General features: G+C 71.3%; 56 protein-coding genes and 4 tRNA genes (1 of these 60 only partly in view). 27 read left to right on the top strand and 33 right to left on the bottom strand.

Going from position 1 to position 53,986, the window contains the following annotated elements; genetic code table 11:
* Together ACFT2C_RS03820 and murI are read right to left on the bottom strand one after the other, a co-directional pair.
* Positions 1–813 carry the 5' portion of an MBL fold metallo-hydrolase gene (locus ACFT2C_RS03820; RefSeq protein WP_377205678.1) on the bottom strand. 15 nt of this gene lie to the left of the window's left edge, so 813 of the gene's 828 nt are visible here — the first part of the coding sequence; it begins with the start codon at positions 811–813; the stop codon falls past the left edge of the window.
* On the bottom strand, positions 813–1,616 hold the full coding sequence (gene murI / locus ACFT2C_RS03815) for a glutamate racemase (RefSeq protein WP_377205677.1): 804 nt from the start codon (positions 1,614–1,616) through the stop codon (positions 813–815). Before murI ends, ACFT2C_RS03820 begins: the two co-directional genes overlap by 1 nt.
* A gap of 120 nt (positions 1,617–1,736) precedes the next feature.
* Here murI and rph point away from each other — a divergent pair, with 120 nt between their 5' ends.
* Entirely contained in the window at positions 1,737–2,489 is a 753-nt protein-coding gene (gene rph, locus ACFT2C_RS03810) for a ribonuclease PH (RefSeq protein ID WP_377205676.1), read from the top strand.
* Positions 2,490–2,507: 18 nt separating this feature from the next.
* Here the strand turns inward: rph and ACFT2C_RS03805 are convergent, their stop codons facing one another.
* A complete protein-coding gene (locus ACFT2C_RS03805; RefSeq protein WP_377205675.1) occupies positions 2,508–2,975 on the bottom strand; it encodes a winged helix-turn-helix transcriptional regulator in 468 nt (155 codons plus the stop codon).
* Positions 2,976–3,150: 175 nt separating this feature from the next.
* On the opposite strand from ACFT2C_RS03805, the gene ACFT2C_RS03800 reads away from it, so the two are divergent.
* On the top strand, positions 3,151–4,617 hold the full coding sequence (locus ACFT2C_RS03800) for an MFS transporter (RefSeq protein ID WP_377205674.1): 1,467 nt from the start codon (positions 3,151–3,153) through the stop codon (positions 4,615–4,617).
* Positions 4,618–4,687: 70 nt separating this feature from the next.
* Complete coding sequence (rdgB, locus tag ACFT2C_RS03795; protein ID WP_377205673.1) at positions 4,688–5,344, top strand: RdgB/HAM1 family non-canonical purine NTP pyrophosphatase; 657 nt, start codon at positions 4,688–4,690, stop codon at positions 5,342–5,344.
* Here the strand turns inward: rdgB and ACFT2C_RS03790 are convergent.
* On the bottom strand, positions 5,341–5,733 hold the full coding sequence (locus tag ACFT2C_RS03790; RefSeq protein WP_377205672.1) for a DUF3054 domain-containing protein: 393 nt from the start codon (positions 5,731–5,733) through the stop codon (positions 5,341–5,343). The two genes, rdgB and ACFT2C_RS03790, sit on opposite strands and share 4 nt — an antisense overlap.
* Before the next feature lie 175 nt (positions 5,734–5,908).
* Between ACFT2C_RS03790 and ACFT2C_RS03785 the strand changes: the two genes are divergently transcribed.
* Positions 5,909–6,916 carry a trypsin-like serine peptidase gene (locus ACFT2C_RS03785; protein ID WP_377205671.1) on the top strand — a complete coding sequence of 336 codons (1,008 nt, stop codon included), beginning with the start codon at positions 5,909–5,911 and terminating at the stop codon, positions 6,914–6,916.
* A 113-nt stretch (positions 6,917–7,029) separates the two neighbouring features.
* On the opposite strand, the gene ACFT2C_RS03780 is transcribed toward ACFT2C_RS03785, so the two are convergent.
* Positions 7,030–8,235: a sulfotransferase family protein gene (locus ACFT2C_RS03780; protein ID WP_377205670.1), complete on the bottom strand. Its 1,206-nt coding sequence runs from the start codon at positions 8,233–8,235 to the stop codon at positions 7,030–7,032.
* 125 nt (positions 8,236–8,360) lie between these two features.
* On the opposite strand from ACFT2C_RS03780, the gene ACFT2C_RS03775 reads away from it, so the two are divergent.
* Positions 8,361–10,001, top strand: coding sequence for an ABC-F family ATP-binding cassette domain-containing protein (locus tag ACFT2C_RS03775; protein WP_377205669.1), 1,641 nt, complete (start codon positions 8,361–8,363; stop codon positions 9,999–10,001).
* Positions 10,002–10,117: 116 nt separating this feature from the next.
* Here the strand turns inward: ACFT2C_RS03775 and ACFT2C_RS03770 are convergent, their stop codons facing one another.
* Both ACFT2C_RS03770 and ACFT2C_RS03765 read right to left on the bottom strand, forming a co-directional pair.
* Positions 10,118–10,657 carry a hypothetical protein gene (locus ACFT2C_RS03770; protein WP_377205668.1) on the bottom strand — a complete coding sequence of 180 codons (540 nt, stop codon included), beginning with the start codon at positions 10,655–10,657 and terminating at the stop codon, positions 10,118–10,120.
* 182 nt (positions 10,658–10,839) lie between these two features.
* On the bottom strand, positions 10,840–11,409 hold the full coding sequence (locus ACFT2C_RS03765; RefSeq protein ID WP_129786971.1) for an NUDIX hydrolase family protein: 570 nt from the start codon (positions 11,407–11,409) through the stop codon (positions 10,840–10,842).
* A 157-nt stretch (positions 11,410–11,566) separates the two neighbouring features.
* On the opposite strand from ACFT2C_RS03765, the gene trxA reads away from it, so the two are divergent.
* On the top strand, positions 11,567–11,929 hold the full coding sequence (gene trxA / locus ACFT2C_RS03760; protein ID WP_377205667.1) for a thioredoxin: 363 nt from the start codon (positions 11,567–11,569) through the stop codon (positions 11,927–11,929).
* Positions 11,930–12,021: 92 nt separating this feature from the next.
* Here the strand turns inward: trxA and ACFT2C_RS03755 are convergent.
* The 3 genes from ACFT2C_RS03755 to bcp all read right to left on the bottom strand — a co-directional run bounded on the left by ACFT2C_RS03755 (position 12,022) and on the right by bcp (position 13,829).
* Positions 12,022–12,103 (bottom strand) — tRNA-Leu (locus tag ACFT2C_RS03755).
* 35 nt (positions 12,104–12,138) lie between these two features.
* Positions 12,139–13,347: an acyl-CoA dehydrogenase family protein gene (locus tag ACFT2C_RS03750; RefSeq protein WP_377205666.1), complete on the bottom strand. Its 1,209-nt coding sequence runs from the start codon at positions 13,345–13,347 to the stop codon at positions 12,139–12,141.
* Complete coding sequence (bcp, locus tag ACFT2C_RS03745) at positions 13,347–13,829, bottom strand: thioredoxin-dependent thiol peroxidase (protein ID WP_377205665.1); 483 nt, start codon at positions 13,827–13,829, stop codon at positions 13,347–13,349. Before bcp ends, ACFT2C_RS03750 begins: the two co-directional genes overlap by 1 nt.
* Positions 13,830–13,917: 88 nt before the next feature.
* On the opposite strand from bcp, the gene ACFT2C_RS03740 reads away from it, so the two are divergent.
* Positions 13,918–14,232, top strand: coding sequence for a GroES family chaperonin (locus ACFT2C_RS03740; protein ID WP_377205718.1), 315 nt, complete (start codon positions 13,918–13,920; stop codon positions 14,230–14,232).
* A gap of 14 nt (positions 14,233–14,246) precedes the next feature.
* Here ACFT2C_RS03740 and ACFT2C_RS03735 read toward each other — a convergent pair whose 3' ends face one another.
* Positions 14,247–14,807: a hypothetical protein gene (locus ACFT2C_RS03735; protein WP_377205664.1), complete on the bottom strand. Its 561-nt coding sequence runs from the start codon at positions 14,805–14,807 to the stop codon at positions 14,247–14,249.
* A 116-nt stretch (positions 14,808–14,923) separates the two neighbouring features.
* Here ACFT2C_RS03735 and ACFT2C_RS03730 point away from each other — a divergent pair.
* Together ACFT2C_RS03730 and ACFT2C_RS03725 are read left to right on the top strand one after the other, a co-directional pair.
* A tRNA-Lys gene (locus tag ACFT2C_RS03730) sits at positions 14,924–14,999 on the top strand.
* Positions 15,000–15,106: 107 nt separating this feature from the next.
* Positions 15,107–15,179: transfer RNA gene (locus ACFT2C_RS03725), tRNA-Lys, on the top strand.
* 151 nt (positions 15,180–15,330) lie between these two features.
* Here the strand turns inward: ACFT2C_RS03725 and ACFT2C_RS03720 are convergent.
* Positions 15,331–15,633: a hypothetical protein gene (locus ACFT2C_RS03720; protein ID WP_377205663.1), complete on the bottom strand. Its 303-nt coding sequence runs from the start codon at positions 15,631–15,633 to the stop codon at positions 15,331–15,333.
* 280 nt (positions 15,634–15,913) lie between these two features.
* On the opposite strand from ACFT2C_RS03720, the gene ACFT2C_RS03715 reads away from it, so the two are divergent.
* Positions 15,914–19,345, top strand: coding sequence for a metallophosphoesterase (locus ACFT2C_RS03715; RefSeq protein WP_377205662.1), 3,432 nt, complete (start codon positions 15,914–15,916; stop codon positions 19,343–19,345).
* Between the two features lie 98 nt (positions 19,346–19,443).
* Here ACFT2C_RS03715 and ACFT2C_RS03710 read toward each other — a convergent pair whose 3' ends face one another.
* Together ACFT2C_RS03710 and ACFT2C_RS03705 are read right to left on the bottom strand one after the other, a co-directional pair.
* A complete protein-coding gene (locus tag ACFT2C_RS03710; RefSeq protein WP_377205661.1) occupies positions 19,444–20,382 on the bottom strand; it encodes a nucleotidyl transferase AbiEii/AbiGii toxin family protein in 939 nt (312 codons plus the stop codon).
* Positions 20,379–20,930 carry a type IV toxin-antitoxin system AbiEi family antitoxin domain-containing protein gene (locus tag ACFT2C_RS03705; protein ID WP_377205660.1) on the bottom strand — a complete coding sequence of 184 codons (552 nt, stop codon included), beginning with the start codon at positions 20,928–20,930 and terminating at the stop codon, positions 20,379–20,381. The genes ACFT2C_RS03710 and ACFT2C_RS03705 overlap by 4 nt, the downstream gene beginning before the upstream one ends.
* Before the next feature lie 470 nt (positions 20,931–21,400).
* Between ACFT2C_RS03705 and ACFT2C_RS03700 the strand changes: the two genes are divergently transcribed.
* Both ACFT2C_RS03700 and ACFT2C_RS03695 read left to right on the top strand, forming a co-directional pair.
* A complete protein-coding gene (locus tag ACFT2C_RS03700) occupies positions 21,401–22,420 on the top strand; it encodes a VOC family protein (protein WP_377205659.1) in 1,020 nt (339 codons plus the stop codon).
* A complete protein-coding gene (locus ACFT2C_RS03695; protein ID WP_377205658.1) occupies positions 22,417–23,181 on the top strand; it encodes an SDR family NAD(P)-dependent oxidoreductase in 765 nt (254 codons plus the stop codon). Before ACFT2C_RS03700 ends, ACFT2C_RS03695 begins: the two co-directional genes overlap by 4 nt.
* 66 nt (positions 23,182–23,247) lie before the next feature.
* On the opposite strand, the gene ACFT2C_RS03690 is transcribed toward ACFT2C_RS03695, so the two are convergent.
* Positions 23,248–24,504 carry an MFS transporter gene (locus ACFT2C_RS03690; protein ID WP_377205657.1) on the bottom strand — a complete coding sequence of 419 codons (1,257 nt, stop codon included), beginning with the start codon at positions 24,502–24,504 and terminating at the stop codon, positions 23,248–23,250.
* A gap of 157 nt (positions 24,505–24,661) precedes the next feature.
* A complete protein-coding gene (locus tag ACFT2C_RS03685) occupies positions 24,662–25,576 on the bottom strand; it encodes a LysR family transcriptional regulator (RefSeq protein ID WP_377205656.1) in 915 nt (304 codons plus the stop codon).
* Between the two features lie 169 nt (positions 25,577–25,745).
* On the opposite strand from ACFT2C_RS03685, the gene ACFT2C_RS03680 reads away from it, so the two are divergent.
* From ACFT2C_RS03680 to ACFT2C_RS03665, 4 genes are read left to right on the top strand one after another with little or no spacing between them, the layout of a single operon-like run.
* Positions 25,746–26,915 carry an alpha/beta hydrolase family protein gene (locus ACFT2C_RS03680; RefSeq protein WP_377205655.1) on the top strand — a complete coding sequence of 390 codons (1,170 nt, stop codon included), beginning with the start codon at positions 25,746–25,748 and terminating at the stop codon, positions 26,913–26,915.
* The gene (locus ACFT2C_RS03675) at positions 26,912–27,928 is read left to right on the top strand and encodes a cyclase family protein (RefSeq protein ID WP_377205654.1); all 1,017 of its coding nucleotides are present in this window, start codon (positions 26,912–26,914) and stop codon (positions 27,926–27,928) included. The genes ACFT2C_RS03680 and ACFT2C_RS03675 overlap by 4 nt, the downstream gene beginning before the upstream one ends.
* A 25-nt stretch (positions 27,929–27,953) precedes the next feature.
* Positions 27,954–29,087, top strand: a complete 1,134-nt coding sequence (locus ACFT2C_RS03670) for an FAD-dependent monooxygenase (RefSeq protein ID WP_377205653.1) — start codon at positions 27,954–27,956, stop codon at positions 29,085–29,087.
* Positions 29,084–30,070, top strand: coding sequence for a fumarylacetoacetate hydrolase family protein (locus ACFT2C_RS03665; protein ID WP_377205652.1), 987 nt, complete (start codon positions 29,084–29,086; stop codon positions 30,068–30,070). The genes ACFT2C_RS03670 and ACFT2C_RS03665 overlap by 4 nt, the downstream gene beginning before the upstream one ends.
* On the opposite strand, the gene ACFT2C_RS03660 is transcribed toward ACFT2C_RS03665, so the two are convergent.
* The 3 genes from ACFT2C_RS03660 to ACFT2C_RS03650 are packed head-to-tail and all read right to left on the bottom strand — an operon-like array spanning position 30,048 to position 31,087.
* Complete coding sequence (locus ACFT2C_RS03660; RefSeq protein ID WP_377205651.1) at positions 30,048–30,335, bottom strand: hypothetical protein; 288 nt, start codon at positions 30,333–30,335, stop codon at positions 30,048–30,050. The genes ACFT2C_RS03665 and ACFT2C_RS03660 overlap by 23 nt on opposite strands.
* A gap of 12 nt (positions 30,336–30,347) precedes the next feature.
* Positions 30,348–30,782 (bottom strand): type II toxin-antitoxin system VapC family toxin, encoded by a 435-nt coding sequence (locus tag ACFT2C_RS03655; RefSeq protein WP_377205650.1) that lies wholly within the window; start codon positions 30,780–30,782, stop codon positions 30,348–30,350.
* Positions 30,779–31,087 carry a CopG family transcriptional regulator gene (locus ACFT2C_RS03650; protein ID WP_377205649.1) on the bottom strand — a complete coding sequence of 103 codons (309 nt, stop codon included), beginning with the start codon at positions 31,085–31,087 and terminating at the stop codon, positions 30,779–30,781. Before ACFT2C_RS03650 ends, ACFT2C_RS03655 begins: the two co-directional genes overlap by 4 nt.
* Positions 31,088–31,219: 132 nt before the next feature.
* Here ACFT2C_RS03650 and trmB point away from each other — a divergent pair, with 132 nt between their 5' ends.
* From trmB to ACFT2C_RS03630, 4 genes are all read left to right on the top strand, one after another.
* Complete coding sequence (gene trmB / locus ACFT2C_RS03645; protein ID WP_377205648.1) at positions 31,220–32,014, top strand: tRNA (guanosine(46)-N7)-methyltransferase TrmB; 795 nt, start codon at positions 31,220–31,222, stop codon at positions 32,012–32,014.
* A gap of 194 nt (positions 32,015–32,208) precedes the next feature.
* Positions 32,209–32,547, top strand: a complete 339-nt coding sequence (locus tag ACFT2C_RS03640) for a DUF485 domain-containing protein (RefSeq protein ID WP_377205647.1) — start codon at positions 32,209–32,211, stop codon at positions 32,545–32,547.
* Between the two features lie 11 nt (positions 32,548–32,558).
* Positions 32,559–34,193: a cation acetate symporter gene (locus tag ACFT2C_RS03635; RefSeq protein ID WP_377205717.1), complete on the top strand. Its 1,635-nt coding sequence runs from the start codon at positions 32,559–32,561 to the stop codon at positions 34,191–34,193.
* 168 nt (positions 34,194–34,361) lie between these two features.
* Positions 34,362–34,487, top strand: coding sequence for a hypothetical protein (locus ACFT2C_RS03630; protein WP_377205646.1), 126 nt, complete (start codon positions 34,362–34,364; stop codon positions 34,485–34,487).
* A gap of 63 nt (positions 34,488–34,550) precedes the next feature.
* Here the strand turns inward: ACFT2C_RS03630 and ACFT2C_RS03625 are convergent, their stop codons facing one another.
* Entirely contained in the window at positions 34,551–36,878 is a 2,328-nt protein-coding gene (locus ACFT2C_RS03625) for an FdhF/YdeP family oxidoreductase (protein ID WP_377205645.1), read from the bottom strand.
* A gap of 143 nt (positions 36,879–37,021) precedes the next feature.
* Here ACFT2C_RS03625 and ACFT2C_RS03620 point away from each other — a divergent pair, with 143 nt between their 5' ends.
* Entirely contained in the window at positions 37,022–37,441 is a 420-nt protein-coding gene (locus ACFT2C_RS03620; protein WP_377205644.1) for an ester cyclase, read from the top strand.
* Between the two features lie 90 nt (positions 37,442–37,531).
* Entirely contained in the window at positions 37,532–38,344 is an 813-nt protein-coding gene (gene fdhD / locus ACFT2C_RS03615; protein WP_377205643.1) for a formate dehydrogenase accessory sulfurtransferase FdhD, read from the top strand.
* A gap of 1 nt (position 38,345) precedes the next feature.
* Here the strand turns inward: fdhD and ACFT2C_RS03610 are convergent, their stop codons facing one another.
* Both ACFT2C_RS03610 and ACFT2C_RS03605 read right to left on the bottom strand, forming a co-directional pair.
* Positions 38,346–38,879, bottom strand: coding sequence for a hypothetical protein (locus tag ACFT2C_RS03610; protein ID WP_377205642.1), 534 nt, complete (start codon positions 38,877–38,879; stop codon positions 38,346–38,348).
* Between the two features lie 178 nt (positions 38,880–39,057).
* Positions 39,058–39,903, bottom strand: a complete 846-nt coding sequence (locus ACFT2C_RS03605) for an alpha/beta hydrolase fold domain-containing protein (RefSeq protein ID WP_377205641.1) — start codon at positions 39,901–39,903, stop codon at positions 39,058–39,060.
* 30 nt (positions 39,904–39,933) lie between these two features.
* Between ACFT2C_RS03605 and ACFT2C_RS03600 the strand changes: the two genes are divergently transcribed.
* Positions 39,934–40,425, top strand: coding sequence for a MarR family winged helix-turn-helix transcriptional regulator (locus ACFT2C_RS03600; protein WP_377205640.1), 492 nt, complete (start codon positions 39,934–39,936; stop codon positions 40,423–40,425).
* Between the two features lie 3 nt (positions 40,426–40,428).
* Here ACFT2C_RS03600 and ACFT2C_RS03595 read toward each other — a convergent pair whose 3' ends face one another.
* Together ACFT2C_RS03595 and ACFT2C_RS03590 are read right to left on the bottom strand one after the other, a co-directional pair.
* Entirely contained in the window at positions 40,429–40,587 is a 159-nt protein-coding gene (locus ACFT2C_RS03595) for a hypothetical protein (RefSeq protein WP_377205639.1), read from the bottom strand.
* A 2-nt stretch (positions 40,588–40,589) separates the two neighbouring features.
* The gene (locus ACFT2C_RS03590) at positions 40,590–41,981 is read right to left on the bottom strand and encodes an OFA family MFS transporter (RefSeq protein WP_377205716.1); all 1,392 of its coding nucleotides are present in this window, start codon (positions 41,979–41,981) and stop codon (positions 40,590–40,592) included.
* A gap of 332 nt (positions 41,982–42,313) precedes the next feature.
* Here ACFT2C_RS03590 and ACFT2C_RS03585 point away from each other — a divergent pair, with 332 nt between their 5' ends.
* Entirely contained in the window at positions 42,314–44,743 is a 2,430-nt protein-coding gene (locus ACFT2C_RS03585; protein WP_377205638.1) for a Tex family protein, read from the top strand.
* 281 nt (positions 44,744–45,024) lie between these two features.
* Here the strand turns inward: ACFT2C_RS03585 and ACFT2C_RS03580 are convergent, their stop codons facing one another.
* Entirely contained in the window at positions 45,025–45,498 is a 474-nt protein-coding gene (locus ACFT2C_RS03580) for a helix-turn-helix domain-containing protein (RefSeq protein WP_377205637.1), read from the bottom strand.
* On the opposite strand from ACFT2C_RS03580, the gene ACFT2C_RS03575 reads away from it, so the two are divergent.
* Positions 45,497–47,077, top strand: coding sequence for a dihydrolipoyl dehydrogenase family protein (locus ACFT2C_RS03575; protein ID WP_377205636.1), 1,581 nt, complete (start codon positions 45,497–45,499; stop codon positions 47,075–47,077). The two genes, ACFT2C_RS03580 and ACFT2C_RS03575, sit on opposite strands and share 2 nt — an antisense overlap.
* A 76-nt stretch (positions 47,078–47,153) precedes the next feature.
* Here the strand turns inward: ACFT2C_RS03575 and ACFT2C_RS03570 are convergent, their stop codons facing one another.
* The 3 genes from ACFT2C_RS03570 to ACFT2C_RS03560 form a co-directional block, all read right to left on the bottom strand.
* Positions 47,154–48,185 carry a glycine betaine ABC transporter substrate-binding protein gene (locus ACFT2C_RS03570; RefSeq protein WP_377205635.1) on the bottom strand — a complete coding sequence of 344 codons (1,032 nt, stop codon included), beginning with the start codon at positions 48,183–48,185 and terminating at the stop codon, positions 47,154–47,156.
* Between the two features lie 111 nt (positions 48,186–48,296).
* Positions 48,297–48,974 carry an ABC transporter permease gene (locus tag ACFT2C_RS03565; RefSeq protein WP_377205634.1) on the bottom strand — a complete coding sequence of 226 codons (678 nt, stop codon included), beginning with the start codon at positions 48,972–48,974 and terminating at the stop codon, positions 48,297–48,299.
* Positions 48,971–49,630, bottom strand: coding sequence for an ABC transporter permease (locus ACFT2C_RS03560; protein ID WP_377205633.1), 660 nt, complete (start codon positions 49,628–49,630; stop codon positions 48,971–48,973). Before ACFT2C_RS03560 ends, ACFT2C_RS03565 begins: the two co-directional genes overlap by 4 nt.
* A 41-nt stretch (positions 49,631–49,671) precedes the next feature.
* Between ACFT2C_RS03560 and ACFT2C_RS03555 the strand changes: the two genes are divergently transcribed.
* Both ACFT2C_RS03555 and ACFT2C_RS03550 read left to right on the top strand, forming a co-directional pair.
* Entirely contained in the window at positions 49,672–50,775 is a 1,104-nt protein-coding gene (locus ACFT2C_RS03555; RefSeq protein WP_377205632.1) for an ABC transporter ATP-binding protein, read from the top strand.
* Positions 50,776–50,848: 73 nt separating this feature from the next.
* A complete protein-coding gene (locus ACFT2C_RS03550; protein ID WP_377205631.1) occupies positions 50,849–51,745 on the top strand; it encodes a RimK family alpha-L-glutamate ligase in 897 nt (298 codons plus the stop codon).
* 52 nt (positions 51,746–51,797) lie between these two features.
* Here ACFT2C_RS03550 and ACFT2C_RS03545 read toward each other — a convergent pair whose 3' ends face one another.
* The 5 genes from ACFT2C_RS03545 to ACFT2C_RS03525 form a co-directional block, all read right to left on the bottom strand.
* Complete coding sequence (locus tag ACFT2C_RS03545) at positions 51,798–52,187, bottom strand: VOC family protein (protein WP_377205630.1); 390 nt, start codon at positions 52,185–52,187, stop codon at positions 51,798–51,800.
* A 62-nt stretch (positions 52,188–52,249) separates the two neighbouring features.
* A tRNA-His gene (locus tag ACFT2C_RS03540) sits at positions 52,250–52,325 on the bottom strand.
* A 72-nt stretch (positions 52,326–52,397) separates the two neighbouring features.
* Positions 52,398–53,033, bottom strand: coding sequence for an oligoribonuclease (gene orn, locus ACFT2C_RS03535; RefSeq protein WP_377205629.1), 636 nt, complete (start codon positions 53,031–53,033; stop codon positions 52,398–52,400).
* A 286-nt stretch (positions 53,034–53,319) separates the two neighbouring features.
* The gene (locus tag ACFT2C_RS03530) at positions 53,320–53,469 is read right to left on the bottom strand and encodes a hypothetical protein (RefSeq protein WP_377205628.1); all 150 of its coding nucleotides are present in this window, start codon (positions 53,467–53,469) and stop codon (positions 53,320–53,322) included.
* Positions 53,470–53,786: 317 nt separating this feature from the next.
* A complete protein-coding gene (locus tag ACFT2C_RS03525) occupies positions 53,787–53,966 on the bottom strand; it encodes a hypothetical protein (protein WP_377205627.1) in 180 nt (59 codons plus the stop codon).
* Positions 53,967–53,986: the final 20 nt, after the last annotated feature.

Below are 53,986 nucleotides of genomic sequence, written 5' to 3'. Positions count from 1 at the left end.
CTTGCCCGGCTCCGCGATCTCCACCGGGCCCGCGTAGGAGCCGCGCGCCTCGGCGAGGGTGTCCGCCGGGTCGTTCCACACGGGCAGGTGGGTGAGGAGCAGGCGGCGGGCGCCGGCGTCGGTCGCCACCTGGCCGGCGCGCCGGCCGGTGAGGTGGATGCCGCTCTCGACGACGTCGTCGCGCCCCTCGAGGAACGCGGCCTCGCTGAGCAGCAGGTCGACGTCGCGCGCGAGCTCGACCACGGAGGGGCAGGCGTCGGTGTCGCCCGTGTACGCGAGCGTCGTCGTCCCGCCCGACGCCGACGGGCCGGTCACCCGCACGCCGTACGTCTCGACCGGGTGGAACACCCGGTGCGGCTCGATGGTCAGGGGGCCGATCCGCGCCGACCGGTGCTCCGCCCAGGACCGGAAGTCGAAGTCGTTCTCCATGGACTCGCCCTCGCTCAGCCCGGAGGACAGCGCGACGTGCCGCTCGGCGGCCGACGGGCCGAAGACCGGCAGGGGCGCGTCGTGGCGGCCGGTGCGCAGCGAGCCCCGCTCGGGGTGGTACCGCAGGTACACGTACAGGCCGGAGAGGTCGGCGCAGTGGTCGGGATGCAGGTGCGAGATGGACACCGCGTCGAGCGCCATCGGGTCCATGTGCCGCTGCAGGGCGCCGAACGCGCCGTTGCCGAGGTCGAGCAGGACGTTCCAGTCGCGCGCCTCGTGGCCGGCGGCGGCCGATTCCGCTGCCGAGACCTGCACCAGGTACGACGACGCGGGCGTCGTGGGACCCGGGAACGACCCGGACACCCCGAGGGGGACGAGCCGCATCAGATGGCCTCCACGAGGGAGACCTCGGGGCCGAGGAACCGGCTGGCGAGCTGCCCGAACGGCGCCGGGTCGCCGGTCGTCAGGAAGCGGTGCACGGGCGCGCCGACGTCGGGCGTGCGCTCCAGGTCGTGCTCCACGAGCGTGCGGTACACGTCCTTCGCGGTCTCGTCGGCGCTGGAGACCAGCGTGACCTCCTCGCCCATGACGTACGAGATGGCGCCGGCGAGCAGCGGGTAGTGCGTGCAGCCCAGCACGAGCGTGTCGACGCCGGCCGCCTTGACCGGGTCGAGGTACTCGTGCGCGAACTTCTGCACCTCGGGGCCGGACGTCCGGCCCTCCTCGACGAAGCGCACGAACTCCGGGCACGCCCGGCTCGTGATCGTCAGGCCGGGGGTGACGTGGAACGCGTCGTCGTACGCGCGGGACTGGACGGTGGTGCGCGTGCCGATGACGCCGATCCGGCCGGACCGCGTGGCGGTCACCGCGGCGCGTGCCGCCGGCAGGATGACCTCGACCACGGGGATGCCGTGGCGCTGCGTGTACCGCTCGCGGGCGTCGCGGTACATCGCCGACGAAGCCGTGTTGCACGCGATGACCAGCATCTTCACGCCGTCGGCCACGAGCCGGTCCATGGCGTCCAGCGCCATGGCGCGCACGGCGGCGATGGGCTTGGGGCCGTACGGGCTGTTCACGGTGTCGCCGAGATACCGGACCTGCTCGTTGGGGAGCTGGTCCAGGATGGCGCGCGCGACCGTGAGGCCGCCGAGGCCGGAGTCGAAGATCCCGATGGGCGCGTCGTTCACGGGTGAAGCCTAGCGATGACAACGTGTGGTCGCCGTTGCTCGTGAGCCGCGCCACGCGTGACGCGTGACACGTTCCGGCAGGTCAGAACGGCCCCCGACGCGAGCACTTAGGCTGGGCGCATGACCTCCAGCACCAGCTCAGTAGTCCGCGCCGACGGGCGCGCCACCGACCAGCTCCGCCCCGTGAAGATCACCCGGGGATGGCTCGACGAGGCCGAGGGGTCGGTGCTCGTGGAGTTCGGTCGCACGCGCGTGCTGTGCGTCGCGTCGTTCACCGAGGGCGTGCCGCGCTGGCGCAAGGGCTCCGGCGAGGGCTGGGTCACCGCCGAGTACGCGATGCTGCCGCGCGCCACCAACGAGCGCAGCCCGCGCGAGTCCGTGAAGGGCAAGATCGGCGGCCGCACGCACGAGATCTCGCGGCTCATCGGCCGGTCGCTGCGCGCCGTCGTCGACATGAGCGCGCTCGGCGAGAACTCGATAGTCCTGGACTGCGACGTGCTCCAGGCCGACGGCGGAACCCGCACCGCCGCGATCACCGGCGCCTACGTGGCCCTCGTCGACGCGATCGCCTGGGGCCGCAGGCACGGGCACATCAAGGGCGGCAAGCAGGTGCTGTCCGACTCGGTCGCTGCCGTCTCGGTCGGCATCATCGACGGCACCCCGATGCTCGACCTGCCCTACGTGGAGGACGTCCGCGCCGAGACCGACATGAACGTGGTCGTCACGGGCGCCGGCAAGTTCATCGAGGTGCAGGGCACCGCCGAGCACGCGCCGTTCGACCGCGCCGAGCTCGACTCGCTGCTCGACCTCGCCGTGGGCGGCACCGCCGAGCTCGCCAAGCTTCAGCAGGAAGCCCTCGCGCGGGAGCTCTGACCGCGCGGGGGCTCTGACCTAGACGCGCACGGCCTCGACCTGCGCGGCGACGCTGTCCTCGCCGACGAACACGCTGCCGCCGCGGCGCACCGTCTCGGTGTAGCGCCGGAGCATCTCCGGCTTGTTCTCGTGGACGAGGGCGATCCAGTCCGCCGGCGCAACCGTGTCGGGGTCGTGCGCGGCGCTCCACTCGGCGATCTCGACCATGATCGGGATCAGGCCGAGGCCGCGCTCCGTGAGGTCGTAGCGCACGCGGCGCCGGTCGGCCGGGTCGCAGGACCGCCGCAGGATGCCGGCGTCCGTCAGCGAGTCGAGGCGCGCGGACAGCACGCTCGGCGAGATGGCCTCGTCGGATGCCAGGAACTCGTTGAACGTGTGCTTGCCGAAGTAGACGACGTCGCGCACCACGAGCAGGGACCACGGGTCGCCGAACGCCTCCAGCCCGAAGTTCACCGGGCAGGTGGACTTGCCGCTCGCGCGCTTCATGATGCCCTCCCGTCGTCGAGTCCCGCTTTCTGACCGACGTCCCCGGCCCGGAAAACTCGTTGGTGCCGGACCGATGACTCTCCGCGACCCGCTCCGTCAGCCCTGCATGATCACTACGAAGATCGTAGTGAAAGGGCTGAGGGTTCACAAGGACCCGGGACTCGAGGAGCTTCAGATGAGCGCGAACGAGACGCGGACGGCGTCGGACGGCGTGGCGGGACTGCGCATGCAGGACCCCGAGGTGCGGACCTTCGCGCACCTCCTGGTGAACGTGAGCCTGGCATCGGTGGTCAACTTCACCGTCTGGTTCGCGGTCACGTTCTGGGTGTATCTGGAGACGGGATCCGTCTTCGCGGCCGGTGTGATCTCCGGCATCTTCCTGGTCGCGATGGTCTCGACCGGCGTGTGGTTCGGGTCGCTCGTCGACCATCACCGCAAGAAGACGGTGATGCAGGTCTCGGCGGCCGTGTCGCTGGCGTTCTACGTCGCGGCGCTCGGGCTGTACCTGGCCTCGCCTGCGGCGGCGTGGACCGACCCGGCGGATCTCCGGCTCTGGGCGCTCGTGCTGCTCGTGATGGCGGGCGTCATGGCGGGCAACGTCCGGGGCATCGCGATGACCACCGTCGTCACCGCGCTGTTCGACGAGTCGCGCCGCGACCGGGCCAACGGCCTCGTCGGCACGACGTCGGGCATCTCCCACCTCGTCACGTCGGTGATCAGCGGGCTGCTGGTCGCGTCAAGCGGGATGCTCGGCGTGCTGGTCGTCGCCGTGGTCGTGCTGGCCGCCGCCGTCGTGCACCTGCACCGGCTGCAGGTGCCGGACTCGCTCGCCGAGGCCGCGGCGACAGGCGAGCCCAAGAGGGTCGACCTGCGCGGGACCCTGCGGCTGGTGAGCCAGATCCCGGGGATGTGGGCGCTGATCGGCTTCTCGCTGCTGAACAACCTGCTCGGCGGCGGCCTGATGGCGCTGGCCGACCCGTACGGGCTGTCGCTGATGTCGGTCCAGGCCTGGGGGTTCGCGTGGGGCGGGATCAGCGTGTTCATGATCCTGGGCGGGCTGGTCGTCGCCAAGCGCGGCGTCGGGCGCAACCCGCTGCGGACGCTGCTCGTCGTCAACCTGATCATGTGGGCGGCCACGTTCCTCCTGCCGATCCAGCACAGCGCCGTGCTGCTGATCGCCGGGTTCGCGGTCTACCTGTTCGTCATGCCGTTCGCCGAGGCGTCCGAGCAGACGGTCATGCAGAAGGTGGTGCCGTACGAGCGGCAGGGGCGGGTGCTCGGGTTCGCGAACAGCCTCGAGATGGTGGCGGCGCCGCTGACGGCGTTCCTCATCAGCCCGCTGACCGAGTTCGTGTTCCAGCCGTTCATGACCGACGGCGCCGGCGCGGACCTGATCGGCGGCTGGTTCGGCACCGGGCCCGCCCGTGGGATCGCGCTGGTGCTCATGCTGCTGGCGGTGCTCGGCCTGGTGCTGACGGCGGCGGCGCTGGCCAGCCGGCAGTACCGGATGATGAGCCGGACCTACCAGGGTGGTGCGCAGGACGGTGCGGCCGGCGTGGATCAGCCGGCGGCTGGCGAGGTGTCGGTCGAGGCCGCCGTCGTCGGGCAGCCGGAGCCCGCGCTTGCGGGAGCAACGGCCTGAGGAGGCAACGGCCTGCCGAAGCCCCAGCTGAGAAAGCAGGGGTGTGGGCGGCGGCTGGCATGATCGGGGCATGGACCCCTTGATCGTGCCGCCCGCCGCCCGGATCGTGCTCGCGACGCACAACGCCAAGAAGGTCGGCGAGCTGCGCGCGATCCTCGCCGGGGCGGGCCTCGACCTGCCCGACGGGGGCCTGATCACCTCCGCCGAGGCCGGCGCGCCCGAGCCCGTCGAGGACGGCGTGACGTTCGCCGAGAACGCGCTCATCAAGGCGCGTGCGGTGTGCGCGGCGACCGGGCTGCCCGCCGTCGCCGACGACTCCGGCCTGGCAGTGGACGTGCTGGGCGGGGCGCCGGGGATCTTCTCGGCGCGCTGGGCCGGCAAGCACGGGGACGACGTCGCGAACCTGGAGCTGCTGCTCGACCAGCTCGGGGACGTGCGCCCCGAGCATCGTCAGGCCGGGTTCGTCTGCGCCGCCGCGCTTGTCACGCCCAACGGCCGCGAGGAGGTGCGCACCGGCGAGATGCGGGGCGTGCTGGAGACGGCGCCGCGCGGGACCAACGGGTTCGGCTACGACCCGATCCTGGTCCCGGACGAGGCCGCGCCGGTCGACGGCGGCCGCCGTCGGACCGCCGCTGAGCTGGACCCCGAGGAGAAGAACGCGATCTCGCACCGGGGCAAGGCGTTCCGCGCGCTGGCCCCGGCCATCCTGGAGGTGCTCGGCGCCTAGTCCGCGCGGGCCTGGGAGCGGCGGAGGGCCGCCGTCAGGGCGCGCCAGCCGAGCATGGTGATCGCCAGGAAGATCGTCGTGACCAGCGCGAACGACCAGGCGAGGCCCTGGCCGGAGGCGCCGCGCAGCGCGAGGCCGCCCACGACGGTGACGAGCCAGATCAGCACGCCGGTGGGCCAGACGCGGGCCGGGTCCTGCCACGCGCGGGTCACGGCCCAGCCGATCGCCGCGGCCAGCGCGAACGGCCACACCACGCGGCCGAAGGCGGCGACGAGCGACCCGTCGTGCGACGCGATGCCGATGACGGTGAAGGCGAGGACGGCGACGGCGTCGGCCACGGCGGCGGGCCAGACGGGCGCGGTGCGGGAGGCGGGGGCGGTGGTGCTCACGCGTCGAGGGTAGCCCCGGCTGCGGGCGGCTCGCGCTGACAGGCTGCGCCAGAAAAAGCCGCATTGCGGAGAAGGTTTACATAGCGGACATATGCCGTGCCACCTGTTGAATCATCCGGGTTCCAGGATCCTCCCGGCCCACCGTCCCGGTGGGTCTTGTGATCAAGGAGGCAGCATGCGAAGCAACCTCTCCCGCATCATTCTGGGTGGCCTGGCGGCCCTGGCGTTGAGCGGCACCGCGGCCGTCGCGTTCGGCGCGCCGTCCCAGGCCCAGCCGAGCCCGACCAGCAGCGATGTCGCGGTGCACGGCGCGGCGACCACCCGGGCGGCGCACGACAGGGTCGTCGAGTACTGGACGCCGCAGCGGATGCGCAACGCGGTGCCCGGCGACGTCCTGGTGGCGGGCAAGGACAAGTCCTCGGCGGGCGGCAGCGTAGCCGTCGGCCGGCCGACGGTCGTCCCGCAGGCGAAGGCCAAGCCCGCCGCGGCCGCGGACTTCACCGGCGGCTACTACACCGGTGGCGGCGAGATCCGCGACACCACGGGCAAGGTGTTCTTCACGCTCGCCGGCGTGAACTACGTCTGCTCCGGCAGCGCCGTGAGCTCCGGCAACGAGGACGTCGTCCTCACCGCCGGCCACTGCGTCAACGAGGGCCCCGGCGCCTACGCCACGAACTGGGCGTTCGTCCCGGGCTACGACGACGGCGCCCGGCCCTACGGCACCTTCACGGCCCGCCAGCTCACCACCACCACCCAGTGGCAGAACAGCGGCGACTTCGACTATGATGTCGCCTTCGCGGTGATGAACACGCTCAACGGGGCGCACCTGACCGACGTCGTCGGCGGGCAGGCCATCGGCTTCAACCAGACGCGTGGCCAGTACATGTACTCGTTCGGCTACCCGCAGGCCAGCCCGTACGACGGCTCGGACATCGCGTGGTGCCACGGCACCGTCGTGCAGGACACCTACGGCGGCAGCACTGACCAGGGCCTGAACTGCAACATGACGGGCGGCTCGTCCGGCGGCCCGTGGTTCGTGAACTACAACGAGTCCACCGGCCTGGGCACGCTCAACTCGGTGAACTCTTTCAAGTACAACGGCGGCAGGCTGCGGACCTACATGTTCGGCCCGTACCTGGGCAGCGTCGCGCAGACGCTGTACAGCTCGGCGTCGTCGCTCTGACGCACTGACCCGGATTCGCTTGGGTAGAACTCTGGCGAGATAGAACCAGGGCGAGGTAGAACTCTGGCGAGGTAGAACTCCAGCCTCCGCAGTGGTTCTATCTCGCCCTGGTTCTACCTCGGCAGGGCTGGGAGCAGGGCCAGGTAGTCCGCGAACGCCGCGTGGACCTCGGCGTGGCTCAGCCCGAAACGTTCCAGGCTGTACTGGTGCGGGGCGCGCTGCCCGGGCGCCGCACGCGCGATCGCCAGGTTCGCGTCGTCGGCTGCGCCCCACCGTGCGCCGAGCCGCCCGAACAGCTCTGGCAGCGCCGTCCCCGGATCGTCGGTGAGGCGACCGTACGGCAGGTCGAGCACGCGGTCGGGTCCCAGCTCGGCGCGCTCGACGAGGGCGCGCGCGACGCCGTCGGACATGATCGACAGCCAGTCGCGGCCGATCTGCGCGAGGTCGACGGCGTCCTCGTACCGGTGCAGCCGCTGGGAGGACTCGGCCAGGGAGCAGAGCGAGGCCAGCGCCACCTCAGGGGCGCGGTGGGTCCACACGAACCGGGCATCGGGGAACACGTCGCGGATCTCGGTCATGTGGAAGAGGTTCGCCGGGTGCTTGAGCACCCAGCGCCGCGCGGGACGGCCGTACGACAGGACCTGGAGCGTGTCGCGCAGGAAGCGGTAGTCCGGCCGGTGATCGAAGGTCCGCAGACGTTCGAGGTAGTCCGGCATGGGCACGGCCGAGGCGTGCAGCTCCGAGTGGGCCCGGATGAACGTGTCCTCCTCCTCGACCTCCGCGTAGAGCGGGTGGATGGTGTCCCAGGTGGGGCTGAGCCGGGACACCATGGCGTACTTCTTCCGGGTGCGCCGGATCAGCGCGGCCTCGGCGCCGTCGTCGACGGCGAGGCCCAGGTGGGTCATCTCCCAGAGTTTCGGCCCGCGATGCGCGGGCGACCTGGAGAGGATGTTGTAGGTGAGGGTGGTGCCGGTCCGCGGCATGCCGACCACGAACACCGGGGCGTCCACCGGCTCGTCGGCGATACGGGGGTGCCGGGCACGGAGGTCGCCCACCACCACGCGGTTCCGGACCCGGCTCTCGACCATGCCCTGCCCCGCCATCCAGCCGAGCGGGCTCAGGCCCGGGAAGCCGGCGAAGGCGCGCAGGGCCAGCCGGAGGTGGTCCAGGTCGGCCGCGTACTCGGCGCGCAGCGGCATGCGGCCACGGGAGGCGCGCGCGACGATCCGGTCGAAGACGGCGTCCGGGTCCCTGCGCGTCCGGGTGCCGGGCGTCAGGAGCAGATTGGTCAGGCGAAGGGCAGGCGTGGTCTGGGGCACGTCTCTCCAGGGATGCGGGCGCTGGCGCGCTGTGGGCTGCCGCCATCCTCACCCGAGACAAATACCGCGTAAAGGAAACTACGGACCAGATCGGCTCACGGGCAAACGGCCCGTAGGCTTGGCGGATGCACCTCGTCGCCCAGGAACTGGCCTTCGCGTACCCGGGGCGGGACGTGCTGGCCGGTGTGAGCTTCACGGTGAACGACGGCACGCGCCTCGGCGTCGTCGGCGAGAACGGGTCGGGCAAGTCCACCCTGCTCCATCTGCTGGCCGGCGACCTGCAGCCCAAGTCGGGCGACGTGCGCCGGCACGGCAGCGTGGCGCTCGTCGAGCAGGAGCTGCACCCCACGCCGGGTCAGACCATCGGCGACGTGGTCGCGCGCACTCTCGACGGCCTGCGGACGGCGGCCGCCGAGCTGGAGGCCGCCGCCTCCGCGTTCGACCATGGCTCGGGCGACCTCGCCGTGCTCGAACGCACCCTCTCGCTCGCGGAGCACCTCGCCGTCTGGGACGCCGACCGGCGCGTCGAGGTGGCGCTCACCCGGCTGGGGGCGCCGCGCGACCCCGCCCGCCGGCTCGACGAGCTCAGCGTGGGGGAACGGTTCCGGGTCCGCCTCGCCTGCCGCCTCGCCGAGCGCTCCGACCTGCTCCTGCTCGACGAGCCCACGAACCACCTCGACGACTCCGCCATCGAGTTCCTCACGGGCGAGCTCGTCGCGTGGCGCGGCGGCGTCGTGCTCGTCACGCACGACCGCGAGCTGCTCGACGACGTCGCCACCGCCATCCTCGACCTCGACCCGTCCTGGGACGGCAAGCCCGTGCTGTACGGGCAGCCGGGCTACCTCGCCTACCGGTTCGCCAAGAGCCAGTCGCTGCACCGCTGGCGGCAGCGCTACCGTGCCGAGCGCAAGCGGGCCGCCGCGCTCGCGGAACAGCTCGACGAGGCGTACGAGGGCCTGTCCGACGCGTGGCGCCCGCCCAAGGGCTCGCAGGGGCACCGCCGCGCCACCCGTGCTCGCATCCACGTCAAGGCCGCCGACCGGCTCGTCCAGAAGCTGGAGGCGGAGGCGATCGAGGTGCCGAAGCCGCCGGTGGAGCTCGGGTTCCCCGACCTCCCGGCGATGTCGCCGGGCTGGGACCCCAGCGATCCGGTGGTGGAGGTGCGCTCGCCGCGTGTGGGGGACGACGGCGGAGCCCGCGTGGACCTGCCCGGCACGCGGATAGCGATCCCGCCGTCGGGCCGGCTGCTCATCGTGGGGCCGAACGGGACGGGCAAGTCGACGCTGCTCGGCGCGCTGGCCGGGACCCTGGGGCTGGACCGGGGGAGCCGGTCGGTGGTGCCGGGGGCGCGCATCGGCGTCGTCGGCCAGGAGAGTGCGCCCATCACCGGGAAGGCGCGTCTGCTGACAGGGTTCGAGACCTACGCGGACGAGGCGCTGCGGCTGCTCGCCTCGGGCGAGCTGGACCCGGACCACGTGGTGCCCGTCGCGGGGCTCGGTCTGCTCAGCGAGGAGGACCTGGACCGGCCGCTCGCCGAGCTGTCCGCGGGGCAGCGCCGCCGGTTCGAGCTGGCGCGGGCGCTGCTGCACGCGCCGCACCTGCTGCTCCTCGACGAGCCGACGAACCACCTGTCGATCGACCTCGTCGACGAGCTGACCCGCGCGCTCCAGGTCACGCCGTGCGCGGTCGTGGTCGCCACGCACGACCGGCGCATGCGCACGGACCTGGAGGACTGGCCGGTGCTGGACCTGGGCCCGGGGAGCTGATTCGCGTTGCGGATCTGAGCGGCGGCGGCCTATTCTGAGGGCAGCCCGCCGCGCTAAGCGGAGGGAAGTGAGCCCGAGAGCCAGCCGGACGGCTGTGCGCTCGGGCTTCGCGCATTTCAGGTGTCGATCACCTTCGTGACCATGTCATCACATCGAGGCCGCCACTCGCCGCCGCGTGCCCATGCCCAGGCGATGGCATCGGGCAGCGCGAGCAGAGGTTCGCTTGCTGCGCGGTCGTGACGGTACTGAAGTGCGTTATCCGCACTGTGCGTCTTGGTCACTGCGATGAGGACGCTGCGGTCCACCTGGATCATGCTGTCGTCATGCTCGAGGCAGATGCTTGTCCGCGCGTCCCGGATCGCGCCGTTGACGAGTTCCTTGAGGCATGCCTTGCGACGGTCAGCTTCCCTTTGCCGCGGTCGATCCGCTCCGACGGCCCGAAAGATCGTTGCCTCGATCGGTAGCTTGGAGATCTCCGTAAGGATCTTGCGCCGACGCGAGTCGCTCTCGCGATGCATGTGCAGTCGTGCTTGGCCGGGCATCGTCAACAGTCTGATCGTGGATCGTGCTGCCTTGAGATCGGCGCTCTCGATGGCAACTGCGACCAGAAGGTAGTCGCGCGCTTTGGTCTCGTCCACGAACACGTGCCCGCTCAATCGAGCCTCTCCTTGATTGGACTGGGGTGGCGGGCTGTTGCGTATACGCAACGGGAACCGACATCTTCAGGTATCAAGGATTAGGCTATGTGCACTCCTGGAGGAGTGCTCGTCCACGCACGCCGAGCCGAGCCGCCAGAGAGTATTGCCCTGACGGTGCGGCCGACGGCGAAAGCGCTACGTCAGGGCAGCCGGCCCACGTGGGCCATCGCCTGCTTGAGCAGCATGCCCTGACCGTTCATCATCTCGGCCTGGACGTCGTCCGCGCAGGCCTCCTCCGGCGTGAGCCAGGCGAGGTCGAGGGCGTTCTGCTGCGGGCGGCAGTCGCCCGTCACCGGCACCACGTACGCGAGCGACACGGCGTGCTGGCGCGGGTCGTGGAACGCGGTGATCCCAGGCGTCGGGAAGTACTCGGCGACCGTGAACGGCTGCGGCGACGGCGGGACCTGCGGCAGCGCGACCGGGCCGAGGTCCTTCTCGATGTGCCGCAGCAGCGCGTCCCGGAGCCGTTCGTGGTACATGACGCGCCCCGAGACGACGGCCCGCGTCATCGTGCCCTGGGTGTTCACCCGCAGGAGCAGCCCGACGGCGACCACGTCGCCCGAGTCGTCGACGCGGACCGGCACGGCGTCGACGTACACCAGCGGAAGCTGTGCCCGTACGACGGCGAGGTCCTCGTCGGTCAGCCACCCCGACACCTGGGAGGGGTCGGAGTAGAAATCGTCGGAAGGGTAGTCGGCAGTGTCCGTCACGGGTCCGTTCTACCAGTTCGCGCCCTGCGGTGCCTTACCCCCGCGCCGTCGGATGGCCGCAAGCACTGTCGTTCTGGTCACGCCAGCGGCATTCCCGGAATAGCTGAGGGCAGAACTGTGCTGCACCAGGGAGACGCACAACGAGAGGAATCGCCACATGGCCACCGTCGACATCACCGACGCCACGTTCGAGAAGACCGTCAGCGACAACGGGATAGTCCTCGTGGACTTCTGGGCCGACTGGTGCCCGCCGTGCAAGATGTTCGGACCCGTCTTCGAGGCGTCCTCGGAGAAGCATGACGACATCGTGCACGCCAAGATGGACACCGACGCGAACCCCGCCATCTCGGCCGCCGCGCAGGTGACCTCGATCCCCACGCTCATGGCGTTCCGCGACGGCGTGCTGGTCTTCCGCCAGGCGGGCGCGCTCCCGGCCAAGGGCCTCGCCGAGGTCGTGGAGGCCGTACGCGGCCTCGACATGGAGGTCGTGAAGAAGGACCTCGCCGCGCAGCAGAACTGACGCAGCAGAACTGACGCGGCAGAGCTGACCCGGCTGAGCAGTGACGGCCGCCTCCGCACCGGAGGCGGCCGTCGCCGTCTGTCGTCCCACAGTGCGCGAGGGGGGACTCGAACCCCCACGTCCGAAGACACCAGGACCTAAACCTGGCGCGGCTGCCAATTACGCCACTCGCGCGCGGCGCACAGTCTACGGGCAGGCGGGCGTGCAGGTCAGCGGAACGCGGCGATCCCCGTGATGTGTCGCCCGAGCACCAGCGTGTGCACCTCGTCCGTGCCCTCGTAGGTGCGCACCGACTCCAGGTTGCTGGCGTGCCGCATCGGCGAGTGGTCGAGCGTGATGCCGTTGCCGCCCAGCACGGTGCGCGCCTCACGGCAGACGTCGATGGCGATGCGCGCGTTGTTCAGCTTGCCCGCCGAGATCATGTGGCCCTCCAGGCGCCCCGCGTCCTTGAGCCGGCCCAGGCGGAGCGCCATGAGCTGCGCCTTGGTGATCTCCAGGGCCATGTCGACGAACTTGGCCTGCGTGAGCTGGAAGCCCGCGATCGGCGTCCCGAACTGCTCGCGCCCCTGGGCGTACGCGAGCGCGTCCTCGAACGCGTCCCGCGCGGCGCCGACGGCGCCCCACACGATGCCGTAGCGGGCCTCGTCGAGGCAGGCGAACGGCCCGGCCAGTCCGGGGTGCTCCGGCAGCAGGGCGTCCGGCGGTACGCGGACGCCCTCCAGCGTGATGTCGCACTGCACCGAGGCACGCATCGACAGCTTCGGCTCGATGGGCACCGCGGAGAACCCGGGGGCCGACGTCGGCACGATAAAGCCGCGCACGCGGTCGCGCTCGCCGCCGCCGTCCTGGGGCTCCGCCACCTTGGCCCAGATGATCGCGATGTCCGCGAACGAGGCCATGCCGATCCACCTCTTGGCGCCGTCGAGGACCCACTCGCCGCCCTCTCCGCCCGCGCTGCCGGGCTCGAAGCGGGCGCGCGTGGTCATGCTCGCCGGGTCCGAGCCGGCACCGGGCTCGGTGAGCCCGAAGCAGCCCACCACCTCGCCCGTCGCCATCCGGGGAAGCCACTTCTGCTTCTGGGCCTCGGAGCCGTGCTTGTGGATCGCCGACATCGCCAGCGAGCCCTGCACCGACACGAAGGTGCGGATGCCGGAGTCGCCCGCCTCGAGCTCCTGCGCCGCCAGCCCGTACTCGACCGCCGACCGCCCGGCGCAGCCGTACCCGTGCAGGTGCATGCCGAGCAGCCCCAGCTCGCCCAGCTCCGGGACGAGCTCGCGCGGGAAGTACGCGTCGGCGAACCAGCGGGCGATGTCCGGCCGGATGCGGCGGTCCACGAACTCCCGCACGCGGTCGCGCGTGGCCAGCTCGGTGTCGCTGAGCTCGGCGTCGATGTCGAGCAGGTCGGCGGGCGAGCTCATCAGTCGTCGAGCCCGAGAACCTTGCGGATCCGGGCCACGTGACCGGTCGCCTTGACGTTGTAGAAGGACTCGGCGACCGTCAGGTCCGGGTTCACCACCACCGTGGAGCGGACGACGCCCACGTACGTCTTGCCGTAGTTCTGCTTCTCGCCCCAGGCGCCGTACGCCTCCAGCGTCGCGTGGTCCTCGTCGGAGGCCAGCGGGAACGTGAGGGACTCGGCCTCGGCGAACTTCGCCAGCTTCGCCACCTTGTCGGGGGAGATGCCCACGACGGCGTAGCCCGCGCCCAGCAGCGACGCCTCCGAGTCGCGGAAGTCGCACGCCTCCTTGGTGCAGCCCGGAGTCGCCGCCGCCGGGTAGAAGTACACGATGACGCCCTTGTCCGTGCCGCTCGCCAGGTCGGCGAGGCGGACGGTGGCGCCGTCGGCGGTGGGCAGGGTGAAGTCGGGAGCCTTGTCCCCGGGGTCGAGACGAATGGTCATGGCCGTAACGGTAGTCCTTCGGCCGGCCTCTCCCGGGTAGCGTTGTCCTGTGAGCACTCCCGCTGCGACGAACGCTGTGACCAAGCCCATGACCCTCCCGATCCGCATGCTGCACGACCGGCTCCTCGTGGAGCCCGAGACGGACTCGGCGGAGCGGCAGTCGACGGCGGGCCTGGTGATCCCGGCGACCGCCGTCGGGCCGAAGCGGCTCGCGTGGGCGAAGGTCGTGGCCAAGGGCGAGCACGTGCGGCAGGTCGCCGTCGGCGACCGCGTCCTGTACGACCCGGAGGATCGCGCCGAGGTGGACCTGGGCGGCAAGGACTACGTGCTCCTGCGGGAGCGCGACGTCCACGGCGTGGCCGAACGCGACGAGGCGGACGGCGCCACGGGGTTGTACCTGTAGACAGACGGGCTTGGTCAAGCGGGCTGCGCGTCGGCCTGCAGCCGCTCCAGGCGCTTGATCATGCGGCGCACTAGCAGCAACGGGATCGCGCCGAAGACGCCGAAAGACATGTCGATGAGGCTCCAGCCCCACGGGATGTCCCGGATCGGCCCGGCGATCAGCGCCAGCGGGATGATCCCCGCGCACGCGATCAGACCGAAGTCGATGACCCAGATGTTGCGGACCGGGTCGCGCAACGGCCCCCAGAACGCGACGGCGATGACGAGGTGCGCGAAGGCGAGCCAGTCGGTCCCGTAGGCGATGAACGGGTAGTCCTGGGCCGTGGTCTGCAGCCCCTCCCGGACACGGGCGAACCAGTCGACGAGGCTCGGCAGCCACGACTCGACGCCCCAGGCGAGCAGGAGCTCATGACCCCAGCGAACCTCGGTCACCAGAGGGAACGCTGTCGCTCCGCTCAGGACGAGGCCGACGATGAACACGGTCAGCCAGGCACGCACGCGCCGCAGCACCACGGCCTGCTCGGGCTGTTCTGCGGCCTCGGCTGGGGTGTCCGCGCTGGTGTCGGTGACGGTCATGGTGTCGGAGCGTAGCGGCGGTCGGCAGCGCCCGGATGTCGCGCAGTTCACAGGTCCGAGCTGCTCGTTCGGTTTCCGGTGACGCCGCTGGTCCTGGTAGTGTTTCTTCCCGTTGCGCGCCATTAGCTCAATTGGCAGAGCAGCTGACTCTTAATCAGCGGGTTCTAGGTTCAAGTCCTAGATGGCGCACCAACGCGACGGTCCAGCAGCCCCTCCTCGGGGCGGTGTCGAGGGCCCGTCGCGAGGCGGAGAAAGCGGTGCGCCAGAGGGTCCAAGCCCTGGTAATCTTTCCGTCGCAGGCGCCATTAGCTCAATTGGCAGAGCAGCTGACTCTTAATCAGCGGGTTCATGGTTCGAGTCCATGATGGCGCACAACACGGCGAAGGCCCCCACCACGGTGGGGGCCTTCGCCATTGCCACCGAGCTGGTCGCTGACTCACGTTCAGCAGGCCCGGACGAGCCGCAAACCCGTCAGTTACGGCTCTCCCGAGCCTCCTGAACCAGGGTCAGGAGCGGCCGGGGCTCAGACCAGGGCCACCGGGAACAGCTCGGTGCGCGCGACCACCCGGTCCCGCTCCTCGGCCAACGCGGCGCGGCGCGGGTCGGCGACGTACCCGTCCAAGGCGGCCTGGCTCGCGAACCGGTAGAGCTGGACCTCGTGCGGCCGGCCTGCCGCGCCGTCCGACACCGCGCGTTGCAGGACAGAGCCGCCGTGCTCCGGGACGAGCGCCAGCACGCGGTCCTCGTAGGCCGTGAGCCCGGCCTCCTGGCCGAGGTGCGCCCACAGGAGACAGCAGAGTTGGATCTGGTCGTCGAGGTTCGCCATGGCGTCAGCCTAGACAGCCCCGCGAACTTCACCCGCCCTGTGCGCCTCACTGGCCAGGCAATTCATCCAGGTACCGCACAGTTTGTCCTCCAGTTGCCTTCCGCTCCCGTTCCGTTCATTCGCCCAGGCGAGGTTGTCTCGCGGGCGTGCTCAGCGCCGTCCATCGTCACGGAGCACAGGGAGGACGGCCATGCGGCCAGTCACCAGGAATCACCGAGCGAGACAGCGGACCAGGCAGCAGGCCGGCCTCGTCGCGGCGGTCACGGTTGCGACCCTCGCCATGACGGGGTGGGTTGCGACGTCGTCGTCGGCCGCCCCCGTGGACACCGGCAGCCTCGCCGCCAGCGCGACGGCGACCGCCTCGCACGAGCCGGAGGCTCCGGCGTCGGGCAGCCCGATCCTCACGCCCGACGACGGCGCGTTCCTCGAGGGCACCGTCCCCGTCTCGGCGGAGCCCGTCGCCCCCGGCGACGACGTCGAGCGCCTCACCGTCGACGGCACGGACGTGCCGGGCGCCACCGAGACGCTGGGCACCTCGATCCTGGGCTACGACGTCGCGACGAACTCGACCGAGGCGCGCTACAAGAACTACGTGTCCGTCAACGGCTCCGAGCCGATCTACCTGCCCGACGCCGTCAGCAAGCACGTCGAGCTGGAGATCCCCAACGAGTACCTCGTGACCGGCGAGAACACGGTCGAGGTCGTCACGGGCACGATCACCACCGACTGCGGCGTGAACCACGACGACTTCGTGCTCTCCGACTTCGCGCTGGAGCCGCTCGGCGAGCTGGCCGACGGCGAGGAGAACGAGTACACCTACTCGTTCGGCGACGGCAGCTGCGGCACCAACACGAGCCTGCTGCTGAGCGCGGAGCTGAAGTTCTTCGTGCAGGGCGACCCGCAGGGCACCACGGGCCTGAGCGCCGACCTCGACACGACGACGCTCACCAACGGCGAGCACACGATCGAGGCACGCACCGCGTCGGGCGACCTGACGGCGCACACGGTCCGCGTGAACAACGCGCCGGCCGGCGCCCCGCTGCTGACCCCGGTCGACGGCACCCTCGCCAACGGCACGGTCACCGTCACGGGCGCGCGCCCGGCGAGCGGGGAGGGCGCCACGGCCGAGCTCACCGTCGACGGCGACGCGGTCGAGGCCACGGAGACGCTCGGCTCGGGCGACGCCGCGTTCTCGTTCAACGTGGGCTCCAACGCCGTCGACGGCCAGGCCGCGAACAAGCTCGTGGTGAACGGCATCGAGACGCCGCTGGGCGGCTCGTACGCGAGCCAGCGCGCCGACGTCGCCATCCCGAACGAGTGGCTGCGCCCCGGCGAGAACACCGTCAAGGTCGTCACCGGCACCTTCCCGGGAGACTGCAACCGCGACGACTTCACGATCTCGAACCTCGCGCTGACGCCCGCCGTGGGCACCGCGGTCGGCGTCGGGCTGAAGCCCTCCTATGCGATGGGCGACGGCACCTGCGGCTCCAGCGGCACCGCACTGCGCGATGTGACGCTCACGTTCACGGTCGACGCCTCCGCTCGCGGCCTGCGCGCCGACGTCGACACGGCCACGCTGCCCGACGGCGAGCACGAGCTCGCCGCCACCTCCACCACCGGCGAGGCCGCCACCCGCGCCCTGTTCACGGACAACACCGGCCCGGCACTCGTCGACGCCACGCCCGCCGACGGCGACCGCCTCACCTCGAGCGTCCCGCTCGCGGTCTCGGTGGACGACGCCTCCGGCGTCGTCCAGGGTCCGGACCTCACGCTCGACGGCGACCCGATCGCCCTCGGCGACCCGGTCGGCCCCGGCCTGTCCGCCGGCGACCACACCCTCGCGGTCTCCGCGACGGACGGCCTCGGCAACGAGGTCACCCACGAGATCGGCTTCGTCAGCGCCGGGATCCCGGACGCGCCGGCGGACGTCGCACCGGCGTCGGGCACGACGGGCGTGGGCCGGACCGCGACGCTGAAGGCGACGGTCAGCGAGCCCGACGGCGGCGACGTCACCGCGCGCTTCTCCGCCGCGGAGATCCTCACGCCGGCCGAGGCCTGGCAGGGCGAGAGCGTGGGCGTGCCGACCGGGCTGCGGGTGCCCGGCCAGCAGAAGCTGAGCACCCGGGCGCTCGCGCCGGGCGACGGTAGGTCGGCGGCATCGCCGGCCTCGGGCGACGTCACCTACCAGCGGTTCGACGTGCCGATTCACGGCAAGGTCGAGGCGCCGGTCCTGCGCTGGGAGGGCACCGCCGACCCCGCCCGCCTCGTCAGCCTGCGGGCCTGGAACCCGGGAACGTCCGCCTGGGACGTCGTCGCCTCCGCGCGCGGCGCCGTCGACGGCGGAACGGTGCTGGAGGGCGCGGTAACCCGGGACTACGTGGACGACGGCAAGGTCCACGCCATGGTCACCGGCGAGGACCCCTTCGCCGACGACATCGACGCCGGGGACAAGGACCGGTTCGAGGACCCCGACGACTACGACTTCTCGCTCGTGCACTACACGGACACGCAGTACCTGTCCGAGGGCGCCGTCGAGCAGGAGACGGCCGAGGAGCGCGCCATCTGGGCCAAGGGCTACACGGGCGTCGTGGACTGGATCGTCGACAACGCCGAGGAGCGCAAGATCGCCTACGTCGCGCACACCGGCGACATCATCGAGAACAACATCCGGGCCTTCGGGCCGGAGCTCGAGGACCAGGTCCACGGTGAGCTCGAGTTCGCCTCCGCGGCGCAGGGCCGCATCGACGCCGCGGGCATCCCGAACGGCGTCGTCGCGGGTAACCACGACAACCAGTCCGGCACCAACCCGGAGCTGTACGACCAGTACTTCGGCCCGGAGCGGTACGAGGAGCTGGCCGAGGGCTGGGCGGACGCGACCTACGGCGGCACCATGACGCCGGGCTCGAACGAGAACCACTACGACCTGTTCTCGGCCGGCGGTCTGGACTTCGTGGTGGTGGGCCTGTCCTACGGCGTCACGCGCGGCGAGGCCGAGTGGGCGGCGTCGATCTTCGACCGGTACTCCGACCGCAACGGGATCCTGCTCACGCACGACTACCTGGAGCCGTCCCCGTCGCCCGACGGGCGCGGCGCCAGCTTCGGCGGCTCCGACGGGCCCCTGCTGTACAACCTGCTCGTCAAGGACAACCCGAACGTGTTCCTGGTGCTGGCCGGGCACCGGCACGGCGTGGGCACCAACGTGCGCCCGCCCGTGGTCGGCGACATCGGCGGCGGCGTGGTCGAGCTGCTCGCGGACTACCAGTTCTACACGGTGTCCGCCGACCAGCTCGGGCTCACCCAGATCGGCGGCTACAACCCCACCGACCAGCTCCAGTTCGGCGCGTCGTTCTTCCGCATGCTGCAGTTCGACGTCGACCGCGGCGAGGTGTCCATCGACACCTACTCGCCGCTGCTGGGCGAGTTCGGCGCCACCGAGTACGACACCGAGCACCGGTACAACGGCCTCGAGGACAACATGGTGCTGCCGGTCGACCTGACCTCCCGCAGGACATCGTTCAGCACGGACTCCGTGGTGCTGTACGACCCGGTGTACGAGATCGACCGGGACACCGTGGCCTCCGGCGAGGTCGCCTCGGTCCGGTGGACCGGCCTCAAGCCGGACCGCACGTACGCGTGGTTCGTCACGGCCCGCACCGCCGGTGGTGGCATGGCGACGGCGTCGCCGGCGTACTTCACGACGTGGCGCCGCTGACTCACTGCCCTCAGGTTGGCCGAACGTAGGAGTGGTCGCTCCATGGGCGCTCGTGAAGCGACTGCTCCTACGCTCGGCTCCCGTTGTGGGTGCTTCGCCTACTCGGCACCCTCGATCGCGGCAATCCAGGCGTTGAGCTCGGAGACGGCGGCGTCGATCGTCAGATCGGCACGCCCGACGGCTGCAGCCGCTGCGACAAAGTCCGGTCCCCAGTGCGGATGCGCCACCACAGAGCACGGCCACTGCCGGATCGTGCGTCCGAGGGTCCTTGCGTCGTCGGCGCGTGCGATGAACACGTCCGTGCACGCGGTGCGCAGGTCGCGAAGCGTCACGATGTCTTCGAGTGCTGCGAGGTCTCGCAACGCGAGCAGGTCGACGACGTCGCGCGCCCGATCGTTCCTGGCCGCTGGTGGATCGTGGGGATCGGTGCACGCGTGCAGCTTCTGGGCGATCTGGTAGCGCAGGGCGATTCCGAGCAGGTGGTCGGGTGACGGCAGCCCGAAGTGTTTGAGCGCCGGTGCTTGGAGCACATCGTTCTCCAGCGCTGCCGAGCCCTCCTCGGGCGCGATCTCGACCTGGATCTTGCGCCAGATCTTGCCACGAATGCTCAGCCGGACGTCGAAGCGACGTGGCTTCACGAGGCGAGCAGGTGTTTCGATCGTCTCGACAGGGCCGCGTTCCAGGGTGAGGGGTCCCCACGGCTCGGCCAGGACGGCGTCGAGATGGCTGACGAACTCGTCTATATCGCCTCTGATGATCCCATCGATGTCCTTCGTCGGCCTGGCCGAGCGGCCGAGGCGATGCTGGAGATACGTCCCGCCCTTGAGGAGGAAGGTCGGCCGCTCAGGTGATCCGACAGCGCGCTGCAAAGCCGCGACCACGACGGTGGACGCGACGAGCCAGCCAAGGCGCCCGCTGTCAAGTTTGACCTGCTCTTGTGCGGCCGCGATCCAGGCATCCAGGACTCGTGCGTTCGTGGGCGCCTTGTGGCGGTCGGGCAGGGGACTGATCAGTGCTATCGGGTTGTCGGCGGTCACGCTCGCTCGTCCAGCCGGAGGGCCAGCGCCTGCTGGTCGACTGCGTTGAGCCGGCCTACGTCCAGGCCCCGCTCCAGTGCTTGCCGGAGCAGGTATGTCGGGACGCCACTGTCGATGCATTGGCGGATCGCGGTTGCGAGCGTCACGGTCGGGATCTCGTCCCACCAGCCGATCTCGCCATCGCCAAGATCTTCGTGGTGGACGGCGTACAGGTCGCCCATGGAGCGGCGGATGCGTCGGTTCCGGGGGACGGTGAGATGGACGCGGTCAGGGTTGATGTCACTGACCTCGTATGCCGCGAGTGCTGTGTCGTGACTCAGGCATGCACGAGGGTCGCCCGTCCAGAGCACCGCCTGCATGTAGGGAGCGTTCGGGCCAGCCGGAAACCTGGGGAAGCGATAGACCGCGGTGGCGACCCGTTCGATCTTCTTCCTCTGGGCGAGCATCGTCACGGCATCCCTGCTGATGCCGAGGCGGCGCGCGTCCGACAGCGTGACGAGGCCATGCTGATCAAACGCCACGTCCCACAGCATGTCGTGTGCGCTCATGGTCCACCTCCATGCCAAAATCCTAACGGAATCGTTAGCATTTTGGCACGCTGTCAACGCCAGGCGCTTTCCTGCCGTTCCGGTTCGAGTTCCCATGGTGGCGATCATGGTGCAACATCTGGGGATTCGCACGGCATGATGAGAGTTGTTGCGTATAGGCAACGAAAGAGGTCAGCGCCGCCTCGCGGCACGACTCCGGGGCGAACGGCAGCGAGGCACGGTGCGGCATCGAAGGCGTCAGCCTGCGCCAGGTGGCGGCCGCGGCGGGCGTCTCGATGGGCTGGATCCAGACCGTCGGGAGCTCAGCCGGAGCGGTCGTGATCGGGCAGCCGCGCTGTCGGGGCAGCCCGTGTGGCATCAGCCAGGCTGATGCCCTCGATCATCGGATTCGTCTTCCCTGATGCTTCCTCGCTGGGAAGAGTGGTGAGCGGCGCCCCCGGGCGCCCCGTGCCCCTACCGGAGGATCAACGATGATCAAGCTGCTGTCCCACCTGTCCCACCTGGAGATCACGACACCCGACGTCGAGGAGTCCGTCCGCTTCTACACCGAGCAGGTAGGCCTGCGAGTGTCGGGGCGCGAGAACGGCGTCGTGTACCTGCGGTCGTGGGGCGACTACTACCACTACAGCCTCGCGATCAGCGAGGGTCCCGAGCCGAGCCTGGCGAGCATGGCGTGGCGTACGAGCAGTGCCGAGGCGCTCGAGGAGGCTGCCCGCCGCGTCGAGGCCAAGGGCGTCGACGTCGTCTGGTCCGAGCAGGGCTTCCACCACGGCCGCTCGTTCCGGTTCGTGGGCCCGTGGGGCCACACGATGGAGCTGTTCTGGGAGGTCGACAAGTACGCGGGCGAGGGCGACCTGGCCTCGATCTTCCCGGACCGGCCCGAGCGCCGGAGCCGGCACGCCGTGGCCCCCCGCCAGCTCGACCACGTCACGGTCGCGGCGTCCGACGTCCGCGGCTTCGCTGACTGGTACTCCGAGGTGCTGGGCTTCCGCATCATGGCCCACACGGTGCTCGACGAGGCCCCCGTGACGGTGTTCACGGTGATCACCACCAACGAGAAGTCGCACGACCTGGGCATCGTCCTGGACGGCTCGTCGCGCCCCGGCCGGATCAACCACTTCGCCTTCTGGGTAGACACCCGCGAAGACCTGCTCCAGGCCGCCGACGTGCTCATGGAGAACGGCACGGACATCGAGTACGGGCCGTCCATCCACGGCATCGGCGAGCAGAACTTTCTCTACTTCCGCGACCCGTCCACGATGCGCGTCGAGGTGAACACCGGCGGCTACCGCAACTACGTGCCGGACTGGGAGCCACGCGTGTGGACGCCGTCGACCGGGTCCAACAGCATCTACCGCAACAGCCGCATGCCGATGTCCATGACCGAGTCGTTCCCGCCGGCGCCCGAGCCGTCCGCGACCGAGGAGGGCGTGCACCCCGAGACGCGCGAGGCGCTGCTGAACCCCTACGCGCGGCAGGGCCAGGGATGACGGCTGGCCCCGCCTCGACGACCTTCCCGGACCTGTCCGGGAAGGTCGTCGTCGTCACCGGCGCGCGCGGCGGGATCGGTTCCGCTGTGGCGGACCTGCTCGTGGCGTCCGGCTGCCGGGTGGTCGCGACGGACCTCGAAGCGCCCGTGGTGTCCGGGGCCGTGAACCGACGGCTGGACGCCGCGCTCGACGCCGGCTGGCGCGACCTCGCCGAGGACCTGACGGCCACGTTCGGCCGCGTGGACAGGCTGGTCAACAACGCCGGAGTCACCTGGCGTGCCCGGCTCGCCGACATCGAGCCGGACGACCTGGCCAGGGTGCTCGCCGTGAACGCGACCGGCCCGGCGCTGGGGATGCGGCGCCTCTCGCCGCTGATGCCAGCCGGGTCCTCGATCGTGAACATCGGCTCGGCCGCCGCCGTCACCGCCCACTACGGGGTGGCGTACGGGGCGAGCAAGTGGGCGCTGCGCGGGATCACGAGGACGGCGGCGATGGAGCTGGGGCCGCGCGGGATCAGGGTCAACCTCGTGAACCCGGGTTTCGTCGAGACCCCGATGACGGCGAGCGCGCCCGAGTCGTTCCGCGCGGCGAACGTGGCCGCCACGCCGCTCGGCCGGACCGGCCGCCCCGAGGAGGTCGCGGCAGTGGTCGCCTTCCTGCTCAGCGAGGCCGCGTCGTTCGTGAGCGGCGCCGAGATCGCGGTCGACGGCGGCCTCACCGCGCACGGCGGTGGCAAGGCCGTCTCGGACGCGATGCCCTGAGAGGCCGGGGGCCCGACGAGTGCCCGACGGCGGTCGCCGTCGGGCACCCTGTGCTGTGTGGCGCGGTCAGGCCGCGGCAGGCTCGATCGCGAGATCCTCGTCGTGCTCCTCGGACAGGGACTCGCGGCGCACCGCGACCAGGAGGACGACCCCGACTGCCCCGCACGCGAGGCCGATCGCGCCCAGGGCGGGCGGCAGCGACGCCACCGGCTCGGCGCCGGCCTGGACGGCCTGAACGATCAGCGGTGACACGAACTGGCCGAGGAAGAAGGCGGCCGTCCACAGCCCGGTAGCGCGCCCGCGCTCGGCGAAGGCGAGGCGTCCGACGGCCCAGACCAGCATGGTCGGCAGCAGGAGGCCGGAGCCGAGGCTGCCGAGCACGGCGCCCGCGACGACCCCGGGTACGACGCCGGCGACCGCCATGAGCCACATCAGCACGAGCCCGGCGCCCAGGACGCCGAGGGCCGCTGGCAGCAGCACCTTGGCGGTGAACCGGGCCAGGCGGGCGAAGGCGATCGACCCGACGGCGGTCGCGACCGACGCGCCGGCGGTGAGCAGTCCGATCTGCTGGGGGTCAGTGATGCCGACGCCGCTGTAGACGAGCGCGGACTGGGAGAGCAGCACGAAGAAGGCGAAGCCGCCGAAGACCGTGGTGACCAGGGGCAGCCCGAGCGTCCGCCACGGGATCGGCCGGCCCGCCGCGGCAAGCTCGGCGGCGCGCTCCGTCTCGTCCGGGGCGGGCTCGTCGAGCACGAAGAACATCGGCACGACGATCACGATGCTCAGGGCGTACGCCCAGAACGGCGCGCGCCAGCCGGATGCGCCCAGCACGCCGCCCACGACGATGAAGATGGTCGCGGCGATCGTGGTGAACACCGTCTGCAGGCCGAGGTAGCGGTTCCGGCGGTCGCCGCGGTAGTAGTCGGCGATGAGGGTGGTGCAGCACGTCATGATCGCTGCCTCGGCCAGACCGACGAGCAGCCGCAGGACCAGCACGGGGGCGATGGAGCCCGAGACGAGCCTCTCCGGCAGCCACGCCACGGCGGTGCCGACGACGGCATAGACCACCATCGCGACCAGCAGCAGGTTGCGCCGGCCGGTCCGGTCCACGATCTGCCCGGCGAACGGGGCGAAGAGCGCGATCATGAGGGCGGGCGCCGAGAGGATCAGCGCGGGCGGCAGCGGGCTGCTCGCAAACTGCTCCTGGAGCTGGGGCAGCACCGGGGCGAGCAGGACCGCGGCCAGCGCGGACAGGCAGCTGCCCGCGAGGAGCAGGACGCCGGGGAGCGCCCCTCTGCTCGGGGGCGTCGGGGTGGGTGGCATCGGATTCCTCCTGGGGTTCCCGCGGCGGTGCGGGTTCGGCGTCCCCGGCGACGTCGTCGTCGGGCGAGGCTGGAAGCCCGACACTAGTGCCGCGTCGGAGGAGGTCAACGGCCCTTCTGTGGATGCCGCACATCAGCCCCGTGGATACGCCCTGGTCCTACAGCGAGTTGCCGGCCTCGACGAAGAGCTCACGCATCCAGGCGTGTTCCGGGTCCCGGTTGCGCACCGGGTGCCACCAGAGCGCCTCGGTGATGGGCGTCGCCTCGAACGGGCACTCGAGCACACGGATCCCGGGGTGCTGCAGCGCGAACCCGCTCAGGTGGCGCTGGACGAGCGCCAGTCGCCGCGTGCCCGCCACGAAGGCGGGCAGGGCGAGGAAGCCGTCGACCACGCACTCGACCTTCGGGTCCAGGCCGAGCTGCTGGAGCTGGCGGGAGGCGGGGGCGAACGCGGACCGGGACAGGTAGGTGAAGACCCAGGGCAGGGCGGCGAGGTCCCGCGTGGTGAGCACGTCGGGAACTGCGTCGTTGTCCGTGGCGGCGAGGATCACCCAGTCGTCTGTCATTACGTCGCGGTGCGGGAGCCCGTCGACGAACCCGTGCGGGATCAGGATGGCGTCGACCGTGCGCAGGTGCTCCGCGACGGCGTCGACGATCTGGGGCGTGTGGTGCACGAGGCGGAACCGGACGTGCGGTGCCCGCTGGGCGGCAAGGGCGACCACGGCGGGGCCCAGGGTGGCAAACGCGTAGTCCGAGCCGAGGACCGTGAACTCACGGGTCGACTCGCGGGGATTCCACTCGGCCTGGTTCTCGAAGACCCGCCGTGCGGCGTCGAGCGCGAACCCCGTCTCCTCGGCGAGCCGCTCGGCCAGCGGCGTCAGCCGGTACGTGTTGCCGTCGCGCACCAGGATCGGGTCGCGGAAGTGCGTGCGCAGCCGCGACAGGGCGGCGCTCATCGCCGGCTGGCTGAGCATGAGGCGTTGCGCCGCGCGGGTGACGCTCCGCTCGGCGAGCAGGGCATCGAGATACACGAGCAGATTGAGGTCGTGCCGGGAGATCGACGGCGCTGTCACATCCTGACCGTACGCCGCGCGCGGGGTATCGCGGTACTCACTGCGCGACGCTTTGCGCATCGATGAGGCGAATACCCGCCATCAGCAAGGTCGTCTTCACGGGGAGCTCCGGGTGGCGTGTGATGGTGATCGTCCCGCGTGACGAGGCGCGGGCGGACGGAGCACCCGCATGTTCATGTACTTCCCCGGCAACTACGTCTGGAGCATGGCCGTCGTGGCCGCACTCAACAACGGCGGCCTGATCGACGAGGTCGACCGGGCGTGCCGGCCGGTCCTGGAGGCGGCCGAGCACGGCGACGACGCAGGCACCGAGCAGCTCTACGCGGCCTGGCAAGCGGTGGTGGACCGCCTCGTGGCCTCGGCCGACGACGACGTCGCCCGCGGCCGCGTCATCGGCGCGGCCGGCAAGCTGTATCGCGCGAGCCTGTACACGTCCCAGGCCGAACGCCTGCAGTCCCCCACCTGGCCCGGGCGCACGGCGGCCTACCAGCGGTCGATGGCACTCCTGGCCCGGCACCTGGAGCTGAGCGGATCGCCGGTGCGCCGCGTCGAGGTTCCGTACGAGGGGTCGTCGCTGCCGGGGTACTTCCTGCCGGCCCCGGGAGCATCGCCGGAGGCTCCCGCACCGGTCGTGGTCCAGTGGAACGGGCTCGACTCCACCAAGGAGATGATGTACTACTCCGGCTTCCCCCAGATGCTCGCCCGCCGGGGCATCTCGACCCTCATGGTCGACACGCCGGGGTCCGGCGAGGCCCTGCGGATGCGCGGGCTCACCGCGCGCCACGACACCGAGGTGTGGGCGGCGGCCTGCGTGGACTTCCTGGAGACCCTGCCCGAGGCGGACGCTTCCCGGGTGGGCCTGGTGGGCTGGTCCCTCGGCGGGTACTACGCACCGCGCGCCGCGGCGTACGAGGATCGCGTGAAGCTGGTGGTGGCCTGGGGCGCCAACCACGACTGGGCCGCCGTCCAGGAGGCGCGGCGGCGGCGCGAGGGCGAGAACCCCGTACCGCACTACTGGGAGCACGTGTTCTGGGTGTGGGGCGTGTCGACGATGGACGAGTTCGTCCAGGCGACCAAGGACATGCACCTGGACGGCGTCGTCGAGAAGATCCGCGTCCCGTTCCTCATCACCCACGGCGCGGGCGACCGGCAGATCCCGGTCGAGTACGCACACCGCTCCTACGAGCAGGCGGTCAACAGCCCCAAGCGGGAGCTGCGGGTCTTCGACGACCCCGAGGGCGGCACGGAGCACATCAGCATCGACCACATGGCGTACGTCGCGGAGTACATCGCGGACTGGGTGGCGGAGACGTTCGCCGAGCTGGACGGCCGGCGATGAGCGCCGTGCCGGCCCGGCCGGCGGACCTGCGGCCTGCCCCGGGCCGCGCCGCGCTCGACCGCACGGACCCCGAGGGCGCCGTCGCGGAGGCGGCGGCCGAGGTGAGCAACTGGGGCCGGTGGGGCGACGACGACGTGCTCGGCACCGTGAACTTCCTCGACGAGGGCAAGCGCCGCGAGGGCGCGGCCCTGGTGCGGCGCGGGGTCTCGTTCTCCCTGGCGCAGCGGTTCGACATGGACGGCCCGCAGACCGGCTGGCGACGGCGCACCAACCCGGTGCACACGATGCTGGACACCGGCGTCGACGCCGAACGTGGCAACCAGGGCTTCCCGCACGGCTTCGGCGGCGCCGACGACGTCGTCTCGATGCCCCTGCAGTGCTCCACCCAGTGGGACGGTCTGGGCCACATCTTCGACCACGGGCGTGCCTGGAACGGGCGCGCGGCCGGCGACGTCGTGACGAGCGAGGGCGACCGGGTCACCGGCATCGAGCACATGGCTCCGCACCTCGCCGGGCGCGGCGTGCTCCTCGATCTGGGTCGTCACCTGGCGCAGGGCGAGCTGCCCGACGGGTACGCGATCACCGAGGACGACCTGCGGGCCTGCATCGCGGCCCAGGGACCGACCGCGCAGGTGGGACGCGGCGACATCGTCCTGGTCCGCACCGGCCGCCTGGCGCGCGCCCGGCGCGAGGGCTGGGCCGGGTACGCCGGCGGGCCGAGCGCAGGCCTTTCCTTCACCACTGCCGGCTGGCTGCACCGCACCGAGATCGCCGCCGTCGCCACCGACACCTGGGGCTTCGAGGTACGGCCCAACGAGTTCGACGACGCCTTCCAGCCGCTGCACCAGGTGGCCATCCCGCACATCGGGCTGACCATCGGCGAGATGTGGGACCTCGACGCCCTGGCCGCGGACTGCGCCATCGACGGCCGGTGGGACTTCTTCCTCACCGCCGCACCCATCCCCGTGACGGGCGCGGTCGGCTCCCCGGTCAACCCCGTCGCCGTGAAGTGAACCGACCACCAGGAAGGGCCTGACCATGTCTGCAGTGCACTCCGTCGCCGTCGCCGGAGCCGGTGTCGCGGGGCTCGCCACGGCGATCCTCCTCGCCGAGGGTGGCGTCGACGTCCACGTCTACGAGGCCAAGCCTGCCCTCGACGCCCTCGGCTCGGGCATCACCCTGCAGGGCAACGCCCTGCGCGCCTTCGACCGACTGGGGGTATGGCCGCAGGTCCGCGCCCAGTCCTACGCCTTCGACGTCCTCGGCCTGCGCGCCCCCGGGCCGGAGGCACGGGTCCTCGTCGAGATGCCCGACGACCGCACGGGCGGTCCGGACTACCCGGCCACGGTCGGGATGTACCGCCCGGACCTCGCGGCGATCCTGCTCGACCGCGCCGAGGCGCTCGGCGCGAAGATCACCTTCGGCGTCCAGGTGGCGGCACTCACGCAGGACGACGACGGCGTCGACGTGGTGCTCTCGGACGGCCGGACAGTGCGCCACGACCTGCTCGTGGGCGCCGACGGGCTGCACTCGACGGTGCGCGGCCTGCTCGGGATCGAGACCACGCCCGAGCCCACCGGGATGGGCATCTGGCGCGCGTTCGTGCGGCGACCGGAGCAGGTGACCCACACCGAGCTGTACTACGGGGGTCCGGTGTACATCGCGGGCTACTGCCCCACGGGCCCCGACACGATGTACGCCTACCTGGTCGAGAAGGGTCAGGACCGGTTCGGCGTGACCCCCGCCGAGGCGGTGAAGGCCATGCACGACCTCTCCCTCGCCTACCACGGGCCCTGGGAGGAGATCCGCGCCGAGCTCGACGAGGCGTCGCGCATCAACTACACCCGGTTCACCCAGCACCTGGTCCCGGCGCCGTGGAACCGCGGGCGCGTCGTCGTCGTCGGCGACGCGGCACACAGCTGCCCGCCGACGATGGCCCAGGGCGCTGCGCAGGCCGTCGAGGACGCGCTGGTGCTCGTCGAGCTCCTGCTGTCGGCAGAACACCTGGACCAGGAGGTGTGGGATGCGTTCCACGCCCGCAGGCTCCCGCGCGCCACGGCCGTCGTCGAGGCGTCCGTCCAGCTCGGCCGGTGGCTCCTGGACGACGTCCGCGATGCCGACGTCCCGGGCCTGATGCACCGGGTCGCCGCGATGGTGAGCGAGCCCGCATGAGGCTCGCGCGCTGGCGGTATCGAGGCGACGTCGGCGAGGGCTTCGTCGTCGACCACCGCGTCCTGCGGCTGCCCGACGGCGGGACGGTCGCCGGCCTGCTCGCCGCCGGGCTGCCGGCCACGCTCGAGATCGGTGCCGCGCTCGTCGCGTCCAGCCGGGGCGACGAGCCCGGTCTCGACGAGATCGAGCTCCTGCCCCCGCTCGTGCCCGCGAGCATCCGCGACTTCGTCGCCTTCGAGGAGCACGTCGAGGGGATCAGCGCGGCCGTGGACGGCCGCAGCGAGGTGGTACCGGAGTGGTACGAGTACCCGACGTTCTACTTCACGAACCCGCACTCGGTCGTCGCGACGGGCGAGACCGTCGTCCCGCCGCAGTGCGAACGCCTCGACTTCGAGCTCGAGGTGGCAGCCGTGATCGGGGCCGTCGCCGGTTCGGACGGCGCGAACCTCACGCCCGAGCAGGGCGCGGCGGCGGTCTTCGGGTTCACGATCCTCAACGACTGGTCGGCCCGCGACGTCCAGGCCCGGGAGATGAAGGTGCGGCTGGGACCGGCCAAGGGCAAGGACTTCGCGAGCACGCTCGGGCCGTGGATCGTCACGGCGGACGAGCTCGCGGACGTCGTCGACGACGAGGGCTTCCACCGGCTCGCCATGGAGGCCGAGGTCAACGGCACGCCGGTAGGCAGCGACCTGCTGTCGAACATGGGCTGGCCGTTCGGCGAGCTCGTCGCCTACGCGTCGAGGAACACCCGGGTCGTGCCGGGCGACGTGCTCGGGTCGGGCACGGGAGGGAACGGCTGCTGTCTGGCCGAGCTGTGGGGCCGGTCCGGCGAGCTCAGCCCGCCGCCGCTCGTCGCGGGCGACGAGGTGGTGCTGCGGGTCGAACGCCTCGGTGAGCTCCGCAACGTTGTCGGCCACGCGGGGCCGGTGCCGCCGGTCCCGCGCGCGCGTCCGCGAGTCGTCAGTCGCGGTCGTTCTCGCTGAGCAGGTCGCCGAAGAGCTCGTCGGACTGCCGCGCGACCTCGACGTCTCGTGCGAGCCGCGCGGCGCGGTCAGGCAGGTCGGTCGACGCCGCCTGGATGTGGTTGCTCAGGATTCCCCGGTGGATCCAGCCGAGGACGAGCTGCGGGCCGTCGAGCCCGCGCCAGACGGCTATCGCGGTGAGCCGCGCGTGGTCGGCGTCGGACAGGTCGATCACGACTCGCCGTCCGTCGAGCTCGACCCGCGAGCAGGGGCCGCGGTCGGTCATGGGGTCTTCCGATCAGAGGTCGTCGGGGAGGATGCGGAACGCCTTGTCCTCGGTGAGCGGGCGAACGGTGCGGAAGTCCCGGCGGTCAAGCGTCAGGACCGCATTCGTGTAGTTGTCCCGAGCGACGACAGTGATGACGGCGTCGGCGAGGTCCAAGCCGAGGTCGTCGTAGCGGGCCTGCACGACACGTGCTGCGCGCAGGGCGTCAACGGCCAGCGGAGCGACGATGAACCGCCCGGTTTCCGTCTGTCGGACGATCTCGTCCATCAGGCTGCCGGCGACGCCGCGACCGAATCGCTCGGTGACCAGATGGTCGAGCTCGGCCAGGACGACAGGTGGGATGAGGACGGTGCTGGCCTGATCGATCACTTTGCGGGCGCCCTCGTGTTCAGGGGCGTCCGTGTCGATCGAGGCGATAAGCCCCGAGGTATCAGCGACGACGATCATTCCGAGTCCGGCTCCACGCTCATGGACTTGAGGATCTCGTCAGCCCGTGCGGCGAAGGTCGGGTCGCCGCTCGCGACGCGCGGAAAGTTGACCGGCTCGTCCCACACCCGGTTGCGAAGGAGGGCGTGGCGTACCCCCTCGCGGATGATCTCAGCCTCGCTGACGCCGCGGCGGGCAGCGGCGATCTTGAGGTCCCGGAGGTCGTTCTCGTCGAGATAGACCGTGGTTCGCTTGAGGCCCATCTCAGTATGGTATCCCTGCCATATGTTGATGGTCGCGTCCGTGACGGGGGCGATGGCGAGCATGCTCGGCTCCTGGCTCTGCTGGTGGTTCAGGCGTCTGCCGCCAGCCTTCCGCACACCCCGGCCGGCATGCGCGGCGGGCCGCGAATCCTTGCGGATACGCAACGCCCGGGCGCGACCTCGTACGCTCTTCTCGTGAGCCAGCCAGTTCCCTCGTCGTCCGACGCCGCGCACCAGCCCGCCGCGGACCGCCCCGAGCTGTCCGGATTCCGGACCAAGCCGGTGTCGTTCGTGCGGCGGTCCGGCCGGCTCACCGACGGCCAGAAACGGATGTGGGCCCAGCGCCACGCCGACTACCTGATCGACGTGCCCCGGGCGATCGCGCGCACCTCCGTGGACCCGGAGTTCGTGCTGGACGCCGCGGCGGTCTTCGGGCGTACCGCCCCGCTGGTCGTGGAGATCGGCTCCGGCCTGGGCGACGCCGTCGTCGACGCCGCCACCAGCGATGCCCAGCGCGACTATCTCGCCGTCGAGGTGTACCAGCCAGGGCTCGCGCACACGATCGCGCGCGCCGAGCGGGCCGGTGTCGCCGTCGGCCGCAAGGGGCTGCCGAACCTGCGGCTCGTCCAGGCCAACGCGGCCGAGCTGCTGGAGACCACGCTTCCGGCCGGATCCGTTGACGAGCTCTGGGTCTTCTTCCCGGACCCGTGGCACAAGGCGCGCCACCACAAGCGTCGTCTGGTCACCGGGGAGTTCGCGGCGCTCGCCGCGCGGGTGCTGCGGCCCGGCGGGACGCTGCGCCTCGCCACCGACTGGGCGGAGTACGCCGAGCAGATGGTCGAAGTCCTGGACGCGAACGAGGACGTCGCGAACGCGCACGGCCCCTGCGGCGTCGCCCCGCGGTTCGAGCGGCGCGTGCTGACCGGGTTCGAGCGCAAGGCGCTCCGGGCCGGGCGCGAGATCACAGACCTGACGTACGTGCGGCGCTGACAACGCGCTGACCTGCGCGGCTTGTCGGGTCCGCGGCGGGGGAGGTTGAAGACATAACGACTTGGTCAAGTCCATAAACCCACCGTCCGATCTGTTTGCCCCCGGCATGTGAGGTGCGGCACATTGAACCCGGGTGCGAGATGCGCACCGGGCCGCGGGCAGAGCGCGCGCCCCCATGAGCCAATGGAGGCGTCATGAGTGACGTACAGGCCTCAGGGCCTGCAGAGACCGACTACCAACGTGTTGAGAGATCGGACGAGTTCCAGAGCCTCCGCAAGGCGTTCCGGAACTTCGTCTTCCCGATGACCGCGCTGTTCCTCGTTTGGTACTTCCTCTACGCGCTCATGAGCACGTATGCGCACGAGTTCATGAGTATCCGCGTGGGCGGCACGATTACCGTCGGCCTGATCTTCGGGCTGCTGCAGTTCGTGTCCACGTTCGTCATCACCACGCTCTACGCGCGATGGGCGAACAACAAGTTCGACGCCCGGGCCAAGGCCCTGCGCGAGGAGATCGAGGGGGGCGAGCTGTGAACGGGACTCTCATGGCGGCCGAAGCCACGAATGTCGGCAACACGGCGATCAACATCGGGATCTTCGCGGCGTTCGTCGTGGTCACCCTGATCGTCGTCTTCCGGGTATCCCGCCAGAACAAGAGCGCAGCGGACTTCTACGCGGGCGGCCGTAACTTCACGGGCACGCAAAACGGCACGGCGATCGCGGGCGACTACCTGTCCGCGGCGAGCTTCCTGGGGATCGCGGGCGCCATCGCCGTCAACGGGTACGACGGCTTCCTGTACTCCATCGGCTTCCTCGTGGCCTGGCTCGTGGCCCTGCTGCTGGTCGCCGAGCTGCTCCGCAACACGGGTAAGTTCACGATGGCGGACGTGCTCTCGTTCCGGCTGAAGCAGCGGCCGATCCGGATGGCGGCGGCGCTGTCCACGCTCGCTGTCGTGTTCTTCTACCTGCTGGCACAGATGGCCGGTGCGGGCGGTCTCGTCGCGCTCCTGCTGGGCATCACCGACAAGGCCGGCCAGAGCGTCGTCATCGCGGTGGTCGGCGCGCTCATGATCCTGTACGTGCTGGTGGGCGGCATGAAGGGCACCACGTGGGTGCAGATCATCAAGGCGACGCTGCTCATCCTCGGCGCCGGGGCCATGACGATCTGGGTGCTCGCGGACTTCGGCTTCAACCTGTCGGCGGTCATGCAGGAGGCCGTGAACATGGCCGGCGACAAGGGCGAGGCAATTCTCGAACCGGGCCTGCAGTACGGCGTCTCCGGCGTGTCGCAGCTCGACTTCCTGTCCCTCGCGCTGGCCCTGGTGCTCGGCACCGCGGGCCTGCCGCACGTCCTCATGCGCTTCTACACGGTGCCGTCGGCCAAGGAGGCCCGGAAGTCCGTGGTCGTGGCGATCTGGCTGATCGGCATCTTCTACCTGTTCACCCTGGTGCTCGGGTACGGCGCCGCTGCGCTCGTCGGGCCCGAGGTGATCCTCGCGGCACCGGGCGGGCAGAACTCCGCGGCACCGCTGCTCGCGTTCGAGCTGGGCGGCGAGATACTGCTCGGCATCATCGCGGCGGTCGCCTTCGCGACCATCCTCGCGGTGGTGGCCGGCCTGACGATCACCGCGGCGGCGAGCTTCTCCCACGACATCTACGCCTCCATCATCAAGAAGGGGCAGGTGGCGCCGGACGGCGAGGTCCGGGTGGCCCGCTGGACCGTGGTCGTGATCGGCATCATCGCGATCATCGGCGGGATCTTCGCCAACGGGCAGAACATCGCGTTCCTCGTGGCGCTGGCGTTCTGCGTGGCGGCATCCGCCAACCTGCCGACGATCATCTACTCGCTGTTCTGGAAGCGGTTCAACACGTCTGGCGCGCTGTGGAGCATCTACGGCGGGCTGATCTCGACGATCGTGCTGATCGTCTTCTCGCCGGTCGTGTCGGGCAAGCCCGCCGACCCGGTCACCGGGCTCAGCAAGTCGATGATCAGCGACCCGAGCATCGACTTCCACTGGTTCCCGCTCGACAACCCCGGCATCGTGTCCATCCCGCTCGCGTTCGTGCTCGGCATCCTCGGCACGTACCTGAGCAAGGAGCGGTCGCACCCGGAGAAGTACGCCGAGATGGAGGTCCGCTCCCTCACGGGCGCGGGCGCGGAGAAGGCGACTGCGCACTGACCTCCTGACCTGACACGTTGAGTGCTGGGTATCTGCGGGATCAGAAGGATCTGACCCGCAGATACCCAGCACTCAGCTGGTCTCAGGGGGCGATGGTGAGGGTCGTGATGCGGTCGTTGGCGAGCGTGTAGTGGTAGCGGAGGTCGACGACGCAGGCTCGGCGCCTGGGTGGTCGAGCACGCCCTCGCGGTGGACGGCCCGGTGCACGAGGCCTACCTGGTCACCCCTGCCGACACCCCGGACCGGGCCGCATGGCGCACGGAGATCGGCTGGCCGGTCTTCCGCCTGACCTGACCCCCTCGCTGAGTGCTGGCTATTTGTCGTTCTGCGGCGCCGAAACCCACAAATAGCCAGCACTCAGCGGATGGGGCGTTCGAGGCGGATGACCACCGACTTCGACGCCGGGGTGTTGCTGCCCTCGGCCGTGTGGTCCAGGGGGACCAGGACGTTGGTCTCCGGGAAGTAGGCCGCCGCGCAGCCGCGCGCCGTCGGGAACGCGATGACGCGGAATCCGGGCGCTCGGCGCTCCTCGACCCTGCCCTCCGCCGTCGGCCACTCGCTGACCAGGTCCACCGTGTCGCCGTCGGCGAAACCGAGGGCCGTCAGGTCCTCGGGGCTGACGAACACGACGCGCCGACCGCCCTTCACGCCGCGGTACCGGTCGTCGAGGCCGTAGACGGTGGTGTTGAACTGGTCGTGCGAGCGGACCGTCTGGAGCAGCAGCCGGCCCTCCGGCACCTGGACCACCTCGAGCTCGTTCACCGTGAAGTTGGCCTTGCCGGTCGACGTCGGGAACTGGCGGGCGTCGCGCGGCGGGTGGGGCAGCACGAAGCCGCCGGGCTCGGCGACCCGCCGCTCGAAGTCCTCGAAGCCAGGCACCACGCGCGAGATCGAGTCGCGGACGCGCGAGTAGTCGTCGGCGAACTCCTCCCACGGCGTCGGGTCCTCGGGGCCGAGCACGCGGCGCGCCAGGTCGCAGAGGATGGCGGTCTCGCCGCGCAGGGAGTCCGACGCGGGGGCGAGCGACCCTCGGGACGTGTGCACCACGCTCATCGAGTCCTCGACGGTCACCACCTGTTCGCGGCCTGCCCGGACGTCGCGCTCGGTGCGGCCGAGGCACGGCAGGACCAGCGACCGCTTGCCGGGCAGGACGTGCGAGCGGTTGAGCTTGGTCGAGACGTGCACGGTGAGCGGGACCTCCCGCAGCGCGGCCTCGGTGACGGCGCTGTCCGGCGTCGCGGCGGCGAAGTTGCCGCCGACCGCCATGAACACCTTGAGGTGCCCGTCGCGCAGGGCCCGCACCGTGTCGACGACGTCGTACCCGTGGGCGCGCGGCGGCTCGAAGCCGAACTCCGTGCCGAGCGCGTCGAGGAACGCCTCGGTGGGCCGCTCCCAGATGCCCATGGTGCGGTCACCCTGCACGTTGCTGTGCCCGCGTACCGGGCAGGCGCCCGCACCCGGCCGGCCGACGTTCCCGCGCAGCAGCAGGAAGCTCACCACCTCGCGGATGGTCGCCACCGCCTGCTTGTGCTGGGTCAGGCCCATCGCCCAGCAGACGATGACCTTGTCGGCGGCCAGGACGTCGCCCACGAAGTCCTCGATCTCGGACCACTCCAGCCCGGTGGCCTGCTCGACGTCGGACCGCTTGACCGCCCGCCAGGCGGCCGACGCCTCGGCGAAGCCGGAGGTGTGCTCGGCGATGAACTCGTGGTCCAGGACGCCCGGGTGGCCGGCGGTGCGGGAGTCGTCGTCGGCCTCCAGGAGCAGTCGGTTGACCGCCTGGAAGAGGGCCAGGTCGCCGGCGAGGCGGATCTGCAGGAACCGGTCGGCGAGCTTCGTGCCGTGCCCGACCACGCCGCGCACTCGCTGCGGGTTCTTGAAGGTCTGCAGCCCGGCCTCGGGCAGGGGGTTGATCGCCACGATCCGCGCCCCGCGGTCCTTGGCCTGCTCGAGCGCGGTGAGCATGCGGGGATGGTTGGTCCCGGGATTCTGCCCGACGACGACGATCAGGTCCGCGTGGTCGGTGATGTCCTCCAGCGACACGCTGCCCTTGCCGATGCCCAGCGTCTCCGTCAGCGCCGTGCCCGACGACTCGTGGCACATGTTCGAGCAGTCCGGCATGTTGTTCGTGCCGAGCTTGCGCGCGAGGAGCTGGTAGACGAACGCGGCCTCGTTGCTGGTGCGTCCGGACGTGTAGAAGGCCGCCTCGTCCGGCGAGTCCAGGCCGCGCAGCTCCGTGGCGACCAGGTCGAGGGCCTCGTCCCAGGACACCGGGCGGTAGTGGTCGGCGCCCTCGTCACGCAGCATCGGCTCGGTGAGGCGCCCCGACTTGCCCAACCGGTGGTCGGTCCAGGTGGCCAGCTCGGAGATCGCGTGCTCGGCGAAGAACGCCGCGTCCGCGCGCTTGCGGGTGGACTCCTCGGCGACTGCCTTCGCGCCGTTCTCGCAGAACTCCGCGATGTGCGGCTTGCCCGGCTCGGGCCAGGCACACCCGGGGCAGTCGAAGCCGCGGTGCTGGTTGAGCAGGGGCAGGGTGCGCAGGCCGCGCGCGACGCCCGCCTCGTCGAGGACGTGGGCCAGGCCATGCACCACCCCCGGCACGCCGGCGGCGCTGCGCTTCGGCGGGCCGATGCGGAGGGTCTTCTCGGGGGCTTCGGTGCGGGCCTCGTCGCTCACGTCGGTCACGTGTGCGACCCTACGCCGGTCTCACCCGCGTGTGGAGAGCGCGCGATGGCGCCCACCGTCGAGGGAGCGTTAACTGAAATTGTCTGCGGACGACCCGTCCCCGGGCCGTCCGGTCACCCCATCCGCTCCTCAGGAGGCACACCATGGGACAGGCACGCGAGTTGATGAACCGGGTCACCGAGGCGGTTGTCGCCGGCGACCTCGACGCGTTGCGCGAGGTCTACGACGAGGACGTCGTCGTCACCACGCCGGACGCAGGGACACTGCACGGCATCGAGGCATTCATCGAATGGAACAGGGCATTCGTCGGCGCGTTCTCCGAGCGCGACTACCACTCCGAGCGGGAGCTGGAAACCGGTGAGAGTGCCATCGATCAGGGCGAGTTCATCGGAACCCATACCGGCCCGATGGAGCTACCCGACGGAACCAGCCTTCCGCCGACCGGCAAGCAGATCCGGATGCGGGGCGCCGACATCGCCACGGTCTCGGACGGAAAGATCGTCCGGCACGACTTCTACTTCGACCAGGCCGACCTGGCCGCCCAGCTCGGGGTGGCTCCGTAGCTCCGACAACCTGACGCGGCTGCTGATCGTCGCGGGCCTGGGCACATACGGCCCGGACGGATCGCTCGTCCGGGGTGGGAGACTGGCGGAATGGGAGTCGTCACCGACCGCCGGCCTGTGGTCCGTGTCCGCGAAGGCACACGCGCCGCACGCCCGGACACGCTCGCCGTCGAGGAACCGCTGATGGTCCGGCTGGTCGAACCCGGGCCGGCGGGGGGAAGCAGCGCGCTGACCCTGACGATGCGGACGCCCGGCGACGACTTCGACCTCGTGGCCGGCTGGCTCGTCTCGGAGGGGGCCGTCGCGGCGGCGTCGGACATCGTGGCGATGCGGCTGTGCCCCGACGAGGACAACACGGTCGAGGTCGCGCTCGCGCGCGGCGTCGAGCCCCCGCGGCAGCGGGCCTTCGCGACGACCAGCGCGTGCGGGGTCTGTGGGTCGGACACCGTCGTGGAGGTGCGGGCCGGGCTGCGCTGGCCGGTCGCGAGCGACCCGGTCACGGTCAGCGCGGACGTGATCGCGGCCCTGCCGGACCTGCTGCGCGAGCGCCAGCGCGCCTTCGACCGGACGGGCGGCCTGCACGCTGCCGGCCTGTTCACGGCCGACGGCGAGCCGCTGTACGTGCGGGAGGACGTCGGCCGACACAACGCCGTCGACAAGGTGGTCGGAGCGGCGCTGCGCGACGGCGCCCTGCCCGCTGCCGGGACGGTGCTCCAGGTCAGCGGGCGGGCGTCGTTCGAGCTGGTGCAGAAGGCGGCGCGGGCCGGGATCCCGGTGCTGTCCGCGATCTCTGCGCCGTCCACCCTCGCCGTGGACCTGGCCGACGAGTGCGGCCTGACCCTGCTCGGGTTCGTGCGCGGCGACTCGATGAACGTCTACACCTGGGCGGACCGGGTGCGGTGAGTCAGCAGCTGGCGCGGTTCAGCTGTACGTACCAGACGGGGTTGTAGTTGATCGGGTAGTACTGGCTTCCTCCGGCGGGGTTGTAGCAGCCCAGGATCTCGGGGATGCTGCCGCCGTCGAACGTGACGACCGCGGCGCCGTCGGTCTGGGCGTTCTGGATCCAGCTCGTCCCGCTCCAGGCGAACCCCTGCAGCGAATACGTGCCGTAGTTGAAGAGCTTCCACGTGTACCACTTCTGGATGCTGCTGTTCAGCTCCTTGATGGTGTGCAGGCACGCGTAGCCACTGGGGCAGCGCGGGAGGGCGTCGGGGGTCTGCTGACCTCGGGGAAGGGTGGTGGCCGTCGGGCTGACGAGGCCACCCGACGGCGTGTACACGCGGGGGTTGTACACGACCTGCGGTGAGACTCCGCCGTCCGTCGTGGCGGGGCCCTGGCCGCCGTCGGAGGCCAGCGCCGCCGGGGAGCCGCCGAGGACGCAGAGGAGCGTCAGCAGCAGCCCCGACAGCGCGGCGAGTGTTCGTTTCTGGGGAGACATCGGATCTTCCGTCCTGCCCCGCGCCCACGACGCCCGACCCCGTGCCGGGCGCTGCGCGGAACACTCCGAACCTTGGTACGGGTGTCCCGCGCGCGCGACGACGTTCGACAGTCGGCGAAACTCGCCGCGCGGCGGCCGAAACACTCCTCCGCGATGTATCAGACCGGGCGCCGGCGCCTCAGCCCGCGAGGCGCGCGTGGCGCGCGAGGAACGCCGCCGCGGTGTCCAGGGCCCGCGCCGCCGTCGGCTCCGTGGCGTGCGCGTGCTGGAAGACGTGCGCGCTGCCGGGGTAGGTCTCCAGGGTGACCTCGACGTCGGCGGCCGCGGCGCGCGCGGCGAGGCGCGTGGAGTCGTCGAGCAGCACCTCGTGCGAGCCGACCTGGAGCAGGAGCGGCGGCAGCCCGCGCAGGTCGCCGAGCAGCGGGCTCGCGAGGGGGTTGCGGGAGTCCGCGCCGTCGGGCAGGTACGCGTCGGCGTACTCCCCGATGTCGGACGCGTCGAAGACCGGGTCGACGCTCTCCTTGCCGGTGAGGCTGGCGCCGGACAGCGTCAGGTCGAACCAGCCCGAGAAGGCGACCAGCCCGGCGGGCAGCGGGAGCCCGGCGTCGCGGGCGGCCAGCAGCGTCGCCAGGGCGAGGCCGCCGCCGGCGGAGTCGCCCGCGAGGACGACGCGGGCGGGGTCGACGTCGTCGAGCAGCGCCCGGTAGGCGGCCAGCGCGTCGTCCGGTGCCGCGGGGAACTGGTGCTCCGGGGCGAGGCGGTAGTCGAGCGACAGTGCGCGCAGGCCCGCCCGGGCGGCGAGCGCGGCGGTGAGGGGGACGCCGGTGCGGGCGGTCCCGATCAGGTAGCCGCCGCCGTGCAGGTAGAGCAGGACGCCGGAGTCGTCGTCGGCCTGCGGCACGGCGACCTCCAGCGCCGGGACGCCGCCGAGGGCGGTCTCGGTCACCCGGGTGCCGTCCGGGATCGGCATCCGCCCGAACGACGCGTAGAAGGTACGAAGCTCGGCGAGCGAGTTCTGGTCCATGGTTTTCCTCCGTGCGCGAAGATAGATTCCATGGAAGCCAAACAAGATTCCCAGGAATCTATTCCGGCCGGGTTCGAGCATGCGCAGCTGCTCGACGACCTCGTCCGCGTGGAGGTCCGGCTCTACACCCTGCTGGACGCGCGGCTGCGCGCCGGGCACGGCCACGGGCTCGGCCGGCTCGACCTGCTCCGCACGATCGCGGAGGTCCCGGACTGCCGGGTCTCCGACGTCGTCCGCCGCCTCGGCATCACCGTGGGCGCGGCGAGCAAGGGGGTCGAGCGGCAGGTGCGCGACGGCCTGGTGCGCCGGGACGCCAACCCCGAGGACGGCCGGTCCTCGTTCCTCGCCCTCACTCCCGCAGGGCGGCAGGTCCTGGACGACGCGCTGCCCACGCTCGACCGCGAGGTCGCGGCGGTGCTGCAGGGCACGGGTGTGCCCGACGGCGACCTTGCCCACCTCGCGCGGGTCCTCGCGTCGGTGCGGGGCGCGCTGGAGGCGGGGAGTGCAGGGCCGCAGTCCTGAAGGTCAGCTCGTGAAGAGCGGGATGACGCTGCGGACGGTCTGGAACAGGCCGTACGCCAGTGGCACCGTCACTACCAGCCAGGTGACGACCAGGCGCGGGACCTGGTTCGACGTCGGCTCCGGGGCCGGCAGCGCGGCCTCCTCAGTGGTCTGCTCCGGCATGGTCACACCTTTCCATCGGCGAACGCGTCGGCGGAGGCGGCGGGCTCGTGGAACCGCGCGGCGACGGGCCGGACCAGGATGTTGGCCACGAACCCGACCGCGAGCACGCCCACCATGGTGAACAGCGCGGGCCGGTAGTCGGCCGCGACCAGCTCGCCCGGCGTCCCCTGCGCGTCCAGGAACCCGTTGATGATCAGCGGCCCGGCGATGCCCGCTGCCGACCACGCGGTGAGCAGCCGGCCGTGGATGGCGCCCACCTGGAAGGTGCCGAACAGGTCGCGCAGGTAGGCGGGGATCGTGGCGAAGCCCCCGCCGTAGAACGACAGGATGACGGCGGCGACGAGCACGAAGATCGCCGTGGAGGCGTGGCCCACGGTGGCCAGCAGCACGTACAGGACCATCCCGACGCCCAGGTACATGACGTAGGTCGGCTTGCGGCCGATGTAGTCCGACGTCGACGACCACACGAAGCGGCCGGCCATGTTGAACAGGGACAGGAACGCGACGAACCCGGCCGCCGTCGTCGGCGCGACCGAGGAGATAACGCCGTCGCGGAAGAAGTCCTGGATCATCGGCGCGGCCTGCTCCAGGATGCCGATGCCCGCCGTGACGTTGCAGAACAGGACCGTCCACAGGAACCAGAACTGCGGGGTCCGGATGGCGTTCGCCGCGGACACGTTCGCGGCCGACACCATCGGCTTGGCCGCCACCGCGGCGGCGTCGAAGCCCGCGGGCGACCAGCCGGGCGGTGGCACCTTGACCGTGAACACGCCCAGCATCATCACGAGGAAGTACGCGATGCCCAGGGTCACGAACAGGGAGGTGACGGCGCTGCCGGAGGCGACGGAGGTGGGGTCGGCGGGGTCGTAGCCGCCGTCGTAGGCCGCCATGAGCTGCCGGGACAGCGGCGAGGCGACGAGCGCGCCGCCGCCGAAGCCCATGATGGCCATACCCGTGGCCAGGCCCGGCCGGTCCGGGAACCACTTGATCAGCGTGGACACCGGCGAGATGTAGCCGATGCCGAGCCCGATCCCGCCGATGAAGCCGTACCCGAGATAGACCAGCCAGAGCTGCGACGTCGCGATGCCGAGCGCCCCGATGAGGAACCCGGAGGCCCAGAAGCAGGCGGAGGTGAACATCGCCGCGCGCGGCCCGGCGCGCTCCACCCAGGTCCCCAGCACGGCGGCCGACAGGCCGAGCATGACGATGGCGATGGAGAAGATGACGCCGATCGCCGTGAGGCTCGAGTCGAAGTGGGCCACCAGCGCGTTCTTGTAGACGCTGGTGGCATAGGCCTGGCCGATGCACAGATGGATGGCGAGCGCGGCGGGCGGGATGAGCCACCTGCTGTAGCCGGGCTTGGCCACCGTGTGCTCGCGGTCGAGGAACGACAGCGCCACGGAGCACCTCCTCGTGCTGGGGGGATCCGGCCGCCGGAGTGCGGTTTCACCCGTTTTGTGCGCACGCTACTGGCGGTCGGTGCCCGGGTCAATGGTCGACGGCGGTCGCGCCCGGACCTGTCGGCAGGCGCTCGCGCGGTCAGTGCTGCGGGCTGCGCACGGCCGCCAGGAACAGCGGGATGCCGGTCTCGGTGTGGGCGATCCGGAGCAGGTACGGGCGGTACGTCCGGGTGACTCGTGGGCCTGACACGCGCGGGTGGAGGCGACAAGTGTCAGTGGCTCCGGGCACAATCTGTCCCGACCTTCTAGAAGTGAGGTAAGGGACAGTGGCAAGTATCAATCGGCGGATCGCCGACGAGCTGGGCGTTCGGGAGGGGCAGGTGACGGCCGCGGTCGACCTGCTCGACGGCGGGGCGACGGTGCCGTTCATCGCCCGCTACCGCAAGGAGGTCACGGGCACGCTCGACGACGCGCAGCTGCGCACCCTCGAGGAGCGGCTGCGGTACCTGCGCGAGCTGGAGGAGCGGCGCGCGGCGATCCTGGCGTCGGTGCAGGAGCAGGGCAAGCTCACGGACGAGCTGCGCGCCCAGATCCTGTCCGCGGAGACCAAGTCGCGCCTGGAGGACATCTACCTCCCCTTCAAGCCGAAGCGGCGCACCAAGGCGCAGATCGCGCGCGAGGCCGGCCTGGAGCCGCTCGCCCTTGCGCTGCTCGGCGACCCGTCGCTCGACCCGACGGCGGCCGCCGGCCCGTACGTGGACGCCGACAAGGGCGTGGCGGACCCGGCGGCGGCGCTCGACGGAGCCCGCGCGATCCTCGTGGAACGCATGGGTGAGGACGCCGATCTGATCGGCACGCTGCGCGAGCGGCTCTGGAAGCGGGGCCGCATGCTGTCCGCCGTCCGCGACGGGGCGCAGGACAAGGGCGCCAAGTTCTCCGACTACTTCGAGTTCGCCGAGGCCCTGTCCAGCCTGCCGTCCCACCGCGTGCTCGCCCTCTTCCGCGGCGAGAAGGAGGACGTGCTGGACCTGACGATCGAGCCCGAGGAGGGCATCGAGGCCGGCGTGCCGACGTCGTACGAGGCCACGATCGCGCACCAGTTCGACATCGCGAACCAGGGCCGCCCGGCCGACCGCTGGCTCGCCGACACGGTGCGCTGGGCGTGGCGCACCAAGATCCTGGTGCACCTCGGCATCGACGTGCGGCTGCGGCTGCGTTCGGAGGCGGAGGACGAGGCGGTGCGCGTCTTCGCGGCCAACCTGCGGGACCTGCTGCTGGCCGCGCCGGCCGGCACGCGGGCCACGATGGGGCTCGACCCGGGTCTGCGTACGGGCGTGAAGGTCGCCGTCGTGGACGCCACCGGCAAGGTCGTGGAGCACGCGACGATCTACCCGCACGCCCCCGCGAACCGCTGGGACGAGTCGCTGGCGGTGCTGGCGCGCCTTGCCAAGAAGCACGACGTCGACCTCGTGGCGATCGGCAACGGGACGGCGTCGCGCGAGACCGAGCGCCTGGCGGCCGACCTCATGAAGAAGGCGCCCGAGCTGGGCCTGACCAAGGCGATCGTGTCGGAGGCCGGCGCGTCGGTGTACTCGGCGTCCGCCTACGCGAGCGCGGAGCTGCCCGAGCTCGACGTGTCCATCCGCGGGGCGGTCTCCATCGCGCGCCGGCTGCAGGACCCGCTGGCCGAGCTCGTGAAGATCGACCCGAAGTCGATCGGTGTGGGCCAGTACCAGCACGACATCACCGAGACGAAGCTGTCGCGCTCGCTGGACGCCGTCGTGGAGGACTGCGTGAACGGCGTCGGCGTGGACCTGAACACCGCCTCCGTGCCGCTGCTGTCGCGGGTCTCGGGCATCACGTCGACGCTGGCCGAGAACATCGTGTCCTTCCGCGACGCCAATGGCCCGTACTCGTCGCGTGCCGCGCTCAAGGGTGTGCCGCGGTTGGGACCCAAGGCGTTCGAGCAGTGCGCGGGCTTCCTCAAGGTCTCGGGTGGCGCCGAGCCCCTGGACGCCTCCTCGGTGCACCCCGAGGCGTACCCGCTGGCGCGGCGGATCGTGACGGCGTCGGGCGCCGACGTGCAGGCGCTCATCGGCAACGGCGGCGCGCTGCGCACGCTGCGGCCCACCGAGTTCGTGGACGACACGTTCGGTCTGCCGACGGTGACCGACATCTTCGCCGAGCTGGAGAAGCCCGGCCGCGACCCGCGCCCGGCGTTCACGACGGCGTCCTTCGCGGACGGCGTCGAGACGCTCGGCGACCTGGTGCCCGGCATGGTGCTGGAGGGGCAGGTCACCAATGTCGCGGCGTTCGGCGCCTTCATCGACATCGGTGTGCACCAGGACGGGCTCGTGCACGTCTCGGCGATGTCGAAGAACTTCGTCAGCGACCCGCGCGAGGTGGTGAAGTCGGGCGACATCGTCAAGGTGAAGGTCATGGACGTGGACCTGCAGCGCAAGCGCGTCTCGCTGACGCTGCGCCTGGACGACGAGGTCGGTGCCGCCCCCGGTGGGCGGACCTCCGGCGGCTCGCGCTCTGGTGGGCCGGGAGCCAGCGGGCAGGGCTCGGGCGGGCAGGGCGGCGGCGACGGCTCGGGCGGGCGGCGTGGTGGACGCCAGGGCGGCGACGGCGGGGGCCGTGGGCGCGGCCAGGGCGGTCAGGGCCGAGGTGGGCAGGGCGGGGGACAGGGTCGCGGTCGCCCGCCCGCGGACACCGCGATGGCGGACGCGCTCCGGAAGGCCGGCCTGGCCTGAGCGGTGGCGCCCGCCGCCGTCCGGAACCTTCCGACAGATGATGTGCAGACGGGTGAGCCAGCCCGAGCGGATGCTACTTGGCCATGGTTCTCTAGACGTCCATGAGCAACAGGAAAGTGTCCGATGAGCATGCCGACCCGTACGACGTCGTGCTCTACGTAGCGGCCGACGGCAGCCGTCCGGTTGAGGTGTTCCTGGACGGCTGCCCTCCCTCCGTCCAGAACCGCATCAGCGCCGTCGTGGTGGCCGTCGCGGAAGCGCCTCCGCGTAGCGGCGGGTCGTTATGCGGCGCCGCTTGTCGCGGTGGCGCTGGTGCCCAGCATGGGGTGGGTCATCTCCACTTTTTCGGTCTCGTTCATCGGTACGAGCTCGACCTTGAGTCCGAGGGCGGCGGCTACCTCTGCAACGGTGGTCAATGTCGGGTTGCTGGTCGTGGCAGTCAGGAGACGGCGAACCACAGACGCATCCGAACCGATGGCGCGGGCCAGGGCGGCCTTCGAGAGGCCAACGGCGGTCCGTTGCTCGTCCAGCGCGTTGACGACGGTGTCGACGGTGCGGATGCGGGCGAGCTCGGCTGCGAACGCGCGGGCTTGCTCGGGGTCGGTCATGCGTGCTTCGTGGCGATCCCAGAAGGCTCCGGTGCGGGCCATGGCCATGGTTCCTCTCGGCAGGGCGTCGATCACAGTGTGGCATAAATGCCACACTCCGTCGAGATGGCGCTGGTGACGGTCATCATCGTGATGTGATGACGACATGGCTGCTTCTGAGGAACTGTTCGACGTCATCGTCGTCGGTGGCGGGCCGGTGGGCGAGAACGCGGCAGACCGCGCGTCGCGCACCGGCCTTTCCGTCGCCCTGGTCGAGTCCGAGCTGGTGGGCGGTGAATGCTCCTACTGGGCGTGCATGCCGTCGAAGACGCTGCTGCGCGCGGGCGCCGTCCGCGCGACCGTGCAGGACACGCCGGGCCTGAGCGACCCGGGCGCGCCCGACGTCGCTGCGGTCCTGGCCCGGCGCGACGAGGTCACCAAGGACTGGGACGACGCCGGGCAGGCCTCCTGGGTCGAGAGTGCCGGCCTCACGCTCGTGCGCGGGCATGGCCGCCTGGCCGGCGAGCGGCTCGTCGAGGTGACGGTGCCGCAGGAGGGCCCGGCCGACGGCGGTGCCGACAGCGAAACCGATTCCGGAGCGGGCCTGGCGGAGGCCGAGTCGGGGGATCAGCAGACCCGCCTCCTGAGGGCCCGGCACGCCGTGATCATCGCGACCGGCAGCGTGCCCGTGCTGCCCGACGTCCCGGGGCTGGCAGAGGCCTCGCCCTGGTCGAGCCGCGAGGCGACGTCGGCCGATGCGATCCCCGAGTCCCTCGTGGTCGTCGGGGGCGGAGTCGTCGGCGTCGAGATGGCGAACGCCTATGCCGACCTCGGCGCCCAGGTCACGCTGCTGGCCCGGCACGGCCTGCTGTCCGGCGCCGAGCCGTTCGCGGGGGAGATGGTCGCGGACGCGCTGGGGAAGCGCGGCGTGGACGTCCGGACGGGCGTCGACGTCCGCTCGGTCGAGCGGCCCGGTGCCGGCGCCGAGAGCGGGGCCGCAGGCCCCGTGACCGTCACACTGTCCGACGGCGGGCGGGTCACCGCCGCCGAGATCCTCGTGGCCACGGGGCGCGTGCCACGCACCGGGGACGTGGGCCTGGAGAGCATCGGCCTGGACCAGGGGTCGCTGGGCCGCGCGGGAGCGCTCGTCGTCAACGAGTCGCTGGAGGTCACGGCTGCTCCCGGCAGCTGGCTGTACGCGTGCGGCGACGTGACCGGCCGCGCATCGACCACGCACCAGGGCAAGTACGAGGGCCGTATCGTCGGCGACGTGGTGGCCGCCCGCTACGGCACGGAGGCCGGGGACCGGGCACCGACCACGGGCGAGGCCGCTCCCGCCGTCGGGCAGGAGGGAAGGAAATGGTCGCGGTATGCCGCGACCGCCGACCACGCGGCGCGCGTCCAGGTGGTGTTCACGCATCCGCAGGTCAGCTGGGTGGGGCCGACGGAGCACGAGGCGCGCTCGGCAGGTATCCCCGTGGAGGCCGTGTCGTACGACCTGTCCTGGATGTCCGGCGCGACCGTGGCGGGGCCGGGCTACTCGGGCCGCGCCCAGGTGCTCGTCGACACGCAACGGCGGGTCCTCGTGGGCGCCACCTTCGTCGGGCCCGACGCCGGGGAGATGCTGCACGCGGCGACGATCGCCGTCGTCGGCGAGGTGCCGCTGGACCGTCTGTGGCACGCGGTGCCCGCCTACCCCACGGTCAGCGAGGTCTGGCTCCGCTTCCTGGAGTCCTACGGCCTGTAGTACCGAGCCGTTGAGTGCTGGGTATTTGCGCTGCTGATCCTCGTTTCAGCACAAATAGCCAGCACTCAACGGTTGGTCACTCGGTGGGGGTGAGGGAGCCGTCCGAGCTGAAGACCAGGCCGAGGGTGACCTCGCCCTGCTGGAGTGCCGACTTGGTCAGCGGGCCGCCGGCGTCGAGCGAGCGGAACTCCGCGAACTCCAGGCCGTAGGTCTCCTCGAGGCCCGGCTGGCAGAACGGGCGCTCCGTGCACTCCGGCGGGCCGCCGAGCACCAGGCCGCCGCAGGCTTCGGCGAGCTCGCTGAGCGAGGTGAGGCTGTGCTCGTCGGCGAAGGCCTTGGTCACGGCGAACGCGTTCTGGTCCTGCGCGGGGGAGGGCTCGCCGAACACGAGTCCGACCTCCTCGCCCAGGGGCTTCAGCCCCTCCACGGTGGCGTCGAGGTCGCTGCTGGCCACCGGCTCGGCGTCGGCCCCGTTGACGTCCTTGTTGATGAACTCGGTGAGCGTGCCCACGTACTCGGGGATCACCTGGACCTGCTTGCCGTCCTCCAGCGCGGGCAGGTAGGTCTCGCGGTTGCCGATGGTCGTGACCGAGGCGTCGTACCCGGCCGCGTTCAGCACGGTCGCGTAGATGGTGCCGAGCGTGGCGCTCTCGGCGAAGTCGGCGGCGCCGATGACGATCTCGCCGCTGCCGCTCTGCTCGGGGCTGTCGAGCCCGGCGTCGGCCACGAACTCCTCCGCGACCTCCTTGGAGGTGCGGCGGTCGACGTCCACCGCCTTGTTCAGGCCGATGAGCGTGTCGGTGTCCAGCGCCGCGGACACGGTGTCGAGGAGGGGGATCAGCGTGTCGTCGCCCTCGATCGCGGCGGCGTTGACCGCAGGGATGATGTTGTCGACGGTCTGCAGCTGCTTGTCGTCCTCGAGCACCACCAGCTCGTCGCCCGGGACGGCCTCGCAGGCGGCGACGCTGCTGCCACCCGTCGAGGTGCTGCCACCATTCCCTCCGGCGGAGCCCGGCGCGCCACAGGCGGTGAGGAAGGCGAGGCTGGCGACGGCGGCCGCCGCGCCGAGCGCCCGGGGCAGGGACACGTGCGTACGGGGGAACTTCATCGAATGACTCCGAACCTGGGTGACGTACAACTGTTCTACGGCTTCGATCTGTCCCATTCGACCCCGCCGAGCCGACGATGGCAAGGGGTAAACCCGCTCGTGAGAATCTCGTTACATTCGGCGCAGCGGCGCCGGGGTGGCCAGGTGCTGCCCGACGGCGAGCACGCCGTCGATCGCGAGGCAGAGCACCGCGACGATGACCCCGCCCGCGAGCACCTCGCCGTACCGTTGCGTGCCCATGCCGAAGGCGATGATCTGGCCCAGGCCGCCGCCGCCGGCGAGCGCCGCGAGCGGGATGGTGGCCACGACCTGCACGATGGTGGTCCGCACCCCCGCGGAGACGAGGGTGGTGGCGAGCGGCAGCTCGACCTGCGTGAGGATGCGGCCGCCGCTCATGCCCATGCCGCGGGCCGCGTCGCGGGCGTCGGGGTCGGCGCCCCGCACGCCCTCGTACGTGTTCACCAGGAGCACCGGCACGGCGAAGAACGCCGCGGCGATCACGGTGGCCGTGTTGCCGAACAGCCCGGTCGCGGCGAGCAGCAGGATGATGCCGAGCGTGGGCAGCGCCCGGGAGGCGTTGGTGAGCCAGACGACGAGGCCGGCTCCCCGCCTGCTGTGCCCCAGCCAGGCGCCGACCGGGATCGCGACCGCGGCGGCCGCGCCGACGGCGATGGCGGTCATGAGCAGGTGCTCGCCGGCCAGCTCGAGGATGCCGCCGGGCTCGGTCCAGGTCAGCGGGTCGTTGAGCCACACGAGGGCTTCTTCGATGACGCCGGTAGGGGCGGTCATGCGGTCCTCCTGCGCAGCCAGGGGGTCAGGGCTCTGCCGGCCGCCCAGAGGGCGAGGTCCAGCACGAGGGCGAGCAGGATCGTCGCCAGGGTGGCGGCCATGATCTCGGCCCGGTAGGAGTTGTTGCGGAAGCCCTGGAACATGATCTGCCCGAGCCCGCCGTATCCGACCACGACGCCGACGGTCACCAGCGCGACGCTGGACACCGTGGCCAGCCGCAGCCCGGCGATGATGCTCGGCAGCGCGCTCGGCATGGCCACCTGGACGAGCAGCCGGCCCGACCCGTAGCCCAGGCCGCGGCCGGCGTCGAGGACGGCGGGGTCTACGGTGGCGAGCCCGGCCACCGTGTTGCGCAGGATGATGAGCAGCGCGTAGACGACCAGGCCCACGAGGACGGGCACGCGGCCGATCCCGAGCGCCGGCGTCAGGATCGCGAACAGGGCCAGCGACGGCACCGTGTACAGGACGGCCGCTGTGCCGAGCACCGGCCCGGACAGCCACCGGTACCGGGAGACGAGCGCCCCCAGCGGGATGGCGATGGCCGCGGAGATCGCGACGGCCTCGATCGTCACGCCGGCGTGCTCGACCGTGCGTTCCCACAGCACAGGGGCGTTGTCGACCACGTAGGACCAGGAGAACCAGGGGTTGCCGGGCATGCCTTAGACCGTACCGTGGGTGACCCGGTAGGTTCGACGACATGGCTGCCCGCACCGTGATCGAGCTGGACAACGTCCGTAAGGCGTACGCGGACGGCACCGTCGCCGTCGAAGGACTGAGCCTCGCCGTGCGCGAGCACGAGGTGCTCGCGCTCGTCGGCCCGTCGGGCTGCGGAAAGTCCACCACGCTACGCATGGTGAACCGCCTGGTGGAGCTGACGTCGGGCCGCATACTGCTCGACGGCGAGGACGTCACGACCACCGATCCCGTGGCCCTGCGCCGCCGGATCGGCTACGTGATCCAGAACGTCGGGCTGTTCCCGCACCGCACCGTCGAGGCGAACATCGCGACGGTGCCCGGCCTGCTCGGCTGGGACCGCAGGCGCACGCGGGCGCGGGTATCGGAGCTGCTGGACCTGGTGGGCCTGCCCGCCGCCACCTACGCCAAGCGATACCCCCACGAGCTGTCCGGCGGCGAGCGCCAGCGCATCGGCGTGGCCCGCGCGCTCGCCACCGACCCGCCGGTGCTGCTGATGGACGAGCCGTTCGGCGCCGTCGACCCGGAGTTCCGGCGGCACCTGCAGGCGGAGTTCCAGCGCATCCAGCACGAGACCGGGACCACCGTGATCCTCGTGACGCACGACATCGACGAGGCGGCGCGCCTCGGCGACCGGATCGCCGTCCTGTCCCGCGGTGGGGTGCTCGAGCAGGTGGCGAGCCCGCTCGCGGTCCTGGCCCACCCGGCGTCGGAACGCGTGCGGGACTTCACCGGCGAGGGCGCGGCCTCCCGCATGCTCGCGCTCGCGAGCCTGCAGACCGCCGACCTGGAGGGTGCGGAGCGGATAGTCGAGCCCGCGCCGGCGCCCGTACGGCTGGGCGCGCGCCTCACGGACGCGTTCGAGGCGGTGGCGGCGCTGCCGGGCTCGGCGATGGGCCGGGTGCCGGTCGTGGGGGAGTCGGGCGACGTCGTCGGCTCGCTCACCGCCGACGGGATCCTCGGCGCGCTGCGCCGGGCCGCGGATGCGGCGGCCGACGACCCGGGTGTCGAGTCCGCCCCGGACGTGGAGGAGGCCCAGGACGTGGAGGACGTCCACGGCGTGGAGGACGCGACGGATGGCGTGCCCGGCCGCGAGCCGGCGGTCTGACTGTGACGGACGCCGCGTTTCGCCGGGCGCCCAGGCCGGGACCTCGCGGAACGGGTCCCGATAGTCTCGGTGCGTGACCAACGCCCGCGTAGCCCTCGCGACCTGCTCCCAGCTGCCCGACCTCGACACGGACGACGTGCCGCTGATCGCCGCCCTGGCGCAGCGTGGCGTGACGGCAGAACCTGCCGTGTGGGACGACCCCGCAGTGGACTGGTCCGCCTACGACCTCGTCCTGGTCCGCTCCACCTGGGACTACTCGCCGCGTCACGACGAGTTCCTCGCGTGGGCGCGCTCCCTGCCCAAGGTGGCCAACTCCGCCGACGTCATCGAGTGGAACACCGACAAGCGCTACCTGCGTGAGCTCGAGGCCGCCGGGATCCCCGTGATCCCCACGATCTGGCTCGACCCCGCCCGGCACCTGTCCAAGCGCGCCGTGCACACCCGCATGCCCGCCTTCGGCGACTTCGTGGTCAAGCCCGTCGTCAGCGCCGGAGCGCAGAGCACGGGCCGCTACCAGCCGGTGTCCGCGGAGTCGCGCGGCAAGGCCATCGCGCACGCCACCCGCCTGCTCGACGACGGCCGCTGGGTCATGATCCAGCCCTACGTCACCTCGGTCGACACCGCCGGCGAGACGTGCCTCGTCTTCATCGACGGCGAGCTCACCCATGCTGTGCGGAAGAACGCGCTGCTCACCGGTCCCGCCGAGGACACCGGCGAGCTGTACGCCGAGGAGGAGAAGGAGGCGTTCGAGGCCACCCCCGCCCAGATCGACGTGGCGGAGCGGGCGCTCGCGGTGGCGCGGAGCGCGACCGGCGCGGACCTCACCTACGCGCGCGTCGACCTCGTCTCGGGCGACGACGGCATCCCGATGGTGATCGAGCTGGAGCTCACCGAGCCGTCGCTGTGGATGAAGTACGGCACGGGCGTCGAGGGCAAGCTCGCCGACGCCGTCGTGAAGCTGCTGGGCTGATCACGGCTTGCGGCCCGCCAGTCCATTCAGGGCCGGCGGCCCGCAAGTCCATTCAGGGCCGGCGGCCCGCCAGGACACAGAACTCGTTGCCCTCGGGGTCCGCGAGCACTACCCAGCTCTCCTCGCCGGTCTGGCCGACGTCGGCGTGCCGCGCGCCCAGGTCGAGCAGGCGGCGGACCTCCTCGTCCTGGTCCCGGTCGGTCGGGTTGACGTCGAGGTGGACCCGGTTCTTGACGGTCTTGCCCTCGGGCACCCGCGCGAACGTCAGCGTCGGCGGAACGGGGCCGATCCGGGCCTTGCCCTCGGGCACCGCGGGGGAGCCGATCGAGACCAGCCCGTCTTCCTCCTCCCGCACCTCGTAGCCCAGGACCGAGCACCAGAACTGGGCGAGGGCCTGGGGATCGGCGCAGTCGATCGCGAGCTCGGTGAACTTGCTGGCCACGTCAGGACCTCCCTTGGTCGTACGCAAAAGGGCCCCTCGCCTGTGCGAGGGGCCCTTGCGTATGGGGTGAGCGACGGGACTTGAACCCGCGGCCCTCGCGACCACAACGCGATGCTCTACCAGCTGAGCTACGCCCACCATGTTCGCCGATCGTGGACCGGCGGCCGTCGAAAAGCATACATGGTCGGTGGCCGCGGACCGAACTCAAATCTACGGGGCGAGCTGCTTCGTGACGGACGTCTCTGCCACCTGCTGCGCCGCGGCCCGTGCGGTCGCCGTGTCGGGGCCGGGCTGGGCGGGGAACAGGACCTCGCGGTAGTAGCGCAGCTCGTCGATCGACTCGAGGATGTCGGCCAGCGCGCGGTGCCCGCCGCCCTTCTTGGGCGACGCGAAGTAGACGCGCGGGTACCAGCGCCGCGCGAGCTCCTTGATCGACGAGACGTCGACGATCCGGTAGTGCAGGTGCGCCACCAGCTCGGGCATGTGCAGGTCGAGGAACGTCTTGTCCGTGCCGACGGAGTTGCCGGCCAGCGGCGCCTTGCGCGGCTCGGGCACCCACTCGCGGACGTAGGCCAGGATCTGGGCCTGCGCCTCCTCGAGGGTCAGGCCGTCGTCGAGCTCGTCGAGCAGGCCGGACGTGGTGTGCATGGTGCGCACGAAGTCGTTCATCTGCTCCAGCGCCTCGGCGGGAGGCTTGACGAGGACATCGACACCGGTGCCCAGGACGTTGAGTTCGGAGTCCGTGACGATGGCCGCGACCTCGACGAGCGCGTCGGCGCGCAGGTCCAGGCCCGTCATCTCGCAGTCGATCCAGACGATGCGCTCGTTGGGGTTGGGAAGGCTCACGCGGCTCAGCCTATTCGGTCCGGGGGTGCGGGGTGACGCGGGGTGCGGTGCGCCGGTCACTCCTGAGGTCCGTTCAACAGGCCCAGGGCTACCGCAACGGGCGGTTCGATGGCCTCCTGGAGCCTGCTGAACGGGAGTCAGCTCGGGCAGCACACAGAAAGGCCCTTCCGTGGGCGACCGGGGTCGCTCGGGGAAGGGCCAGAGTGTCCGACGTCGGAGGTCGGGCCGCGTGTGCCGGGTGGCGGCTGCCGGGCTGCGCGGACCGGCGGGCCGGGTCAGCAGGCGGTCAGATCAGGCGGAGCCGCTTGGCGCGCTTGGCGGTGCGGCGCTCCGGGCGCTCGCGCAGGGCGCGCTCCTGGGCGCCGGTGATCTCCGCGCGGCGGGCGATCTCGGCGACCTGTGCGCGGCCGATGTAGTACGCGGTCTGGGCATGCATGTGCGTGGTCCTTCCAGGGGTGGGGAGAGGGTGGCGGTGCCGGGGTGCACAGGCCGGGTCGCGGCTCGGTGTCCCGTGTTTCCGTCGTGTTACATCATCCCCGATTCCGGAAATCCCACGCAAGGCGGACAGCGGTGATCTGCGGCACCTTTCCGCAGGTCAGCGGCAGCTCAGTGGGCGCGCAGAGGGTGTTCCGGGCGGGCGTCGCGTCGACGGGGCGCACGACACCGAAGCGGAGCGAGTGACACGCACGGGCTCCGCTTCGGTGGTGGTGAGGTGCGCCGGGCGCCGGGTGTGTCCCGGCGGGCGCGAGAGGGTCATGCCGAACGCACGCGCAGGGCGGGTACCCGTGCGCGGCTGTCGTTCCGGTGTGCGGCGCGGGCCTCGGCCTTGCGTCGCTTCTGCTCCGTGCGGAGCGCGTTCCAACGCCGATGCTGCTCGGCGTCGCGGAGGCGGTCCCGGTGAAGGGTGAGCGCCAGGTCGTACTCGGTATGCACGTGAGTGCCTTTCGTGACGC

The organism is Promicromonospora sp. NPDC057138, from assembly GCF_042670845.1.
Classification (GTDB): Bacteria; Actinomycetota; Actinomycetes; order Actinomycetales; family Cellulomonadaceae; genus Promicromonospora.
This window is presented reverse-complemented; position numbering and strand designations above follow the sequence as displayed.

Coding starts and splice junctions, on each gene's coding strand:
- rph (WP_377205676.1), top strand. CDS start 1,737: ATGACCTCCAGCACCAGCTCAGTAGTCCGCGCCGACGGGCGCGCCACC.
- ACFT2C_RS03805 (WP_377205675.1), bottom strand. CDS start 2,975: ATGAAGCGCGCGAGCGGCAAGTCCACCTGCCCGGTGAACTTCGGGCTG.
- ACFT2C_RS03800 (WP_377205674.1), top strand. CDS start 3,151: ATGAGCGCGAACGAGACGCGGACGGCGTCGGACGGCGTGGCGGGACTG.
- rdgB (WP_377205673.1), top strand. CDS start 4,688: ATGGACCCCTTGATCGTGCCGCCCGCCGCCCGGATCGTGCTCGCGACG.
- ACFT2C_RS03785 (WP_377205671.1), top strand. CDS start 5,909: ATGCGAAGCAACCTCTCCCGCATCATTCTGGGTGGCCTGGCGGCCCTG.
- ACFT2C_RS03775 (WP_377205669.1), top strand. CDS start 8,361: ATGCACCTCGTCGCCCAGGAACTGGCCTTCGCGTACCCGGGGCGGGAC.
- trxA (WP_377205667.1), top strand. CDS start 11,567: ATGGCCACCGTCGACATCACCGACGCCACGTTCGAGAAGACCGTCAGC.
- ACFT2C_RS03750 (WP_377205666.1), bottom strand. CDS start 13,347: ATGAGCTCGCCCGCCGACCTGCTCGACATCGACGCCGAGCTCAGCGAC.
- bcp (WP_377205665.1), bottom strand. CDS start 13,829: ATGACCATTCGTCTCGACCCCGGGGACAAGGCTCCCGACTTCACCCTG.
- ACFT2C_RS03740 (WP_377205718.1), top strand. CDS start 13,918: ATGACCCTCCCGATCCGCATGCTGCACGACCGGCTCCTCGTGGAGCCC.
- ACFT2C_RS03735 (WP_377205664.1), bottom strand. CDS start 14,807: ATGACCGTCACCGACACCAGCGCGGACACCCCAGCCGAGGCCGCAGAA.
- ACFT2C_RS03720 (WP_377205663.1), bottom strand. CDS start 15,633: ATGGCGAACCTCGACGACCAGATCCAACTCTGCTGTCTCCTGTGGGCG.
- ACFT2C_RS03715 (WP_377205662.1), top strand. CDS start 15,914: ATGACGGGGTGGGTTGCGACGTCGTCGTCGGCCGCCCCCGTGGACACC.
- ACFT2C_RS03705 (WP_377205660.1), bottom strand. CDS start 20,930: ATGAGCGCACACGACATGCTGTGGGACGTGGCGTTTGATCAGCATGGC.
- ACFT2C_RS03700 (WP_377205659.1), top strand. CDS start 21,401: ATGATCAAGCTGCTGTCCCACCTGTCCCACCTGGAGATCACGACACCC.
- ACFT2C_RS03695 (WP_377205658.1), top strand. CDS start 22,417: ATGACGGCTGGCCCCGCCTCGACGACCTTCCCGGACCTGTCCGGGAAG.
- ACFT2C_RS03690 (WP_377205657.1), bottom strand. CDS start 24,504: ATGCCACCCACCCCGACGCCCCCGAGCAGAGGGGCGCTCCCCGGCGTC.
- ACFT2C_RS03680 (WP_377205655.1), top strand. CDS start 25,746: ATGTTCATGTACTTCCCCGGCAACTACGTCTGGAGCATGGCCGTCGTG.
- ACFT2C_RS03675 (WP_377205654.1), top strand. CDS start 26,912: ATGAGCGCCGTGCCGGCCCGGCCGGCGGACCTGCGGCCTGCCCCGGGC.
- ACFT2C_RS03670 (WP_377205653.1), top strand. CDS start 27,954: ATGTCTGCAGTGCACTCCGTCGCCGTCGCCGGAGCCGGTGTCGCGGGG.
- ACFT2C_RS03665 (WP_377205652.1), top strand. CDS start 29,084: ATGAGGCTCGCGCGCTGGCGGTATCGAGGCGACGTCGGCGAGGGCTTC.
- ACFT2C_RS03660 (WP_377205651.1), bottom strand. CDS start 30,335: ATGACCGACCGCGGCCCCTGCTCGCGGGTCGAGCTCGACGGACGGCGA.
- ACFT2C_RS03655 (WP_377205650.1), bottom strand. CDS start 30,782: ATGATCGTCGTCGCTGATACCTCGGGGCTTATCGCCTCGATCGACACG.
- ACFT2C_RS03650 (WP_377205649.1), bottom strand. CDS start 31,087: ATGCTCGCCATCGCCCCCGTCACGGACGCGACCATCAACATATGGCAG.
- ACFT2C_RS03640 (WP_377205647.1), top strand. CDS start 32,209: ATGAGTGACGTACAGGCCTCAGGGCCTGCAGAGACCGACTACCAACGT.
- ACFT2C_RS03635 (WP_377205717.1), top strand. CDS start 32,559: ATGGCGGCCGAAGCCACGAATGTCGGCAACACGGCGATCAACATCGGG.
- ACFT2C_RS03620 (WP_377205644.1), top strand. CDS start 37,022: ATGGGACAGGCACGCGAGTTGATGAACCGGGTCACCGAGGCGGTTGTC.
- fdhD (WP_377205643.1), top strand. CDS start 37,532: ATGGGAGTCGTCACCGACCGCCGGCCTGTGGTCCGTGTCCGCGAAGGC.
- ACFT2C_RS03610 (WP_377205642.1), bottom strand. CDS start 38,879: ATGTCTCCCCAGAAACGAACACTCGCCGCGCTGTCGGGGCTGCTGCTG.
- ACFT2C_RS03605 (WP_377205641.1), bottom strand. CDS start 39,903: ATGGACCAGAACTCGCTCGCCGAGCTTCGTACCTTCTACGCGTCGTTC.
- ACFT2C_RS03600 (WP_377205640.1), top strand. CDS start 39,934: ATGGAAGCCAAACAAGATTCCCAGGAATCTATTCCGGCCGGGTTCGAG.
- ACFT2C_RS03595 (WP_377205639.1), bottom strand. CDS start 40,587: ATGCCGGAGCAGACCACTGAGGAGGCCGCGCTGCCGGCCCCGGAGCCG.
- ACFT2C_RS03575 (WP_377205636.1), top strand. CDS start 45,497: ATGGCTGCTTCTGAGGAACTGTTCGACGTCATCGTCGTCGGTGGCGGG.
- ACFT2C_RS03580 (WP_377205637.1), bottom strand. CDS start 45,498: ATGTCGTCATCACATCACGATGATGACCGTCACCAGCGCCATCTCGAC.
- ACFT2C_RS03570 (WP_377205635.1), bottom strand. CDS start 48,185: ATGAAGTTCCCCCGTACGCACGTGTCCCTGCCCCGGGCGCTCGGCGCG.
- ACFT2C_RS03565 (WP_377205634.1), bottom strand. CDS start 48,974: ATGACCGCCCCTACCGGCGTCATCGAAGAAGCCCTCGTGTGGCTCAAC.
- ACFT2C_RS03560 (WP_377205633.1), bottom strand. CDS start 49,630: ATGCCCGGCAACCCCTGGTTCTCCTGGTCCTACGTGGTCGACAACGCC.
- ACFT2C_RS03555 (WP_377205632.1), top strand. CDS start 49,672: ATGGCTGCCCGCACCGTGATCGAGCTGGACAACGTCCGTAAGGCGTAC.
- ACFT2C_RS03530 (WP_377205628.1), bottom strand. CDS start 53,469: ATGCATGCCCAGACCGCGTACTACATCGGCCGCGCACAGGTCGCCGAG.